51 protein-coding genes (2 of these 51 running past the window's edge) are annotated in these 56,101 nt (G+C 65.6%); 28 read left to right on the top strand and 23 right to left on the bottom strand.

All coding sequences use genetic code 11. From position 1 onward, the window contains the following. The 7 genes from ychF to HOP59_RS05370 form a co-directional block, all read right to left on the bottom strand. A protein-coding gene (gene ychF / locus HOP59_RS05340) for a redox-regulated ATPase YchF (protein ID WP_234253096.1) crosses the window boundary here: on the bottom strand, positions 1 to 258 show its start. Its footprint begins 834 nt before the window's first position; the window shows 258 of its 1,092 coding nt (coding positions 1-258); its start codon is at positions 256 to 258; its stop codon lies off the left edge, out of view. Positions 259 to 330: 72 nt separating this feature from the next. Continuing rightward, positions 331 to 912: an aminoacyl-tRNA hydrolase gene (pth, locus tag HOP59_RS05345; RefSeq protein WP_234253097.1), complete on the bottom strand. Its 582-nt coding sequence runs from the start codon at positions 910 to 912 to the stop codon at positions 331 to 333. A gap of 84 nt (positions 913 to 996) precedes the next feature. Beyond that, entirely contained in the window at positions 997 to 1,635 is a 639-nt protein-coding gene (locus HOP59_RS05350; RefSeq protein WP_234253098.1) for a 50S ribosomal protein L25/general stress protein Ctc, read from the bottom strand. 121 nt (positions 1,636 to 1,756) lie between these two features. After that, entirely contained in the window at positions 1,757 to 2,698 is a 942-nt protein-coding gene (locus HOP59_RS05355; RefSeq protein WP_234253099.1) for a ribose-phosphate pyrophosphokinase, read from the bottom strand. 87 nt (positions 2,699 to 2,785) lie between these two features. Then, complete coding sequence (gene ispE / locus HOP59_RS05360; protein ID WP_234253100.1) at positions 2,786 to 3,652, bottom strand: 4-(cytidine 5'-diphospho)-2-C-methyl-D-erythritol kinase; 867 nt, start codon at positions 3,650 to 3,652, stop codon at positions 2,786 to 2,788. Between the two features lie 28 nt (positions 3,653 to 3,680). Then, positions 3,681 to 4,283 (bottom strand): lipoprotein insertase outer membrane protein LolB, encoded by a 603-nt coding sequence (gene lolB / locus HOP59_RS05365; protein WP_234253101.1) that lies wholly within the window; start codon positions 4,281 to 4,283, stop codon positions 3,681 to 3,683. A 41-nt stretch (positions 4,284 to 4,324) separates the two neighbouring features. After that, positions 4,325 to 6,079: a tetratricopeptide repeat protein gene (locus HOP59_RS05370; protein WP_234253102.1), complete on the bottom strand. Its 1,755-nt coding sequence runs from the start codon at positions 6,077 to 6,079 to the stop codon at positions 4,325 to 4,327. A 234-nt stretch (positions 6,080 to 6,313) separates the two neighbouring features. Between HOP59_RS05370 and hemA the strand changes: the two genes are divergently transcribed. From hemA to HOP59_RS05435, 13 genes are all read left to right on the top strand, one after another. Then, entirely contained in the window at positions 6,314 to 7,579 is a 1,266-nt protein-coding gene (gene hemA / locus HOP59_RS05375; protein ID WP_010629225.1) for a glutamyl-tRNA reductase, read from the top strand. Positions 7,580 to 7,590: 11 nt separating this feature from the next. Next, the gene (gene prfA / locus HOP59_RS05380) at positions 7,591 to 8,679 is read left to right on the top strand and encodes a peptide chain release factor 1 (protein WP_234253103.1); all 1,089 of its coding nucleotides are present in this window, start codon (positions 7,591 to 7,593) and stop codon (positions 8,677 to 8,679) included. A gap of 41 nt (positions 8,680 to 8,720) precedes the next feature. Further along, on the top strand, positions 8,721 to 9,560 hold the full coding sequence (gene prmC / locus HOP59_RS05385; RefSeq protein WP_338073322.1) for a peptide chain release factor N(5)-glutamine methyltransferase: 840 nt from the start codon (positions 8,721 to 8,723) through the stop codon (positions 9,558 to 9,560). A 186-nt stretch (positions 9,561 to 9,746) separates the two neighbouring features. Further along, positions 9,747 to 10,247 (top strand): winged helix-turn-helix transcriptional regulator, encoded by a 501-nt coding sequence (locus HOP59_RS05390; RefSeq protein WP_010629222.1) that lies wholly within the window; start codon positions 9,747 to 9,749, stop codon positions 10,245 to 10,247. A 5-nt stretch (positions 10,248 to 10,252) separates the two neighbouring features. Continuing rightward, the gene (locus tag HOP59_RS05395; protein WP_234253105.1) at positions 10,253 to 11,005 is read left to right on the top strand and encodes a HesA/MoeB/ThiF family protein; all 753 of its coding nucleotides are present in this window, start codon (positions 10,253 to 10,255) and stop codon (positions 11,003 to 11,005) included. Positions 11,006 to 11,235: 230 nt separating this feature from the next. Further along, positions 11,236 to 12,531, top strand: coding sequence for an NAD(P)/FAD-dependent oxidoreductase (locus HOP59_RS05400; RefSeq protein ID WP_234253106.1), 1,296 nt, complete (start codon positions 11,236 to 11,238; stop codon positions 12,529 to 12,531). 37 nt (positions 12,532 to 12,568) lie between these two features. Continuing rightward, a complete protein-coding gene (locus HOP59_RS05405; protein ID WP_234253107.1) occupies positions 12,569 to 13,915 on the top strand; it encodes a glutamine synthetase family protein in 1,347 nt (448 codons plus the stop codon). Between the two features lie 82 nt (positions 13,916 to 13,997). Continuing rightward, on the top strand, positions 13,998 to 15,101 hold the full coding sequence (locus HOP59_RS05410; RefSeq protein WP_010629218.1) for a polyamine ABC transporter substrate-binding protein: 1,104 nt from the start codon (positions 13,998 to 14,000) through the stop codon (positions 15,099 to 15,101). Positions 15,102 to 15,271: 170 nt separating this feature from the next. Then, a complete protein-coding gene (gene potA / locus HOP59_RS05415; RefSeq protein WP_141638656.1) occupies positions 15,272 to 16,348 on the top strand; it encodes a polyamine ABC transporter ATP-binding protein in 1,077 nt (358 codons plus the stop codon). 27 nt (positions 16,349 to 16,375) lie between these two features. Beyond that, on the top strand, positions 16,376 to 17,284 hold the full coding sequence (locus tag HOP59_RS05420) for an ABC transporter permease subunit (RefSeq protein WP_010629216.1): 909 nt from the start codon (positions 16,376 to 16,378) through the stop codon (positions 17,282 to 17,284). Further along, positions 17,284 to 18,126, top strand: a complete 843-nt coding sequence (locus HOP59_RS05425; RefSeq protein WP_234253108.1) for an ABC transporter permease subunit — start codon at positions 17,284 to 17,286, stop codon at positions 18,124 to 18,126. The genes HOP59_RS05420 and HOP59_RS05425 overlap by 1 nt, the downstream gene beginning before the upstream one ends. Positions 18,127 to 18,151: 25 nt before the next feature. Beyond that, entirely contained in the window at positions 18,152 to 19,444 is a 1,293-nt protein-coding gene (locus tag HOP59_RS05430; protein WP_234253109.1) for an NAD(P)/FAD-dependent oxidoreductase, read from the top strand. A gap of 192 nt (positions 19,445 to 19,636) precedes the next feature. Continuing rightward, positions 19,637 to 20,218, top strand: coding sequence for a glycine zipper 2TM domain-containing protein (locus HOP59_RS05435; RefSeq protein ID WP_010629213.1), 582 nt, complete (start codon positions 19,637 to 19,639; stop codon positions 20,216 to 20,218). A gap of 88 nt (positions 20,219 to 20,306) precedes the next feature. On the opposite strand, the gene HOP59_RS05440 is transcribed toward HOP59_RS05435, so the two are convergent. Beyond that, positions 20,307 to 21,683 (bottom strand): glutamine synthetase family protein, encoded by a 1,377-nt coding sequence (locus HOP59_RS05440; protein WP_234253110.1) that lies wholly within the window; start codon positions 21,681 to 21,683, stop codon positions 20,307 to 20,309. 237 nt (positions 21,684 to 21,920) lie between these two features. Between HOP59_RS05440 and HOP59_RS05445 the strand changes: the two genes are divergently transcribed. Genes HOP59_RS05445 through HOP59_RS05455 form a run of 3 tightly spaced genes read left to right on the top strand, consistent with a single transcriptional unit; the run spans position 21,921 to position 25,605 of the window. Then, positions 21,921 to 22,682, top strand: coding sequence for a gamma-glutamyl-gamma-aminobutyrate hydrolase family protein (locus tag HOP59_RS05445; protein WP_234253111.1), 762 nt, complete (start codon positions 21,921 to 21,923; stop codon positions 22,680 to 22,682). Positions 22,683 to 22,693: 11 nt separating this feature from the next. Next, a complete protein-coding gene (locus HOP59_RS05450) occupies positions 22,694 to 24,106 on the top strand; it encodes an aspartate aminotransferase family protein (protein ID WP_234253112.1) in 1,413 nt (470 codons plus the stop codon). Beyond that, positions 24,103 to 25,605 (top strand): aldehyde dehydrogenase, encoded by a 1,503-nt coding sequence (locus HOP59_RS05455; protein WP_422675988.1) that lies wholly within the window; start codon positions 24,103 to 24,105, stop codon positions 25,603 to 25,605. Before HOP59_RS05450 ends, HOP59_RS05455 begins: the two co-directional genes overlap by 4 nt. Before the next feature lie 85 nt (positions 25,606 to 25,690). Here the strand turns inward: HOP59_RS05455 and HOP59_RS05460 are convergent, their stop codons facing one another. Both HOP59_RS05460 and HOP59_RS05465 read right to left on the bottom strand, forming a co-directional pair. Beyond that, the gene (locus HOP59_RS05460; RefSeq protein WP_010629208.1) at positions 25,691 to 27,148 is read right to left on the bottom strand and encodes a Na+/H+ antiporter NhaC family protein; all 1,458 of its coding nucleotides are present in this window, start codon (positions 27,146 to 27,148) and stop codon (positions 25,691 to 25,693) included. Positions 27,149 to 27,209: 61 nt separating this feature from the next. After that, positions 27,210 to 28,619, bottom strand: coding sequence for an aminotransferase (locus tag HOP59_RS05465; protein ID WP_234253113.1), 1,410 nt, complete (start codon positions 28,617 to 28,619; stop codon positions 27,210 to 27,212). Between the two features lie 217 nt (positions 28,620 to 28,836). Between HOP59_RS05465 and HOP59_RS05470 the strand changes: the two genes are divergently transcribed. Further along, entirely contained in the window at positions 28,837 to 30,090 is a 1,254-nt protein-coding gene (locus HOP59_RS05470; protein WP_010629206.1) for a M20 family metallo-hydrolase, read from the top strand. Then, positions 30,080 to 31,585, top strand: a complete 1,506-nt coding sequence (locus tag HOP59_RS05475) for an aldehyde dehydrogenase (RefSeq protein ID WP_234253114.1) — start codon at positions 30,080 to 30,082, stop codon at positions 31,583 to 31,585. The genes HOP59_RS05470 and HOP59_RS05475 overlap by 11 nt, the downstream gene beginning before the upstream one ends. A 107-nt stretch (positions 31,586 to 31,692) precedes the next feature. Here HOP59_RS05475 and HOP59_RS05480 read toward each other — a convergent pair whose 3' ends face one another. Next, positions 31,693 to 32,511: a helix-turn-helix transcriptional regulator gene (locus HOP59_RS05480; RefSeq protein ID WP_234253115.1), complete on the bottom strand. Its 819-nt coding sequence runs from the start codon at positions 32,509 to 32,511 to the stop codon at positions 31,693 to 31,695. Between the two features lie 167 nt (positions 32,512 to 32,678). Between HOP59_RS05480 and rmuC the strand changes: the two genes are divergently transcribed. Then, the gene (rmuC, locus tag HOP59_RS05485; RefSeq protein ID WP_234253116.1) at positions 32,679 to 34,055 is read left to right on the top strand and encodes a DNA recombination protein RmuC; all 1,377 of its coding nucleotides are present in this window, start codon (positions 32,679 to 32,681) and stop codon (positions 34,053 to 34,055) included. A gap of 22 nt (positions 34,056 to 34,077) precedes the next feature. Here rmuC and HOP59_RS05490 read toward each other — a convergent pair whose 3' ends face one another. Then, positions 34,078 to 35,772: a methyl-accepting chemotaxis protein gene (locus HOP59_RS05490; RefSeq protein ID WP_234253117.1), complete on the bottom strand. Its 1,695-nt coding sequence runs from the start codon at positions 35,770 to 35,772 to the stop codon at positions 34,078 to 34,080. A 241-nt stretch (positions 35,773 to 36,013) separates the two neighbouring features. On the opposite strand from HOP59_RS05490, the gene HOP59_RS05495 reads away from it, so the two are divergent. Then, positions 36,014 to 36,184 (top strand): DUF6435 family protein, encoded by a 171-nt coding sequence (locus HOP59_RS05495; protein WP_010629200.1) that lies wholly within the window; start codon positions 36,014 to 36,016, stop codon positions 36,182 to 36,184. 1 nt (position 36,185) lies between these two features. Here the strand turns inward: HOP59_RS05495 and HOP59_RS05500 are convergent, their stop codons facing one another. From HOP59_RS05500 to gatC, 4 genes are all read right to left on the bottom strand, one after another. Continuing rightward, complete coding sequence (locus tag HOP59_RS05500; protein WP_010629199.1) at positions 36,186 to 36,737, bottom strand: cupin domain-containing protein; 552 nt, start codon at positions 36,735 to 36,737, stop codon at positions 36,186 to 36,188. 49 nt (positions 36,738 to 36,786) lie between these two features. After that, positions 36,787 to 38,241 (bottom strand): Asp-tRNA(Asn)/Glu-tRNA(Gln) amidotransferase subunit GatB, encoded by a 1,455-nt coding sequence (gene gatB / locus HOP59_RS05505; protein WP_234253118.1) that lies wholly within the window; start codon positions 38,239 to 38,241, stop codon positions 36,787 to 36,789. Beyond that, entirely contained in the window at positions 38,241 to 39,701 is a 1,461-nt protein-coding gene (gene gatA, locus HOP59_RS05510; protein ID WP_234253119.1) for an Asp-tRNA(Asn)/Glu-tRNA(Gln) amidotransferase subunit GatA, read from the bottom strand. The genes gatB and gatA overlap by 1 nt, the downstream gene beginning before the upstream one ends. Positions 39,702 to 39,782: 81 nt before the next feature. After that, positions 39,783 to 40,070 carry an Asp-tRNA(Asn)/Glu-tRNA(Gln) amidotransferase subunit GatC gene (gene gatC, locus HOP59_RS05515; protein ID WP_010629196.1) on the bottom strand — a complete coding sequence of 96 codons (288 nt, stop codon included), beginning with the start codon at positions 40,068 to 40,070 and terminating at the stop codon, positions 39,783 to 39,785. Positions 40,071 to 40,247: 177 nt separating this feature from the next. Here gatC and HOP59_RS05520 point away from each other — a divergent pair, with 177 nt between their 5' ends. From HOP59_RS05520 to tldD, 7 genes are all read left to right on the top strand, one after another. Further along, on the top strand, positions 40,248 to 41,285 hold the full coding sequence (locus tag HOP59_RS05520; RefSeq protein ID WP_010629195.1) for a rod shape-determining protein: 1,038 nt from the start codon (positions 40,248 to 40,250) through the stop codon (positions 41,283 to 41,285). A gap of 110 nt (positions 41,286 to 41,395) precedes the next feature. Further along, the gene (mreC, locus tag HOP59_RS05525; protein WP_035591499.1) at positions 41,396 to 42,274 is read left to right on the top strand and encodes a rod shape-determining protein MreC; all 879 of its coding nucleotides are present in this window, start codon (positions 41,396 to 41,398) and stop codon (positions 42,272 to 42,274) included. After that, positions 42,274 to 42,765, top strand: a complete 492-nt coding sequence (gene mreD / locus HOP59_RS05530; protein ID WP_010629193.1) for a rod shape-determining protein MreD — start codon at positions 42,274 to 42,276, stop codon at positions 42,763 to 42,765. Before mreC ends, mreD begins: the two co-directional genes overlap by 1 nt. Then, the gene (locus HOP59_RS05535; protein WP_051004665.1) at positions 42,758 to 43,369 is read left to right on the top strand and encodes a Maf family protein; all 612 of its coding nucleotides are present in this window, start codon (positions 42,758 to 42,760) and stop codon (positions 43,367 to 43,369) included. Before mreD ends, HOP59_RS05535 begins: the two co-directional genes overlap by 8 nt. Positions 43,370 to 43,419: 50 nt before the next feature. Continuing rightward, entirely contained in the window at positions 43,420 to 44,883 is a 1,464-nt protein-coding gene (gene rng / locus HOP59_RS05540; RefSeq protein WP_010629191.1) for a ribonuclease G, read from the top strand. 7 nt (positions 44,884 to 44,890) lie between these two features. After that, entirely contained in the window at positions 44,891 to 48,721 is a 3,831-nt protein-coding gene (locus tag HOP59_RS05545; protein ID WP_234253120.1) for a YhdP family phospholipid transporter, read from the top strand. After that, positions 48,718 to 50,172 (top strand): metalloprotease TldD, encoded by a 1,455-nt coding sequence (gene tldD / locus HOP59_RS05550; protein ID WP_234253121.1) that lies wholly within the window; start codon positions 48,718 to 48,720, stop codon positions 50,170 to 50,172. Before HOP59_RS05545 ends, tldD begins: the two co-directional genes overlap by 4 nt. Positions 50,173 to 50,215: 43 nt before the next feature. Here the strand turns inward: tldD and yjgA are convergent, their stop codons facing one another. Continuing rightward, entirely contained in the window at positions 50,216 to 50,734 is a 519-nt protein-coding gene (gene yjgA, locus HOP59_RS05555) for a ribosome biogenesis factor YjgA (protein ID WP_234253122.1), read from the bottom strand. Positions 50,735 to 50,882: 148 nt separating this feature from the next. Here yjgA and pmbA point away from each other — a divergent pair, with 148 nt between their 5' ends. Further along, on the top strand, positions 50,883 to 52,223 hold the full coding sequence (gene pmbA / locus HOP59_RS05560) for a metalloprotease PmbA (RefSeq protein WP_234253123.1): 1,341 nt from the start codon (positions 50,883 to 50,885) through the stop codon (positions 52,221 to 52,223). A gap of 18 nt (positions 52,224 to 52,241) precedes the next feature. On the opposite strand, the gene HOP59_RS05565 is transcribed toward pmbA, so the two are convergent. The 6 genes from HOP59_RS05565 to lptB form a co-directional block, all read right to left on the bottom strand. Beyond that, positions 52,242 to 52,511 (bottom strand): HPr family phosphocarrier protein, encoded by a 270-nt coding sequence (locus HOP59_RS05565; RefSeq protein ID WP_010629186.1) that lies wholly within the window; start codon positions 52,509 to 52,511, stop codon positions 52,242 to 52,244. Positions 52,512 to 52,513: 2 nt separating this feature from the next. Continuing rightward, positions 52,514 to 53,434, bottom strand: coding sequence for an RNase adapter RapZ (gene rapZ, locus HOP59_RS05570; RefSeq protein WP_234253124.1), 921 nt, complete (start codon positions 53,432 to 53,434; stop codon positions 52,514 to 52,516). Between the two features lie 46 nt (positions 53,435 to 53,480). Continuing rightward, positions 53,481 to 53,951, bottom strand: a complete 471-nt coding sequence (ptsN, locus tag HOP59_RS05575; RefSeq protein WP_010629184.1) for a PTS IIA-like nitrogen regulatory protein PtsN — start codon at positions 53,949 to 53,951, stop codon at positions 53,481 to 53,483. Between the two features lie 6 nt (positions 53,952 to 53,957). Further along, entirely contained in the window at positions 53,958 to 54,266 is a 309-nt protein-coding gene (gene hpf, locus HOP59_RS05580; protein WP_010629183.1) for a ribosome hibernation-promoting factor, HPF/YfiA family, read from the bottom strand. A gap of 108 nt (positions 54,267 to 54,374) precedes the next feature. Beyond that, positions 54,375 to 55,796 (bottom strand): RNA polymerase factor sigma-54, encoded by a 1,422-nt coding sequence (locus HOP59_RS05585; RefSeq protein ID WP_234253125.1) that lies wholly within the window; start codon positions 55,794 to 55,796, stop codon positions 54,375 to 54,377. Positions 55,797 to 55,972: 176 nt separating this feature from the next. Further along, on the bottom strand, positions 55,973 to 56,101 hold the end of the coding sequence (gene lptB, locus HOP59_RS05590) for an LPS export ABC transporter ATP-binding protein (RefSeq protein ID WP_010629181.1). The gene runs 597 nt beyond the window's last position; 129 of the gene's 726 nt are visible here — the last part of the coding sequence; its start codon lies off the right edge, out of view — the gene reads right to left on this strand; it ends in the stop codon at positions 55,973 to 55,975.

Raw genomic sequence — 56,101 nt, forward strand, 5'->3', positions numbered from 1 at the left:
AAGCCCCTCGCCCTTGGAGGCGCCCGCCACCAGGCCGGCGATGTCGACGAACTCCATGGTGGTGGGGATCACCTTCTGCGGACCCACGATCTCGGCCAGCTTGTCGAGGCGCGGATCGGGCATCGGCACGATGCCGACGTTGGGCTCGATGGTGCAGAAGGGGAAGTTCTCGGCATCGATGCCGGACTTGGTCAGGGCGTTGAAGAGGGTCGACTTGCCCACGTTGGGCAGACCGACGATACCGCAGTTGAAACCCATGATGATGTCCTGAGTAAGATGGCGAGTGGTGCTCGCGAACGGGCGCTATTCTAGCGCAGCCTTGGCGCCGGTTCAGCCCGAGAAGCTGTGCAGCCGGCTCATGGCGCGGGCCCAGTCGCCCGACACGGCCAGTGGCAACGTGGCCAGGCACTCGTTGAGGGCACCGCCGATGGCTTCGAGCTCCGCCTTGCCGGGGCGCCCGAGTACGTAGTTGGTGACCTGGCGCGAATCGCCGGGGTGGCCGATGCCGATGCGCAGACGGTTGAAGCCTTTCTCGCCCAGCGCGCTGATGATGTCGCGCAGGCCGTTGTGCCCGCCGTGGCCGCCGCCCTGCTTGTAACGGGCCGCGCCGGGGGGGATGTCCAGCTCGTCGTGGGCCACCAGCAGCTCGTCGGGGGCGATCTTGTAAAACTGGCACAGGGCCGCGACGGCGCCGCCGCTGCGGTTCATGAAGGTGGTGGGCTCGAGCAGATGCAGCTCCTGGCCATTCAGCAGCACCTTGGCATAGAGGCCGAGGAACTTCTTCTCCTGACGCAGCTCGGTGCCGGCCTGGCGTGCCAGGATTTCCACCAGCCAGGCGCCGGCGTTGTGGCGTGTGGCGGCGTAGTTGTCACCGGGATTGCCCAGTCCGATGATCGCCTTGATCTGCGGCATGCGGGGTCTCCAAACAAAAACAAGCGCCGCAGCGCTTGGTCGAGACGGAAAGGGGCCGCCCAAGGCGGCCCCCGACGGCATGGCTTATTCGGCGCTGCCTTCGCCTTCTTCGCCTTCCTCACCCTCGGCCGCTTCACCGCGGGTCTTGGGCTTGGTGATGCTCAGCACGGCGTTGTCATGGTCGGCACCGTGGGTCAGTTCGACCAGGGTCACGCCAGCCGGCAGCTTGAGGTCGGAGAGGTGCAGGGTGGTGCCCAGCTCGACGTTGGTGATGTCGACTTCCAGGAAGTCCGGCAGGTCCTTGGGCAGACAGCTGATCTGGATCTCGTTGGAGAGAATGTGCAGCTCGCCGCCCTGGTCCTTGATGCCCTTGGACTTCTCTTCGCCCACCACGTGCAGCGGCACGTTGATGGTGATGGCGTGAGTGGCGTCCACGCGCATGAAGTCGGCGTGGGTGACCAGCGGCTTGTACGGGTGGCGCTGCAGATCGCGCACGACCACCTGCTCCTTCTTGCCGTCGATGACGAGGTTGAGCACGGAGGAGAAGAAGGACTCGTCCTCGATGGCCTTGTAGAACGGGGCCTTCTCGAGGGAGATCGGCTGCGGCGCCTTGTCACCGCCGTAGACGATGGCGGGCACTTCGAGGTTCGCACGACGCAGGCGGCGGCTCGCACCTTTCCCCAGGTCGTTACGAACGCTGGCATTGAGTGTGAAATCGGACATGTTGTTGCCTCTTGCTGAATGTAAGGGAGACGTGCGACCCGCGACCTGATCGCGACGTTCCCGAAAGCCCCCGTGGGGCGCTACTCCGCTGCCTTGTTCTTGCCGAGAGTCGTCGAGAATCTCAGTGGAACATGGCGCTGACGGATTCTTCGTTGCTGACGCGGCGGATCGCCTCGGCGATCAGGCCGGCCACGCTGAGCTGACGAATCTTGCCGCTGCGAAGGGCGACGTCGGACAGCGGGATGGTGTTGGTCACCACCACTTCGTCGAGTACCGAACCGGTGATGTTCTCCACCGCCGGCCCGGAGAGAATCGGGTGGGTGGCGTAGGCCACCACGCGGCGCGCGCCGTGATCCTTCAGCGCGTCGCCGGCCTTGCACAGGGTGCCGGCGGTATCGATCATGTCGTCCACCACCACGCAGGTGCGGTTCTCGATCTCGCCGATGATGTGCATCACCTGGGCCTGGTTGGCCTGGGGGCGACGCTTGTCGATGATGGCGAGGTCGGCATTGAGCTGCTTGGCGATGGCGCGGGCGCGGACCACGCCGCCCACGTCGGGCGAGACTACCACCAGGTCATCGTAGTTCTGACGTTCGATGTCGTCGAGCAGGATCGGCGAACCGTAGACGTTGTCCACCGGGACGTCGAAGAAGCCCTGAATCTGGTCGGCATGCAGGTCCATGGTCATGACCCGATCGACGCCGGCCTTGACCATCATGTCGGCCACCACCTTGGCCGAGATCGGCACTCGGGCGGAGCGTACCCGGCGATCCTGACGCGCGTAGCCGAAGTAGGGCACCACGGCGGTGATACGGGTGGCCGAGGCACGGCGCAGAGCGTCAACCATCAGGATCAGTTCCATCAGGTTGTCATTGGTCGGTGCGCAGGTGGACTGCAGAATGAAGACGTCCTTGCCGCGAACGTTCTCGTTGATCTCGACCGCGATCTCGCCATCGCTGAACTGCCCGACCGTGGCGTTCCCCATACGAGTATCGAGACTCTCGGCGATTTTCTGGGCGAGTTCGGGGTTGGCATTCCCGGCAAAAACCATCAATTTTGACACGCGCATCCACCTATGCAGTGTTGGGGAGCTCAGTTGGCGATACAGGATACCGCAAGCACGGCGATTCGGCGCTTGCTGACAGCACGTTCATCGGCCAAGAGCAGCATGTAGCGGGGAGAGGTTCAGGCCGCGAGCCATGAAAGCAGTATAGTGGCTCGGTAGCTCGGCCATGATGTGCCGCGCTTCGGTCTGCGAGTCGAGCCGGGCGAAGATGCAGGCACCGGTTCCCGTCAGCATGGCGGGTGCCCGGAAGCCTAGCCAGTCGAGTGCCTCGGCGACCTGCGGATAGAGTGACCGGACCGTCGGTTCGCAGTCGTTGCTCCAGCTGGGCGCTCCCCCCTGCAGTGCGCGCGCCATGGTAATCGTGGCAGTGTCACGTGTCAATTGCGCTGCCCCGAACACCGCGGCTGTGGCGACTTCGATGCCGGGGTGAACGACCACGAACCAAGGGGTGTCCAGCGCTACCGGAGTGAGCCTTTCGCCCACTCCTTCGGCCCAGGCGGCTTGGCCGCGGACGAACACCGGCACGTCGGCGCCGAGGCGCAGGCCGAGTTCGGCCAGCCGGTCGAGCGGGAGGTCGAGACGCCACAGGCGGTCGAGGCCGAGCAGCGCGGTGGCGGCATCGCTGCTGCCGCCACCCAGGCCGCCACCCAGCGGCAGGCGCTTGGTCAGGTGGATGTCGGCGCCCAGACGACAGCCGCTCTCGGCTTGCAGCAGCCGGGCCGCCCGCACGATCAGGTTGTCGCTGTCGGGCACACCCGGCAGGGCTGGTATCAGGCGGATCTGCTCATCGTCGCGCCGGCGCAGGTGCAGCGTGTCGCCGTGATCGAGGAACTGAAACAGCGTCTGCAGCTCGTGATAGCCATCGGCACGGCGGCCGACGATGTGCAGCATGCGGTTGAGCTTGGCCGGCGCCGGCAGGGTGAGCTCGGTTGCGGTCGCGCCGTCGCTCATCGGATCGATCGTCGACCCAGGCAGCGACTCAGTCATCGAGGACGGGGCGCCACTCGGTGACCACCAGGGTCACGCGCAGGTCGTCGTACTCCATGATCAGGCGACGCGGCAGCCACAGCGACTCCACCTCGACCCAGTCGCGATAGTCGATCTGCCAGCCGTCCTGCTCCAGACGCTGAGGAAAGCCCGTGTCGTCGTGTTCGAGCCGGTACTGGCTGTGGTCGGCGGGCAGGCCGCGGATCCAGTCGGCCAGCGAGCTGACCGGCAGCGACCAGCCGAGCTGCTGCTGCATCAGCGCTTCCGGGGTCTCGGCGACGAAGCGGCCATCGGCGTTGGTCAGCGAGAAGCGCCCCTCACGGCCTTCGAGCAGGTTGCGGCCGCTGCCGAAGGGGCCACTGATCAGCATGCGGTAGTAGTGCGGATGCTGACTCCAGTCGAGATTGGCGCTGGTCGACTCCTGGGGCGTGCGCAGGCCGGCCTTGCCGACCAGGATCCAGGTGTCCAGCTCGGCGAGGCGTTCCTGCTGCGCTTCCCAGCGGTCGGCGCGCATGTCGGGCGCGGTCGTCGGGGCGGCGCAGCCGGCCAGCAGGGCAAGTGTCAGGCCCGCCGCCAGGCATCGTATCGTGGTCATCCGGTGGTTCATGACGTCGTCTCGTGGGGCAGTGGGTTGGGTCAGGGGGCCAGCTCGGGAATGCGTTCGAGCAGCTCGTCGATGAGCGGGCGTTCATCGAAGCGTTGCAACGCCTGTTCGACCACCTTGCGAGCATCGTCGTGCCTTTCCAGTGCCCATAGTACCTCGGCCAGGTGGGCGGCAATCTCCTGGTCGGGCATGCCGGCATAGGCGCGCTCCAGCCATGGCAGGGCGCGCTCGGGGTCGCCCAGACGGTAATACACCCAGCCCAGGCTATCCATGATGGCAGGGTTGCCGGGTTCGAGTTCATGGGCTCGCTCGATCAGCTCGCGGGCTTCTTCCAGGCGATCCTCGACATTGAGGTCCGCCAGGGTGTAGCCCAGGGCGTTCAGGGCGGTGGCGTTGTACGGGTTGGCTTCGATGATGCGCCCGAGATCGCGCTCCATGGCTTCGATGTCGCCACGCTCCCAGGAGCGCATGCCGCGAAGATAGAGCAGGGTCTCATCGTTGGGGGTGCGCGAGAGTTCGCGGTTCAGCAGCGCGTCGGCTTCCGCTTCCAGACCGGCTTCGCCGAGCAGTTCCACTTCCAGCGCTACCAGCTCGCTGAAGCGGGCCTCGTGGCGCAGGCGCTCGATACGGAGAAAGGCGCGGGCGTCGAGCAGCCGATCGTCCTCTATCAGCATGCGTGCCGCGCGCAGCCGAGCGCGCAGGAAGTCGCTGCCGGGCGCCACCTGACGGTAGTAGAGCAGGGCGTTGTCCACCTCGTCCTCTTCCTCGGCGATGATGCCCATCAGGTAAAAGGCGGCGGGTGGGGGCTCGTCGCTGCTCACCAGGGGCAGCAGCAGGCGCCGTGCGGCATCCAGGTAACCGTCTTCCAGGTAGAGGCCGGCGAGAGAGATGCGCAGCTCCTGGTTGCCGATGTGCTCGTCGAGCAGGGTCGAGGTGTGGCGCTCGGCGGCGTCGACATTGCCTAGCATCAGCTCGGCTTGTGCCAGCAGCAGCAGAAAGCGCGGGTCGCCGGGAGACACCGCGAGGCCGCGGCTTGCGGCCTCGCGGGCCTGGCGCGGGTTGTCCGCCTCCAGGGCCAGCTGCGCCCGGGTCAGCCACAGGGCGGGCAGTTCGGCGTGGTCGCGGGCGAGCTGGTCCAGCCGCCGCTCGGCCTGCAACGACTGCCCGGTGGCTGCCTCCAGGATGGCCGTGGCCAGCACGGCATCGTGATGGTGCGGGTGCGCGGCGGCTCCGGGACGTTCGAGATACGCACGCAGGCGCTCACGCAGAGGCAGTGGGTCGGTGCCGGCCTCCAGGGCCAGCTCGGCGAGAAGTGCCAATTCGGCATGCTGGCCCTGTTGTGCCAGTGCCAGGCGCCACTCCAGGGCCGTCGTCCAGTCGCCGCGCTGCAGTGCCAGCCCGGAGAGCAGGCGCAATGGCGCTTCGGCATCCGGAGCGAGTGCATGCCAGGTACTCACCGCCTGGTCGAGCAGCAGAATGTCATTGCTGAAACGCGCCGCCAGCGTGCCGCGCTCCGCCAGCGGTGCGGCCTGGTAGCGCTCGGCCATGGCCAGGTAACCCAGGGTGGCGCGGCGGTAGTCGCCGCGCTGTCCGGCAAACTCCGCTGTCAGCAGCGTGGCCAGTCCTTCGGCGTCCAGGCCGCGCTCGATGGGCGGGGCCGTGGCCAGGGGGTCGTCTGTAGCGGTGGCGAATGGCGAGGTGGCCAGGCCTTGGCAGCCGCTCAGCAGTGCAGCCAGGCCAAGCACTGCCAATCCTTGGCGCGAAGAGCGCTTCAACGTCGAGGGCATGCGTGTCTCATCCGGTGTCCCGAGGTGTCAGCATAACGGCTAGCCGCGCAGTGGCAAAGGGATCGCTGCGATCGGGGCGGCCAAGCCATGAAAGCGGCTTGCCTTGTCGTGTGTCAATTGCGCGCTTGGTGTGGCTGGCGCCGAGCGCGCAAGGCTGTGATAGAATGCAGCGCCGCAGATACGTTTTTTTCACTTACGCTGCCGCCGGCCGACATCACCGAAGACGCTTAACGCATGACGCTTCTTGCCCTTGGAATCAACCACAGGACGGCCACGGTCGCGGTGCGCGAGCGGGTCGCCTTCACTCCCGCGCAACTGGAGTCGGCGCTGACCCAACTGCGCCATATGCCCCAGGTGCACGAGGCGGCGGTGCTGTCGACCTGTAATCGCACGGAGCTTTATTGCGTCACCGAGCCGAGCGGCGAGCGAGCCATTCTCGACTGGCTGAGTCACTTCCATGGGTTGCAGCTCGATGAGCTGACTCCCTGCGCCTATCACTATCTGGACAACGATGCCGCGCGTCATCTCATGCGCGTTGCCGTCGGGCTCGATTCGATGGTGCTGGGCGAGCCACAGATTCTCGGCCAGCTCAAGGAGGCGTATCAGTCTGCGCGTCAGGCGAGCGGCCTCGGCGGTGAGCTCGAGCTACTGTTTCAGCACACCTTTGCGGTGGCCAAGCAGGTGCGTACGCGCACCGGTATAGGCCAGAACCCGGTGTCGGTGGCCTATGCGGCAGTGAGCCTGGCCAGCCGCATCTTCGAGGACTTCGGTCGCGCCCGGGCGCTGTTGATCGGTGCCGGGGAGACCATCGAGCTGGTAGCCCGGCATCTGCGCGAGGCCGGCGTGCGCGACATGATCGTGGCCAACCGTACGCGGGAGCGTGCCGAGCTGCTGGCCGGCGAGTTCAATGCCGAAGCGATTTCGCTAAACGAGATACCTGACGCCCTGGCACGCTCCGACATCGTCATCTCTTCCACTGCCGCACCGCTGCCGATCCTGGGCAAGGGCATGGCCGAGCGGGCGCTGAAGAAGCGTCGCCATCGACCGATCTTCATGGTCGACATCGCCGTTCCGCGTGACATCGAGCCCGAGGTGGGCGACCTGGACGACATCTTCCTGTATACGGTCGATGACCTCAACGAGGTGATCCAGGAGAACCGACGTCACCGTCAGGCAGCTGCCGACCAGGCGGAGTCGCTGATCGAGCATGGCGTGCACGTCTGGCTGCATGAGCGGCGCATTCGTGGCGGCGGCGAACTGATTCGCCGCTACCGTGACCGGGCGGCCGAGCTGCGGGAACTCTCGGAGCGTCAGGCACTGGCCCGACTGGCCCGCGGCGAGGATCCCGAAGAGGTGATTCGCCTGCTCGCTCATCAGCTCACCAACCGGCTGCTACACCAGCCCACGGTAGCGTTGCGCGAGGCGTCCGGGAGCGAGCGGCGCGATCTGCTCAGCGCTGCCGAGGCGCTACTGCTGAACTCCCCAACCACGAAAATCTGACAGGACACGTCATGAAAGCGACCCTGCGCCAGCGTCTCGATGGCTTCGTCGAGCGCTTCGAGGAGCTCGCCGCCCTGCTGGCGGAGCCCGAGGTGATCGGCGATCAGCCCCGGTTCCGCGACTATTCCCGCGAGTATGCCGAGCTCGAGCCCCTGGTCGAGGCCTGGCGCGACTACCGTGCCACCGAGGGCGACCTCGACGATGCTGCGCAACTGGCCGAGGACAGCGATGCCGAGATGCGCGAGCTGGCCCAACTGGAACTGGAAGAGGGTCGGGAGCGGCTAGAAGGGCTGGAGGTGCGGCTCAAGCAGCTGCTGGTGCCGCGCGATCCCGACGATGGCCGCAACGTCTTTCTCGAGGTTCGCGCCGGTACCGGCGGCGACGAGGCGGCGCTGTTCGCCGGCGATCTGTTCCGCATGTACTCCCGCTACGCCGAGAAACAGGGCTGGAAGGTCGAGGTGATCAGCGCCAGTCACGGCGAGCAGGGTGGCTACAAGGAGATCATCTCCCGCGTGAAGGGAGAGGGTGTCTATGCCCGGCTCAAGTTCGAATCGGGTGCGCACCGCGTGCAGCGCGTGCCGGCCACTGAGTCCCAGGGTCGCATCCACACCTCCGCCTGTACCGTGGCGGTGATGCCGGAAGCCGACGAGGTCGGTGACGTCGACATCAATCCCGCCGATCTGAGGGTGGACACCTTCCGCTCCAGCGGCGCCGGCGGTCAGCACGTCAACACCACCGATTCGGCCATTCGCATCACCCACCTGCCTACCGGCGTGGTGGTGGAGTGCCAGGAGGAGCGCAGCCAGCACAAGAACCGGGCCAAGGCGATGTCGCTGCTGGCCGCCCGCCTCAAGCAGAGCGCCGTGGAGAGCCGGCAGCGCGAGCAGGCCGATACCCGTCGCAGCCTGGTGGGCTCCGGGGATCGCAGCGAGCGAATCCGCACCTACAACTTTCCCCAGGGGCGGCTCACCGACCATCGCATCAACCTCACCCTCTACAAGCTGGGCGAAGTCATGGCCGGCGAGCTCGATGAAGTGCTCGACCCCCTGGTGCACGAGCACCAGGCCGAGCAGCTTGCGGCCTTGCAGCAGGAGGTCTGATGGCCACGGCGGAGGGGGGCGGGGCGGTACGGGGAGGCACCATCCGCCTCGATGTGCTGCTGGCCCGGGCGAGCGAGCGTCTGGCGCGTTCGGGTTCGCTCAGCCCCAGGCTCGATGCCGAAGTGCTGCTGTGCCATGTACTCGAGGTCGATCGCACCTGGCTCTACACCTGGGGTGACAGGCCGGCATCCACCTTTCAGCGTGCGCGCTACGAGGCGCTCGTCGCCGCCCGGGCGGCGGGGCGCCCGGTGGCCTACCTCACCGGTATGCGTGAGTTCTGGGGGCTGCCGCTGGGTACCTCACCGCACACCCTGATTCCGCGTCCCGATACCGAAACCCTGGTGGAGATGCTGCTCGAACTGGCGGCGCAACCATCGGGGCGGCTGCTCGATCTTGGCACCGGCACCGGTGCCATTGCGCTGGCCTTCGCCAGCGAACGCCCCGACTGGCAGGCCCTCGGCGTCGATCGTGTGCCCGAGGCCGTGGCGCTGGCCGAGTCCAATGCCCTACGGCTGGGCATCGCCAATGCGAGCTTTCTGCCGAGCGACTGGTTTGCGGCCGTGTCGGGGCAGCGCTTCATGCTGATCGCGGCCAACCCACCTTATATCGATGCCGAAGACCCGCACCTGGGTCAGGGCGATGTGCGCTTCGAGCCCATGAGCGCGCTGGTGGCGGCCGACTCGGGGCTGGCGGATCTGCGTCATATCGTTGAGCAGGCCGTCGATCATCTCGAGCCCACTGGCTGGATCGTCCTCGAGCATGGCCACGAGCAGGCGGCGGCCGTACGGGGCCTGCTGCAAGGCCGCGGCTATGTGGCGGTGGACAGCCGGCGGGACCTGGGGGGGCGGGAGCGCGTCACCTTCGGTCGTTTGTCGCCATAGCGTTGAGGGAGCGGTACTGGAGAGGGAGCGGGGGCTGTGGTACACCTATTCAGGAAATAATTCCAAATGTCGTCATGTTTGTGACACTGAACACCAGCGCTGCGCCTGATTACCGCGCTTTTTCAGGTTGATTTGCTGTCATGGCGACGCTTCACTCACTCTGAATCGGCACCCCTCGACACGACAATGAAAACCAAGACCCGCTCACTGGACCGTATCGACCTCAAGATCCTGCGCTGTCTGCAGGAGAACGCCCGCATCTCCTATGTCGACCTGGCTGCCCAGGTAGGCCTTTCCACCACGCCTTGCCTGGAGCGCGTCAAGCGTCTCGAAAAATCAGGAGTCATCCGCGGCTACAAGGCCGTGCTCGATCCGCGCTCGCTCAAAGCTAACCTGCTGGTGTTCGTCGAGATCAGCCTGGAGACCCAGTCGCCGGCGGTGTTCGACGAGTTTCGCCGCGCGGTTTCGCGTCTGCCGCAGATCCAGGAGTGTCACCTGGTCTCGGGGCAGTTCGACTACATTCTCAAGTGCCGAATTCCCGAAATGGCCGCCTACCGTCAGCTTCTCGGCGATGTGGTGTTGACCCTTCCCGGGGTCAAGGAGTCGAAGAGCTACGTGGTGATGGAGGAGGTCAAGGAGGAGTTCTCGCTCTACGTCCCCGACATCGAGGAGCTCGAAGACAAGTAATGGTCATGAACGACGAGGCGCTGCTGCGCTACAGCCGGCAGATCATGCTGGAGGCGATCGACATCGAGGGGCAGGAGCGCCTGCTGGCCTCGCGGGTATTGGTGGTAGGCGCCGGCGGGTTGGGCTCGCCGGTAGCCCTCTACCTGGCCGCCGCCGGCGTTGGTCGCCTGACCCTGGCCGATGCCGACGCAGTGGAGCTTTCCAATCTGCAGCGTCAGATCGCTCACGGCATGGCCGACCTGCAGCGTAACAAGGCGTGCTCCGCACGCGACTCGGCGCTGGCGCTCAACCCGGGATGCGACATTCGCGCGATCGAGTCGCATCTCGACGAGGCCGCGCTCGACGAGGTGATAGCCGATGTCGACCTGGTCCTCGACTGCACCGACCGTTTCTCCAGCCGCTATGCCATCAATGCCGCCTGCCGCCGAGCCGGCGTGCCGCTGGTGTCAGGGGCGGCCATCCGTTTCTCGGGGCAGCTCGCCGTGTTCGATCCGCGCGATCCGGCTGCCCCCTGCTACGCCTGCCTCTATCCGCCGGGAGAGGGGGGCGACGAGGAGCTGCGTTGTGCCGAGAATGGCGTCGTGGCACCGCTGGTGGGGCTGATCGGCTGCTTTCAAGCGCTGGAGGCGGTCAAGCTGCTCAGCGGTGCCGGCACCCCGCACCGTGGGCTCTCCACCTTCGATGGCATGACGGGGCAGTGGCGCCACTTCCAGGTTCCACGAGATCCTGCCTGCCCTGTCTGTGCCGGCACCGGGTAGGCAAGATGATGGTTATTATTTGACAGGTTTTGCGTGGCGAGTAACCGTTATATTACGTTTTTTCACGATTTTATTTTATTAATCCATTGATTTAATGGTAATTTTCTTGGATTTGCGGGTTCGTTCAAAGCGCTCGCTCGGAAAATATCGTTGTTGGATACTTGACACTCCCCGTTGGTATGATGCCAGACTAAAGCAACCACAAGCTGGATCATTCCAGGAATCGTTGCATGGCCGATGCCGCACACTTTGCAAACCCCGCCTCCTACTACCGGGACTCGGTGGCGGTACGTCTCGAGCAGGCGTGCCCGCCGCAGCGCGGGCACCAGCGCGTCGACGTCTGCGTGATCGGTGGCGGCATCACCGGCTGCTCCGCGGCACTGCATCTGGCCGAGCGCGGCTACTCGGTGGCCTTGCTCGAGGCCCATGAGATCGGCTTCGGGGCTTCCGGGCGCAGCGGCGGCCAGATTCTGCCCGGCCTGGGCACCGATATTGCCACCGTGGAGCAGGCGCTGGGTCGTGAACAGGCTCGCCAGGTGTGGGAGATGAGCCGCGAGGCCGTACGCTTGACGGCAGAATTGATCGAACGTCACGCGATTCCCTGCGATCTCGCCTGGGGCTATCTGCATGCCGCGGTGAAGCCGCGTCACGTACGCGAACTGCGGCAGTTTCAGGAGCGCATGGCACGCGACTACGGCTACGAGGCGCTCGCCTGGCTCGAAGGCGGGGTGCTGCGCGAGCGTGTGGCCACCGATGCCTACCCCGGGGCGCTGTTCGAAAGCGAAGGCGGCCACCTGCATCCGCTCAATTACACCCTGGGCTTGGCGCGTGCCGCCCAGCAGGCGGGAGTGGCGATTCACGAGCATAGCCCGGCCCTGGACGTTCGCCGCGGTCAGCCGGCCAACGTGGTGACCGAGCACGGCGAGGTCAGCGCCGATTTCGTGGTGGTGGGGGCCAACGCCTACCTGGGCCAGCTACTGCCGGAGCTGGATGGGCGCGTCATGCGTGCGGCCAACTACATCGTCGCCACCGAGCCTTTGGGTGAGGCGCGGGCCAGCCAAGTGCTGCCGCGCAACGATGCCCTGTCCGATGCCAACTTCGTGCTCGACTACTATCGCCTGTCGGCCGATAAGCGACTGATCTATGGTGGAGAGGTCAGCTACGATGGACGCGAGCCGCGCGGCCTGCAGCGGCGCATGGATGCCAAGATCGCGCGCCTCTTCCCGGTGCTCGAGGGCGTTCGCATCGACTACCGCTGGGGAGGGGACGTGGCCATCACGCTCAATCGAGCGCCGGACTTCGGCCGGCTCGGCGCCAACGTCTACTATGCCCAGGGCTACTCGGGGCACGGCATGGCGCTGGCTGGGCTGGCCGGAAAGCTCCTGGCCGAAGTCATCTCCGGTCAGAGCGAACGCTTCGATCTCTTTGCCGCCATGCCACACCGCCGCTTCCCGGGCGGCGAGCGCCTGCGCACGCCGCTGCTGGTCCTGGCGACCACGTTCTACAAACTGCGTGACCGACTATAACGACGAAAGGTTCGGCTAGAGCCGCAACGAGGTTCCCATGAAAGACCTGGAAAGCTGGCTGAAGGAACGACGCATCACCGAGGTGGAGTGTCTGGTCAGCGACATCACTGGCATCGCCCGCGGCAAGATCACTCCCGTATCGAAGTTCATGGCCGAGAAGGGCATGCGCCTGCCCGAAAGCGTGCTTCTGCAGACCGTCACCGGCGATTACGTCGAGGACGAGCTCTACTACTCATTGCTCGACCCGGCCGATATCGACATGCTGTGCCGGCCCGACAGCTCGGCGGTCTACCCGGTGCCCTGGGCACTCGAGCCTACCGCCCAGGTGATTCACGACTGCTACGACAAGATGGGCAACCCCATCGAACTCTCCTGTCGCAATCAGCTCAAGAAGGTGTTGGCGCTCTATGCGGAGCAGGGCTGGAAGCCGGTGGTAGCACCGGAAATGGAGTTCTATCTGACCAAGCGCTGCGAGGATCCCGATCTGCCGTTGCTGCCGCCCATCGGACGCAGCGGGCGCCAGGAGACCGGGCGGCAGTCGTTCTCCATCGATGCGGCCAACGAGTTCGATCCATTGTTCGAGGACATGTACGACTGGTGCGAGGTCCAGGGGCTCGATATCGACACTCTGATCCATGAAGAGGGCACCGCCCAGATGGAGATCAACTTCCGTCACGGCGACCCCTTGATGCTGGCCGACCAGGTGTTCGTGTTCAAGCGCACCCTGCGCGAGGCCGCGCTAAAGCACGACGTGGTAGCCACCTTCATGGCCAAGCCGATCACCAACGAGCCCGGCAGTGCCATGCACATTCATCAGAGCGTGCTGGATGCGGCTACCGGCAAGAGCGTGTTCGCCAACGAGGATGGCTCCATGAGCCAGCTGTTCCTGCACCATATCGGCGGCATGCAGCGTTTCATCCCCGAGGCGCTGCCGCTGATGGCGCCCAACGTCAACTCCTTCCGTCGCTTCCTGCCCGACACGTCGGCGCCGGTCAACGTTGAGTGGGGCGTAGAGAATCGCACCTGCGGTCTGCGCGTTCCCGATTCGTCGCCGCAGAACCGACGCATCGAGAACCGGCTGCCGGGGGCCGACGCCAACGCTTATCTGGCCATCGCGGCCAGCCTGCTGTGCGGCTACCTGGGCATGGTACAGCAGCTCAACCCTTCCGCGCCGGTGCAGGGGCGGGCGTTCGAGCGACGCAACTTGCGGCTGCCGTTCACCTTGGAGCAGGCACTTGAGCGCATGGAGAATTGCAGCGAGCTGGAGCAGTACATGGGCCATCGCTTCGTGACCGGTTACGTGGCGGTCAAACGGGTGGAGAACGAGAATTTCAAGAAGGTGATCAGCTCGTGGGAGAGGGAGTTTCTGCTGCTGAGCGTCTAGTGGAGAGAAATGCCCGGCGGATGACATGGTCGGGCTCACGAAAAGCAGTGCAGATAAAACAACGCAAACAAGAGGTGCCATCATGTCCTGTCAACGCAAGCTGTCCCTGGCCGTCGCGCTGGGTTCTCTGGCCATGGCCGCTGCTGCCGTCCAGGCCAACGAGGTGCGGGTCTACAACTGGTCGGATTACATCGCCCCGGACACCCTGGAGAAGTTCACCGAAGCCACTGGCATCCGGGTGATCTATGACGTCTACGACAGCAACGAGGTCCTCGACGCGGCGATGCTCGCGGGCCGTTCCGGCTATGACGTGGTGGTACCCTCCAACCACTACCTGACCCGCCAGATCAGCGCCGGCGTGTACCAGGAACTCGACCACGACAAGCTGCCCAACATGGCCAACCTCAACCCGGAGCTGTTGGACGATCTGGAGTTCATCGATTCCGGCAGCCGTTACTCCATTCCTTACATGTGGGGCACCAACGGCATCGGCTACAACGTCGAGCGGGTCACCGAGATTCTCGGCGACGACGCGCCGCTCGACTCCTGGGCACTGCTCTTCGACCCCGAGATCACCACGGCGCTGCGCCAGGGCGGCTGCGGTATCTCGATGCTCGACTCAGGCGACGAGATGCTCTCGCCGGCCATGGCCTATCTCGGCCTCTCTCCGCTCTCCGAAGAGACGGCCGATCTCGAGGCGGCCGGCGACCTGATTGCGGCCGTGCGCGACAACATCACCTACTTCCACTCCTCGCGTTACATCTCGGACCTGGCCAACGGCGACATCTGCGTGGCGGCCGGCTACTCCGGCGACATCTTCCAGGCCGCCGACCGCGCCGAGGAGGCCGGCCGCGACTTCACCATCGACTACATCATTCCCAAGGAAGGCGCGGCGCTGTGGTTCGACATGATGGCGATTCCCGCCGATGCACCGAACCCCGACAACGCCCATGCCTTCATCAACTTCATCCTCGAGCCCGAGGTCGCGGCTGCGATCACCGAGTATGTGGTCTACGCCAACCCCAACATCGCTGCTAACGAGTATCTCGACCCCGACATCCTCAACGATCCGGCCATCTACCCGGACCAGGAGGTGATGGACAACCTCTACGTGGCCGAGGAGAAGCCGCTGGCCGTGCAGCGGGTGCGTACCCGTGTATGGAACCGGGTCAAATCCGGCATGTGAGGCTTCATGCCGGCCCTTCGGGGCCGGCGGGTTCTTGTCTGGCTAGAGGAGACGCTGCGATGCCGCAGACCCAGACACACACATCGGAGCCCGTGCAGCGAGCCACCGAGAGAGCGGCCGAAAGCGCTGCCGTGCCGGGCAAGCCGCGACCGATAAGGGAAGAGGGGCTGATGGAGATCCGTCGTGTCAGCAAGCGCTTCGACGGCGTGCTGGCGGTGGACGACGTCAGCCTGTCGATCCGCCGCGGCGAGATCTTCGCGCTGCTGGGCGGTTCGGGCTCGGGCAAGTCGACGCTGCTGCGCATGCTGGCCGGCTTCGAGAAGCCCAGCGAAGGGCAGGTCGTGCTCGACGGCGAGGACATCACCGCCATGCCGCCCTATGAGCGGCCGATCAACATGATGTTCCAGTCCTATGCGCTGTTCCCGCACATGACGGTGGCGCAGAACATTGCCTTCGGTCTCAAGCAGGACAAGCTGCCGCGGCGTGAGATCGAGGAGCGTGTGGCCGAGATGCTCAAGCTGGTGCACATGGAGGCCTACGCCCGGCGCAAGCCGCACCAGCTTTCCGGCGGCCAGCGTCAGCGCGTGGCGCTGGCACGCTCGCTGGCCAAGCGGCCCAAGCTGCTGCTGCTCGACGAGCCCATGGGGGCGCTGGACAAGAAGCTGCGTACCGAGATGCAGCTCGAGGTGGTGCAGATCCTGGAGCGGGTCGGCGTGACCTGCATCATGGTCACCCATGATCAGGAGGAGGCCATGACCATGGCCGACCGGGTAGCGATCATGTCGGATGGCTGGATCGCCCAGGTGGGCACGCCAGTGGACGTCTACGAGAGCCCGGCCAACCGCATGGTGGCGGAGTTCGTCGGTTCGGTGAACCTGTTCGAGGGTGACATCGTGGTCGACGAGGTCGATCACTGCGTGATCGAAAGCCCGGCCCTGGGCCGCCCGATCCGTATCGGCCATGGGGTCAGTACCCAGGCCGACGAGCGTCGGGTATGGGTCGCGCTGCGTCCGGAGAAGACAGGTCTCACCCGCGAGCGACCGCCGGGCGAGTGCAACTGGGAGGCCGGGGTGGTCGAGGACATTGCCTACCTGGGCGGCCTGTCGGTCTACTTCGTGCGGCTCGAGAGCGGTCAGCTGATCAAGGCCAGCATGGCCAATACCGAGCGCCGCGGCGACAGGCCGCGCTGGGACGAGCCGGTCTTCGTGTACTGGGACGAGCATAGCGCCGTCATCCTGCACGACTGAGCCATTGCCGGAGCCAGGGGAAAACTCATGACCAACCGTATCGTTCGACTGCGACGGTGGCTCAAGCCCGGTCGCGGCTGGGTCATCGCCGTGCCGCTGCTGTGGCTCACGCTGTTCTTTCTGCTGCCGTTTGGCATCGTGCTCAAGATTAGCCTCTCCGAGGCCGCCATTGCGGTACCGCCCTTCAGCCCCATCTTCGACTATGCCCACGAAACGCTGAACGTGGTCGTCACCTTCAGCAACTATCTCTTCCTGGCCACAGACTCGCTGTACGTCGCGGCCTACTGGGGCTCGGTCAAGATCGCGCTGCTGGCCACCGTACTCTGTCTGCTGCTCGGCTATCCCATGGCCTATGCCATGGCCCGGGCGCCGATCCATTGGCAGCTGGTGCTGCTGCTGCTGGTGATGCTGCCCTCCTGGACCTCGTTTCTGATTCGCGTCTACGCCTGGATGGGCATCCTCAGCAACAACGGCCTGATCAACAACCTGCTGATCTGGGTGGGGTTGATCGACTCGCCGATTCGCATGCTCAACACCAACTTTGCGGTGATATTGGGCATCGTCTATGCCTACCTGCCCTTCATGGTGCTGCCGCTTTACGCCAATCTGACGCGTCTGGATGGCTCGCTGCTGGAAGCGGCATCGGACCTCGGTTCGCGTAAGTTCAACACCTTCCTGAAGGTGACCCTGCCACTATCGAAGGGCGGCATCATCGCCGGCTCGATGCTGGTATTCATCCCGGCGGTGGGGGAGTACGTGATACCGGAGCTGCTGGGCGGCCCCAACACGGTGATGATCGGCAAGGTGCTGTGGGAGGAGTTCTTCCACAACCGCGACTGGCCGGTGGCCTCGGCGCTGGCGATGGTGATGCTGGCGATCCTGATCGTGCCCATCGCCCTGTTCCATCGCTATCAGTCCCGTGAGCTTCAGGAGTGATGACCATGCGCAAGCCATCCTTCACTACCGTGATGCTGATCGTCGGCCTGCTGTTTCTCTATCTACCGATGGTCGTGCTGGTCATCTACTCGTTCAACTCGTCACGCCTGGTGACGGTGTGGGCAGGGTTCTCGACCCGCTGGTACCTGGAGCTGTTTCGCGACCAGCAGATCCTCTCGGCGGTATGGACCAGCCTGCGCATCGCCTTCTTCTCGGCTTCCATGGCGGTGTGCCTGGGCACCCTGGCCGCCTTCGTGATGGTGCGCTTCACCCGCTTTCGCGGCAAGACGGCGCTTTCCAGCATGGTCACCGCACCGCTGGTGATGCCCGAGGTGATCACCGGCCTGTCTCTGCTGCTGCTGTTCGTGCACATGGCGCAGACCATCGGCTGGCCGGCGGATCGCGGCATGGTCACCATTTGGATCGCCCACACCACCTTCTGCAGTGCCTACGTGGCGGTAGTGGTGGCGTCGCGCCTGCGTGAGCTGGACCTCTCCATCGAGGAGGCCGCCATGGACCTCGGCTCGCGGCCGGTGCGTACCTTCTTTCAGATCACGCTGCCGATGATCGCGCCGGCCGTGGCGGCGGGCTGGCTGCTGGCCTTCACCCTGTCGCTGGACGATCTGGTGATCGCCAGTTTCGTTTCCGGCCCCGGTGCCACCACGCTGCCAATGGTGGTGTTCTCCTCGGTGCGCCTCGGCGTCTCGCCGAAGATCAACGCCCTGGCCACGCTGATCATCCTGGCGGTATCGCTGGCCACCTTCATCACCTGGTACCTGATGCGGCGCAGCGAGGCCAAGCGGAGGCAGGCGATGTTGCAGGATATGACAGCAGGCCGATAACCTTTTCGTTGAGTGTGAGGTAGTTATGTCGAGCAGTGCCAACGCCGAGCATGTGGCGTCCTACTATGCCGCCACGGCCAACCCTGCGCCCGAGCGCCCTGCACTCGAAGGCGACATCGAGTGCGACGTGTGCGTGGTGGGGGCGGGCTTCACCGGGATCTCCTCGGCGCTGCATCTTGCCGAGCAGAGGCACGCAGTGGTGGTGCTCGAAGCCGCCCGGGTCGGCTTCGGCGCCTCGGGGCGTAACGGCGGCCAGATCGTCAACAGCTACAGCCGCGACATGGACGTGATCGAGGCCAAGTACGGCACCGAGACCGCACGCGCCCTGGGCGACATGGCCTTCGAGGGCAATTGCATCATTCGCGAGCGTATCCGTCAGTACGCCATCGCCTGCGATCTCAAGAACGGCAATCTGTTCGCCGCCTGCAACAGCAAGCAACTCGAGGGGCTGCGCGAGCACAAGGCGCTGTGGGAGCGGTTCGGCAACCACGAGCTCGAGTTGCTGGAAGGCGAGGCCTACAAGCGTGAGGTCGGCAGCGAGCGCTACACCGGTGCCCTGGTGGACCACTCCGGCGGCCACCTGCACCCGCTCAACCTGGTGCTGGGCCAGGCAGCCGCCTTCGAGTCGCTGGGCGGCGTCATTCACGAACGTACCCCGGTAACCGGGGTGCGTCACGGCGAGATGGTGACGCTGACCACCCCGCGCGGCAGCGTACGCGCCCGGCGTGTAGTGATGGCCGGTAACGCCTACCTGCAAGGGGTGCTGCCGGAACTGGAGAGCAAGTCGATGCCCTGCGGCACCCAGATCGTCACCACCGAGCCGTTGCCGGAAGCGCTGCGCCGCGAGCTGATTCCCAACGACATGGCGGTGGAGGACTGCAACTACCTGCTCGACTACTATCGCTTCACCGCCGACGGCCGCCTGCTCTACGGCGGCGGGGTCAACTACGGTGGGCAGGACCCGGCGGACATCGCCGCGGTGATCCGACCCAAGATGCTCAAAACCTTTCCTCAGCTTGCCGATGTGCGCATCGACTTCGCCTGGAGCGGCAACTTTTTGATGACGTTGAATCGCCTGCCTCAGTTCGGTCGGCTCAACGACAATGTCTACTACGCTCAGGGCTACTCGGGCCATGGGGTAACCTGCTCGCACCTGGCGGGCCGACTGATCGCCGAGGTGATGCGCGGCGACAGCGGGCGCTTCGATGCCTTCGCCGGCCTGCCTCACTTGCCGTTCCCCGGCGGGCGGCTGCTGCGGGTGCCGCTCTCGGCGCTGGGGGCCTGGTACTACGCGACGCGGGACCGGCTCGGCTGGTGAGTGTCGCCAAGGGCTGACACTGGGACAAAAAAAGTGAAAGCCGCTGCGCTACGCTTATCGACTTTTCTCGACGCCGTATACTGAAGTTATCCCACGGGCGGCATGGAATCGCCGCCCTGCGTCTCTCCTCCACATCGTATCTAGCCGAGCCTTGTCAGCCCGGGGCGCATCGCGTCCCGCAGGAGGAGTGTCATGAATAAATCGATCGTGATCGGAACCACGCTGAGCGTGCTCGGCCTGGGTGGTTTGGCCCTGGGTGCGTGGCAGGTGCAGCAGGAACAGGAGCCGCAGGAGCGCGGCCCCCAGTTCGCCGAGGTCGTGGCGATACAGCCGGTGACGCGCAGCGTCGAGACCCCCCGTGAGGTATGCGAGGACGTGGTGGTACACCAGCAGGCACAGGCGCCCAGCCGCGATCCGCATCGTATCGCCGGCACCGCGGCGGGGGCCGTGGTGGGTGGCCTGCTCGGCAATCAGGTCGGCGGTGGCAGTGGCAAGACCCTGGCCACCGTGGCGGGTGCGGTCGGTGGCGGCTACGCCGGGCGCGAGATTCAGGGGCGTATCGAGGCCAACCAGACCCAGACCTACACCACTACGCAGCGACAGTGCCATACCGTCATGGACAGCTCCGAGGAGACCGTCGGTTACGACGTGACCTGGCGCCACGGTGAGTTGACCGAGGTGTCGCGGCTGGATCACCGGCCCCAGGGTAACCGCGTGCTGCTCGACGAGGGCCAGCCGCGCTGGGACCTGCCGCTGGCCAGCGCGGACGGTTGATTCTTTTCGTTATCTTTCCTGCATTGCCCCGGCTCGGGCCGGGGCGCCGTTTGGCGGCTTGCCGTCTCTCCCGGTCAGGCCTGCTGCGTCAAACGTGACGCAGGTACCAGGCGTATTCCAGCTGGCTCACCTCCTGCATGGCCTGTTCGCGCTCGGCCCGACGGTTGGCCAGGAAGACGTGGACGAAGTTGGCGCCCAAGGCGGCCTTGAGTGGTTCGCTCGCCTCGAGCAGGTCGAGCGCCTGCTGCCAGCTGTTGGTCAGCGTGGGCTCGAACTGTTCGTAGGCGTTGCCTTCCACCGGGGCGGGCGGCGTCAGCTGACGGTCGATGCCGTAGTCGATGCCGGCTAGCAGTACCGCCATCAGCAGGTAGGGGTTGACGTCGGCGCCGGCGACGCGATGCTCGATGCGTCTGGCGTCGTTGCAGCCGGAGGGAATGCGCAGGGCCACCGAGCGGTTGTCGAAGCCCCAGGTCGGGGTCATGGGCACGTAGAGCCCTGGCTGGAAACGCCGGAACGAGTTGAGGTTGGGGGCGCAGATCGCCATGCTGGCCGGCATCAGTTCGAGTAGCCCGGCGATGGCCCGGTGCAGCGTTTCGCTGCCCAGTGGGTCGCCATTTTCGGCGGCGAAGACGTTGCGCCCATGGGCATCCAGCAGGCTGAGATGCACGTGGGTGCCGTTGCCGGCCTCGAGGCCGTAGGGCTTGGCCATGAAGGTGGCCTCGAAGCCGTGATTGAGTGCCACCCCCTTGATCAGCCGCTTGAGCAGCACGGCGCTGTCGCAGGCTTTGAGCGCATCGTCGCAGTGGCCGAGGGTGATCTCGAACTGACCCGGCGCACACTCCTTGAGCGTGGTGTCCAGCGGCAGGCCCTGGCATTCGGCGGCCTGGCGCACGTCGTCGAGAAAGTCGGCGTACTCGTCGAGTTCCCCGATGGAGTAGAGCTGGCTCTGGGTGGCGCGTTCGCCGCTGCGGGGCGAGCGTGGCGGCTGGATCCGCCCTTCGGCGGTGCGCTCTCTGTCCAGCAGGTAGAACTCCATTTCCACCGCGGCTACCGGTGCCAGGCCACGCTCTCTCAGCCGCTCCAACTGACGTGACAGCACCTGGCGCGGGTCGGCGAAGAAGGGGCTCTCATCGCGCTCGATCATGGTCATCAGCAGCTGCGCCTGGCGCCCGCCGCGCAGCCACGGGGTCGGCATCAGCGTTCCCGCCACCGGCTGGCAGACTCGGTCGCTGTCGCCGATGGCGAGGCCCAGGCCGGTGGCCTCGATGGTATGGCCGTTGATGTCCAGCGCGAAGACCGAGGCCGGCAGGTTGATACCCTGATGGAACACCTTGTCGAGATTCTCTCGGGGGATACGCTTGCCGCGCATCACGCCGTTGAGGTCGCTGATCAGCAGATCGATGCTGTCGATGTCGGTGTGGCGGGCTAGGAACTCGCGGGCCTGATCTGCACTTGGCGACGGCATGGCAGCACCTGTTGTGTGTTGAGTTGTCCGGTTTTGCTCTATCTTTCGATGCTGTGTCGTTGTTGTCAAATCCTTTACGCTTGTGTTCGGCTGGAGATAACGGTTATTAGCTTTTCCACTAGGGTTTGCTTGGGTTTCTTCCGAAGATTTTGCTGGCGGGGTGGATTTTTACTCCAGCTTGGTGGAAAGTTTAATCAACACTCTTGGTTTTTCATCGTCTGATTCGAGGAGGCTGTCATGCCGAGCCGTCCCTTGGTGGGGGTCATCGCCTGTCGTCGCGATGTCGAAGGGCATCCCGCCCATGTGGTGACCGACAAGTACCTGAGCGCTCTGCGCGCATACGGCATGGCGCCGGTGGTACTGCCGGTGTGGCAGGACGCCGTTGACGGTGATCTGCTCGACCACCTGGATGGCCTGCTGCTCACCGGCAGCTACTCCAACGTGGAGCCTGCGCGCTATGGCGCCGAGCGGGCACCGGAGAACACCCACGACGACCTGCACCGCGATGCCGCCGCACTGGCCTGGATACCCGCCGCCGTGGCGCGGGGCCTGCCGCTGCTGGGCATCTGTCGCGGTTTTCAGGAGATCAACGTGGCCTATGGCGGCACCCTGCACCAGGCGGTGCAGAGCGTGCCCGGCCTTGCCGATCACCGCGAGCCGGAAGCCGACTACGCCACTCGCTACGCGCCGGCCCACGACATCGAGATCGTGCCTGGCGGTCGCCTGGCAGCGCTGCATCCCGAGCCCCAGGCACGGGTAAATTCGCTGCATCAGCAGGGCATCGACCGGCTGGGCAGCGGGCTTGCCGTGGAGGCCCGTGCACCGGACGGCCTGATCGAAGCGGTGTCGGTGGCCGCGGCACCGGGGTTTGCCCTGGCCGTGCAGTGGCATCCCGAATGGCAGCCGCGGGAGCATCCGCTGTACGACGCCCTGTTCAAGGGCTTCGCCGCCGCCTGTCGCGAGCACTGCGGCGAGCGCTCACTGGCACTGACGAGCTGATCGGGGGCGCCATGCATACCGAGACCTACCGCCAGTTGGATCGGGACCACCACCTGCACCCCTTCACCGACTTCAAGGCGCTGGGCGAGGAGGGCAGCCGTATCGTCACCCACGCCGAGGGTGTTTATATCCATGACAGCGAGGGCAACCGCATCCTCGACGCCATGGCCGGGCTGTGGTGTGTCAATCTGGGCTACGGCCGCGAGGAGCTGGTCGCGGCGGCCACCGCGCAGCTGCGTGAGCTGCCTTACTACAACAACTTCTTCAAGAGCACTCATCCGCCGGCGGTGAAGCTGGCCGAGATGCTGTGCCGGTTGGCGCCGGCGCACATGAACCGGGTGTTCTTCACCGGCTCGGGCTCCGAGGCCAACGACACGGTATTGCGCATGGTACGCCGCTACTGGGCGCTGGAAGGCAAGCCCGACAAGCAATGGGTCATCGCCCGCGAGAACGCCTACCACGGCTCCACCGTAGCCGGCCTGAGCCTCGGCGGCATGGCGCCGATGCATGCCCAGGGCGGCCCCCTGGTACCCAAGATCGCCCATGTGCGGCAGCCCTATTGGTTTGGTGAGGGGCGCGATACCAGCCCGGAAGCGTTCGGCCGCGAGTGCGCCGCGGCCCTGGAGGCGAAGATTCTGGAGCTCGGCGAGGAGAACGTCGCCGCCTTCATCGCCGAGCCGGTGCAGGGCGCGGGTGGCGCCATCATCCCGCCGCAAAGCTACTGGCCGGCCGTCAAGGAGGTGCTGGCCAGGTACGACATCCTGCTGGTAGTGGACGAGGTGATCTGCGGCTTCGGCCGGCTGGGGGAGTGGTTCGCCAGCATCCACTACGATTTGAAACCCGATCTGATGCCCATCGCCAAGGGGCTCTCGTCCGGCTACCTGCCGATCGGCGGCGTGCTGGTGGGCGACCGCGTCGCCGAGACCCTGATCGAGCGCGGCGGCGAGTTCTTCCACGGTTTCACCTACTCGGGGCATCCGGTGTGCGCTGCCGTGGCGCTGAAGAATCTCGAGCTGATGCAGGCCGAGGGCATCGTCGAGCGGGTGCGTGACGACGTGGGCCCCTATCTCGCCGAGCGCTGGGCCACCCTGGCCGATCACCCCCTGGTGGGCGAGGTGCGTTCGCTGGGGTTGATCGGTGCGCTGGAGCTGATCGACCCGGCCACCGGCGAGCGTTTTCCCAAGTCGCTCGCTGCCGGCACCCTGTGTCGTGACATCTGCTTCGACCTTGGCCTGGTGATGCGCTCGGTGGGTGATACGATGATCATTTCACCGCCGCTGGTCATTACCCGCGCCGAGATCGATGAGCTGGTGGGCCTGGCCAGGGAAGCGCTGGATGAGACCGCGCGGCGGCTGGCCGCACGCGAACAGGCGGATCATCCAGCCATCATGATCCAGCCATCAATAGAGGAGTCCCGATCGTGAGCCGTACGCCAACCCCCCGCACCCTGGCCGACTGGCAGGCCCGGGCTGCCGAGCTTTCTTTCGAGGCCCGCGCCTTTATCGACGACAGCTTCGTCGCTGCCGAGAGTGGCGCCACCTTCGAGTCGCGCAATCCGGCCACCGGCGAGCTCCTCGCCCAGGTGGCCAGCTGCGACGAGCCCGATGCCGAACGTGCCGCGGCGGTGGCGCGTCGGGCCTTCGCCGACGGCGCCTGGTCGCGCCTGGCACCGGGCAAGCGCAAGAAGACCCTGCTACGCCTGGCCGATCTGATGGAAGCCCACAAGCACGAGCTGGCGCTGATCGACACCCTCGACATGGGCAAGCCCATCGCGAGCTCGCTGGGCGACGTGAATGGTGCCATCGCCTGCATTCGCTACCAGGCCGAATGCATCGACAAGCTCTACGGCGAGGTGGCGCCCACCGGCGAGGAGACCCTGGCCCTGGTGCTGCGCGAGCCCATCGGCGTGGTGGCGGCCATCGTGCCGTGGAACTTCCCGCTGATGATGACCGCCTGGAAGATCGCCCCGGCGCTGGCCGCCGGCAACAGCGTGATCCTCAAGCCCTCGGAGAAGTCGCCGCTGTCGGCGCTGCGCCTGGCGCAGTTGGCCAAGGAGGCGGGCATCCCGCGCGGGGTGTTCCAGGTGCTGCCGGGCTTCGGCCACACCGTGGGCAAGGCGCTGGCGCTCTCCATGGAGGTCGACTGCCTGGCCTTCACCGGCTCCACCGCGGTGGGCAAGCAGCTGATGCAGTACGCCGGGCAGTCCAACCTCAAGCGGGTTTATCTCGAGTGCGGCGGCAAGTCGCCCAACATCGTCTTCGCCGACTGCAAGGACCTCGACCAGGTGGCCAGCCACGCCGCCGCGGCGATCTTCCACAACCAGGGCGAAGTGTGCATCGCAGGCTCCAGGCTGCTGGTGGAGAACACGATTCGCGAGCAGTTCGTCGAGAAGGTACTTGCCGCAGCGGAGAGCATGCAGCCCGGCGATCCCCTCGATCCGAACAGCTTCATGGGCGCCATCGTCGACGACACCCAGCACCGGCGCATCCTCGACTACATCCGCCAGGGCGTGGAAGAGGGCGCGCGACTGCGCACGGGCGGCAAGGCCATCGACGGCCCGGGGCTGTTCATCCCGCCCACGGTGTTCGACGGCGTTACCCCGCAGATGACCATCGGCCGCGAAGAGATCTTCGGCCCGGTGCTGGCGGTGTTCGGCTTCGACACGGAAGAGGAAGCGGTGGCCATGGCCAACGACACGCCCTACGGCCTGGCGGCCGGGCTGTGGAGTCAGGACATCGACCGCATCATGCGCGTGACGCGGCGGCTGCAGTCGGGTCAGGTGTTCGTCAACAACTGGGCGGGTGGCGACCAGACCATGCCCTTCGGCGGGGTCAAGCAGTCGGGTAATGGGCGTGACAAGTCGCTGCACAGCTTGGTGGAGTATTCCGAGTTGAAGAGCGTGTGGATGTCGCTTTCGCTATAGCCGTACGACGGGCCGACCGCGCTGTGCGGTCGGCCCGCGTCGTTTCCGTGCCTTGCCTGTCGCTCAAGGCCGTCGGGATTTGGCCTCAAGCCAGAATGATGAACAGCAGCACGCTCAGCACCGCGGCGATCATGACATAAGGGAGCTGGGTCAAGGCGTGCTGCAGAGGCGTCACGCTGCAGCCGCGGGCGCTGAGTACCGTGGAGTCGCCGAAGAAGCAGGCGTGGGAGCCGAAGGCGCCTGCCGAGATCATGGCGCCCAGCGTCAGGGGCAGCGAGGCGTCGGTGGCCAGCGCCAGCGGCACCACGATCGGGAAGGCGATGGCGTAGATGCCCCAGAACGAACCGGTGGCGAAGGCGATGCCCGCCAGTATCAGGAAGGTGATCGCCGGCAGCCACTGACCGGCCATTACCGGCATGACCCACTCGATCAGCGTCTCGGTCAAGCCCAGTCGTTCGTTGACGTCCTGCAGGATGAAGGCGGCGAAGACGATGCCCAGCGGCACCAGCATGACCTGTAAGCCCTTGATGATCTCGTCGAACAGGCGACTCAGGGGAGCCATGTCCTGGGCCACGTACAGGCCGAGCGTCACCAACAGGGCAAACGCCACGCCGATCATGGCGTCGATCTCGAACCACCAGGTAGCGAAGATCAGCGTAGCCATCGGCAACAGGAAGTTGATCAGGCGAGCCGGTCGGTGGGTGAACTGCTCGGGGTTCTGCTCCTCGTTGCTCTCGGGCACGCGCTCTTCGTCGCCTTGCTCCGCGCGCTTCATCTTGCCCAGCGCCGGAATCACGCCAGCCGCGACCAGCAGCACCACGATCAGTGCCATCCAGGGGTAGAAGAGGTAAGGAATCAGCGTGAGGTAATAGCTGAACCCCCGGCCGGTTTCGGCGACGCCGTGGCTTTCCAGCAGCCCCGAGAGGTAGATCGCCCAGGTCGAGAAGGGAACGATCAGGCAGATGGGAGCAGCGGTGGAATCGACGACATAGGCCAGCATCGAGCGCGATATCTTGAGCTTGTCGGCCAGGCGCTTCATCGCCGCCGAGACGGTCATGGCGTTGAGGTAGTCATCGATGAAGATCAGCACCCCGAGCCCGACGCTGCCCAGCAGCGCGCTGCGGCGCGTGGTGCAGTAGCGTCCGGCGGCGCGACTGAACGCCTCCGTACCGCGGGCGAAGTGCAGCAGGCCGATCAGGCTGCCGAGCAGGCCACAGACCAGGATGATCCAGCCCATGGTGGGATTCTGCATCACCTCCAGGCTGCTGGCGGCCATGTCCTGTACGGCGGTGGTCGGCGACAGCATGATGAAGCCGCTCAGCGCGCCGGCCAGCAGGGCTTCCAGGGTGCGGCGCGTCAGCAGGGCCATGCTGATGACCACGGTGGTGGGCAGCAGACTGTAGAGGCCGTAGTTGTCGCCGTCGATCAGCGCAAAACCGCTGAGGCTGGCAATCAGCACGACACCGAGAAACAGCAGGCCACCCTTGGTGGCACTGCCGAAGCGTTGGGGGTGGGCCGTCGGGCCCGAAGGAGAGTATGCCATGATCGTTAACCTTTATTGTTGTACGTTGCACCTTTGATAGAGCCGCTCTTGCAGAGAAGCGTTACAGATAACCGTCCTTGCGTAGCGATGCCGTGGTGGCGGCGAAGGCCTCGTCGAGGACCGCAATCACCCGGTCCACCACGTCACGATTCCAGATCAGCGGCGGCGAGATGATGTTGAGGTGACCCACCGGTCGGATGATCACGCCGCGCTTCTGGGCCTCGGCGGCGACCCGGTCGCCAACTCGCGCCTCCACCGGCAGCAACTCCTTGGTGGCCTTGTCGGCGACGTTCTCGATGGCCAGCATGAAGTGGCTGCCCCTCACGTCGCCGACGGTTTCGTGGTGGCCAAGGGTCTTGAGCTGCCGCTCCAGGTAGGGCCCTACCTCGCGTACGTTGTCGCAGATGCCCTCGCGCTCGATGATCTCGATGTTCTTGAGCGCTGCCGCACAGCTCACCGGATGGCCGGAGTAGGTGAAGCCGGTACTCAGTACGCCGCCCTTGCGCTGGGGGATGCTCAATACCTCGAAGATCTCGTCGGAAATCAGGGTGGCGCCCAGGGGCGCATAGCCGGAGGAGAGACCCTTGGCGCAGTTGATGATGTCCGGCTGGGTATCGAATACCGCTTCGGAGGCGAAGAAGTGCCCCAGGCGGCCGAAGCCGGTGACCACCTCATCGGCGATATAGAGAATCTCATGGGCGCGGCACACCGCCTGCATACGGGCATGGTAGCCCGCCGGTGCCATCAGCACGCCGCCTGCTCCCATGATCGGCTCGGCGATGAAGGCGGCGATGTTCTCGGCGCCGATGCGCTCGATGGTCTCCTCCAGTTCGGCCACCAGATGGTCACAGTACTCCGCTTCGCTCATTCCCGCCGGACGGCGGTAGAGGTTGGCTTCGCTGAGGTGGGTGACCAGATGTTTCAGGGTGTCGAACCCCCAGTTGTTGCTCTCGATGCCGGTCAGGCTCGCCGCCAGGTAGGTGGTGCCATGGTAGGCGTTGTTGCGCGACAGGATGCGCTTCTTGTTCGGTTTGCCCAGGCGGTTGAAGTAGTAATGCACCAGGCGGATGGTGGCATCGTTGGCCGTCGAGCCGCCGCAGCTGTAGAAGACGTGATTGAGATGGGCTGGGGCCAGCGCGGCCAGCTTGGCGGCCAGCTCCGCCGCCGGAGCGTTGGAGAGGTTGTTGAAGGTGGAGAAGTAGGCCATGCGGGTGGCCTGCTCGGCCATGGCCTGGCCGATCTCGGCGCGGCCGTGGCCGACGTTGACGCACCACAGGCCGGCGATACCGTCGATGAAGCGGTTACCGTGGATGTCCGCCACGTAGATGCCGTTGCTGTCGGTGATCAGGTCGCAGCCCTTTTCATGAAAGAGGCTGTAGTCGGTGAAGGGGTGAATGAAATGATCCCTGTCCTTTTGCCACAGCGACTGGGCATCCAAGGTCCGGGGTGGCGTGCGGGTAGCGGTGGTCATGGTCGGCCTCGCGTGTCCGATGTCGTTGTTGGAATGTGTTCCATTGAGGTCGGGTTCAGACTAGCGAGAGGGCGGAAGCGGGGAATATATCCTGATTGGGGTATATCGGCCTCAGGGCAGGCCGGCCTAGGGTTGGAGTCATGACCCAGACATAACGGTCCAGACATAACGATCCAGACATAACGATCCAGACATAACGACAAGGGAGACAACCTGGATGAGCGTTTCCATCGACGGCCAGCGGCTCTGGTCGAGCCTGATGGCCATGGCCGAGATCGGTCCCACCGCGAACGGCGGCAGCAGCCGCTTGGCATTGACCGAGGAGGATGCCGCCGGTCGGCGCCTGCTGATCGAATGGTGCGAGGCGCTTGGCTGCACGCTGCGGGTCGACCGGGTCGGCAATCTCTTTCTGCGCCGTCCCGGCAAACGTGACGATCTCGATCCGGTGGCCACCGGCAGTCATCTCGACACCCAGCCCAAAGGCGGGCGCTTCGACGGCATCCTCGGGGTACTGGCGGGGCTCGAGGTGTTCCGTACCCTGCACGATCAGGGCATCGTCACCGAGCGCCCGCTGGAGCTGGTGGTGTGGACCAACGAAGAGGGCAGCCGCTTCGCTCCGGCCATGGTGGCCTCCGGCACCTTCGCCGGCGAATTCAGCGAGGCCTATACCCTGTTGCGCCAGGACCGTGACGGCGTGACCTTCGGCGAGGCGCTGGCCGCCTGTGGCTTTGCCGGCGAGCTGCCGGTGGGTGAGCCCCGCTTCGACGCCTTCTTCGAACTGCACATCGAGCAGGGGCCGGTGTTGGAGGAGGAGCAAGAGGCCATCGGCGTGGTCACCGGTGTGCAGGGCATGCGCTGGTTCGACGTCATCCTGCGCGGCCAGTCGGCCCATGCCGGGCCCACGCCGATGCGCTATCGCCACGATGCCCTGGCTGCCGCGGCACGCCTGATCGATCGGCTGCAGGCGCTGGCCATGGCCGATGACAGCGGCGCCACCAAGGTGACCTTCGGCTGCCTGGAGATCGACAGTCCCTCGCGCAACGTGATTCCCGGCGAGGTACGCCTGACCGTGGATCTTCGCCATGTCGACGAGGGCGAGCTGGACGCCCTGGAGGCCCGCTATGATCGGGAGCTGGCAGCCGCGGCCGAGGCCTTCGGCGTGACAGCGGCCAGCGAGCGCATCTGGGTGTCGCCGGTGGTCAACTTCGATGCCGGCTGTATCGATGCCGTCGAGCGCGCTGCTCGCGCCCAGGGGGTGCCGTACCGACGGATGATGAGCGGTGCCGGCCATGATTCGGTTTACGTGTCGCGGGTGGCGCCGACCTCGATGATCTTCATCCCCTGTCGCGACGGTATCAGTCACAACGAGGCCGAGTACGCCACGCCGGAGCACTGTGCCCTGGGCGCCCAGGTGCTCTGCGACGCCCTGCTGGAACGCGCCAACCGTCAAGGAGTGCGCCATGAGCTTTGAGAACCCCACCACCCTGGCCGACTGGCAGACTCTGGCCGACAGCGTGATCCCGGGTCTGGCGTCGCGCGCCTTTATCGACGACACCTTCGTCGCTGCCGAGAGCGGTGACACCTTCGAATCGCGCAACCCGGCCACCGGCGAGCTCCTCGCTCAGGTGGCCAGCTGCGACGAGCCCGATGCCGCGCGTGCCGCGGCGGTGGCGCGCCGGGCCTTTGCCGACGGCGCCTGGTCGCGCCTGGCGCCGGGCAAGCGCAAGAAGACCTTGCTGCGCCTGGCCGATCTGATGGAGGCCAACAAGCACGAACTGGCGCTGATCGACACCCTCGACATGGGCAAGCCCATCTCGAGCTCGTTGGGCGACATGAATGGTGCCATCGCCTGCATCCGCTACCAGGCCGAGTGCATCGACAAGCTCTACGGCGAGGTGGCGCCCACCGGCGATGAGACCCTGGCCCTGGTGCTGCGCGAGCCCATCGGCGTGGTGGCGGCCATCGTGCCGTGGAACTTCCCGCTGATGATGACCGCCTGGAAGATCGCCCCGGCGCTGGCCGCCGGCAACAGCGTGATCCTCAAGCCCTCGGAGAAGTCGCCGCTGTCGGCGCTGCGCCTGGCGCAGTTGGCCAAGGAGGCGGGCATCCCGCGCGGGGTGTTCCAGGTGCTGCCGGGCTTCGGCCACACCGTGGGCAAGGCTCTGGCGCTCTCCATGGAGGTCGACTGCCTGGCCTTCACCGGCTCCACCGCGGTGGGCAAGCAGCTGATGCAGTACGCCGGGCAGTCCAACCTCAAGCGGGTTTATCTCGAGTGCGGCGGCAAGTCGCCCAACATCGTCTTCGCTGACTGCAAGGACCTCGACCAGGTGGCCAGCCACGCCGCCGCGGCGATCTTCCACAACCAGGGCGAAGTGTGCATCGCCGGCTCCCGGCTGCTGGTGGAGAACACGATTCGCGACGACTTCGTCGAGCGCGTATTGAAAGCCGCCGAGAACATGCAGCCCGGCGACCCGCTCGATCCCGAGAGCTTCATGGGCGCCATCGTCGACGAGGCCCAGCATCGCCGCATCCTCGACTACATCCGCCAGGGCGTGGAAGAGGGCGCGCGGCTGCGCACCGGCGGCAAGGCCATCGACGGCCCGGGGCTGTTCATCCCACCCACGGTGTTCGACGGCGTCACCCCGCAGATGACCATCGGCCGCGAAGAGATCTTCGGCCCGGTGCTGGCGGTGTTCGGCTTCGACACGGAAGAGGAGGCGGTGGCCATGGCCAACGACACGCCCTACGGCCTGGCGGCGGGGCTGTGGAGCCAGGACATCGACCGCATCATGCGCGTGACGCGACGGCTGCAGTCGGGTCAGGTGTTCGTCAACAACTGGGCCGGGGGCGACCAGACCATGCCCTTCGGTGGGGTCAAGCAGTCGGGTAACGGCCGTGACAAGTCGCTGCACAGCCTGGAGGAGTATTCGGAACTGAAGAGCGTGTGGATGTCGCTTTCGCTCTGAGGGCCCACTACGAGAGGGCCTCGACACCACCTTTTAGAGAATCCTCGACTTGCCGGCTCCCCATGCCTGGGGCGCCGGCTTTTTTTCGCGTCTCGTATTTACGCGTCTCATACCGCCTGCTGGCGGGACACCAGGGCCACGTGATCGAGAAACAGGCGGAACAGCTGCGACTGGCTGGATACCTCCAGGCGCTGGTAGATGTGCTTGCGGTGTACCTTGACCGTGCCGTCGCTGATATCGAGCTCCCGGGCGGCCGATTTCGTCGAATGGCCGGCCAGCAGCAGGCGCACGATCTCCTGTTCTCTTGCCGTCAACACCGCAGCGCCGAAGCTGGCGAGTGCGGCTTCCACCGGCTCCTGCTCCGCCAGGCGCTGCTGGAATTTGCCTCCCTGCCATTTCCAGTACTCGTTCAGCAGCGCTTCCAGCATGGGAGAGAGGTGGCGCAAGGCCTGCAGGGCGCGGCGGGTCAACGGCGGCGACTTCGTGCCGAAGCCCAGCGACACGGCGATCACCACCTCCGCGTCGACTCGGCAGAAGATGCCGACTTCATCCGCCAGGCCGAGAGCGCGGTAGTAGTGGTCATAGTACTCGCTGGCTTCGAAGCGATCCGGGGCGAGTTCGCGCAGGCGATGGGCGCCATGATCCAGGCCATCGCTCACCGCCGTGAAGAAGGGGTCGAGCAGATAGGCCTTGCTCAGGTAGCGCTCGATGCCCTGCTCATGGCGATGCGGTGGGTAGTTGTCATGGATCAGCAGCGGTCGTCGACGGCCGCGATAGGCATTGATAAGCACCGTATCGTGACCCACCTGCTCGCGCAGCGCTTGGTCGAGCCTGGCAGGGAAATCGGGGGCCGCTGCCGTACGCAGCAGGCGAGCCAGCTGTTGATGCCAGGCATGGCTTTCGGGGCGGGCAAGGAAGTCGAGCATGGGTAGGTGCGTCAGTAGTGCCGAGCTTTCACGATAGCATGACCCTGCGTTGATACCTGCATGTCGGCAGTTGCAAGAAACCGATATGAGCGCAAGCCGTGACAAGGCGCACGGTTTTGGGGAGACTTCGGGTCTATCCCCTTGATGCTGCAGCAGGAGAATACCCTTTGACCGACCTCGTCACGCTGCTGGCCTCGCTGCCCCTTGGCTACGCCATGGCGCTCACGGCGCTGGTGACGTTCCTGCTCGCCTTCGGTCTGGCCGGCTGGCTCGCCGCCCGGCGCCAGCGTGTCGAGGCAGTGCGGCACGAAACCGCTTTGACCGACTTTCGCGAGCGACTGGCCGAGCGTGAGAAGCAGCTCGATGACGCAAAACACAGGCTCGGCGAGGTGCAGGTGAGCGAAGCACGGCTGGCCACTACCCTGGAGCAGAAACAGCAGCACTTCGAAGCCCAGCTGGCTTTGTTGCGCGACAGTCGCGAGCAGCTGCGCCAGGAGTTCGAGAACCTGGCCAACGAGATTCTCGAGCGCAAGGGGCGTGCTTTCTCCGAGCTTTCCCAGCAGCGCATCAGCGGTCTGCTACAGCCGATCCAGGCCGAGATGAAGGGCTTTCGCGAGAAGGTCGAGACAATTCACCGCCACGACACCGAGCAGCGTGCCGGGCTGCGTACCGAGCTGCGCCACCTGCAGACGCTCAACCGCGAGATCACCGATCAGGCCGAGCGCCTGACACAGGCGTTGCAGGGGCAGAAGAAGGTGCAGGGCAACTGGGGCGAGCTGATGCTGGAGAACGTGCTGGAGGGTTCCGGGCTGCGTCCCGGCAAGGATTACCAGCGCGAGGTGAGCTTCGCCACGAGCGAAGGCCGGCGGCGGCCCGATGCGGTGGTCTACCTGCCTCAGGGTCGCCACCTGGTGATCGATGCCAAGACCTCGCTTGCCGCCTATGTGCGCTACGTAAACGCCGAGGACGAGGTGGAGAGAGGGCAGGCCCTGGCGGCTCATGCCAAGGCAGTGGGTGAGCGCATCGCCGAGTTGGCCGACAAGCAGTACTACGACCTGCCGGGCATCAACTCGCCGGATGTGGTGATCATGTTCATCCCGGTGGAGTCGGCTTACGTAGAAGCGCTCAAGCACGACGAGACCCTTTACCAGCGGGCCATCGAGCACAATGTGCTGGTGGCCACTCCCACCACGCTGCTGACCAGCCTCAACGTGGTGCGTCAATTGTGGCGCTTCGAGGACCAGAGCCGTCACAGCGCCGAGCTGGCCAATCGCGCCGAGCGGTTTTATAACAAGCTGCGGCTGTTTCTCGAAAGCATGCAGGAGGTGCAGGCGAAGCTCGACGGCGCTCGCGACAGTTACGATCGCGCCATGGGGCAACTGGTCAACGGACGGGGCAACTTGATCAAGCAGGCTGCCGAATTCCAGGAGCTGGGAGTGGCGGTGAAGAAGGAGCTGCCCGCCGAGCTGGTCGAGCGGGCCGGCCTCGAGCTCGAGACTGCGCGCCCCCGCCAGGCGCTGCCGGACGGGGGCGGACGAGGCTAGGGGTTCCCAGCCAAGTGGGGGCCTAGAAGTTGGCCCACTCCGGCTGGCGCTCCGCGGTGGCAAGCTGCAGCTGGCGCATGATGGGCCGGGGCGCCGTAAGCATCTCGCCGTGCGGCACACTTTGGCCATCGGCGCGAGCAGTGCTCGGCAGTTGGAAGGCGGCCATGGCGTTCATCAGCTGACGGGCATGCTGGCGCAGATTGTCGGCTGCCGTGGCGCTCTCTCCCACCAGCGTGGCGTTCTGCTGGGTGACCCTGTCCATCTCGGCCACGGCCGTGCCGGCTTCCTGCACGCCGGCACTCTGCTCGACGCTGGCTTGACTGATTTCCCGCATCAACTGGCTGACTCTCGCGATGGCTTCGACGATCTCTTCGGTGGCCTGACGCGCCTCCGCGGCTCGAGCGTTACCGCTCTTCACGCGTTCCACGTTACTGGTGATGAGTTCGTTGATCTCGCTGGCGGCGTCGGCGCTCTTCTGAGCCAGCTTGCGGACCTCGGCGGCGACCACGGCGAAGCCGCGGCCATGCTCGCCGGCGCGTGCCGCCTCCACCGAGGCATTGAGCGCCAGGATGTTGGTTTGAAACGCGATGTCGTCGATGGTCGAGATGATGCTGGCGATCTCTCCGGCGCTCTTGTCGAGCTCGTTCATGGTAGCCGTCATCTGCTCTACCGCCACGCCACCCTGGCGTGCCGTGTGCGAGGCATTCTCGGCCTCACGGCTGGCCTGACCTGCATTCTCGCTGTTCTGCACCACGGTGCCGTTCAACTCTTCCATCGCCGAGGCGGTCTGGGTCAGGGCGCTGGCCTGCTGCTGGGTGCGCGAGGCGAGGTCGGTGTTGCCCTCGGCGATCTGCTCGCTGTTGCTGGCCACGGCTTCGGCAGCGCCGCGAACCTGGGTCACGATGGCCTGCAGCTGACGCGCCATTTCCACCTGCGATGCCATGATGCTGCTGCGGTCACCGCTGCGCAGTCGGCCGCTGGTGGCCAGTTCGCCGCGGCCGATCGCCTCGGCGAAGGCTTTCACCTCGTGGGGCTCGGCGCCGAGCTCGCGCAGTAGCTGGCGAGCCAGCAGGTAGGCGATGGTGCCCCCTGCCGCCAAGGCCGCCAGGCACAGGGCCAGCATCAGCATCTGGAAGCCGGAGGCGGTGTCGCGGGCCAGTGCAGTATCGGCTGCACTCTCGGCTTCCTGGTGGTCGATGAAGTCGTTGATGCGGTCGAGCCAGGAAAAGAAGGCCGGGCCGGCCTCGCTCAGCAGGATTTCCCGTGCGCCGACGATGTCACTCTGTGCGCGACGCTCCATTACCTGGGCCGCCAGTCGTTGCGTCGTATCGGCCTGGCGCTCGATGGCCGCCAGCAGCTCGCGTTCGCGGGAGGAGGCGCTGAGCTGAATGGCGGTCGTCATGCCGCTGGCGGCGCGCTGGTAGTCGTCGGCCAGCGTACGGTAGTCGCGCTCGAGGGTTGCCAGTGCGGCGGGTGATTCGACCAGGGTCATGTCGCGCAGCAGGATCGCGCGGTCATGCACGCTGCCGCGCCAGTCGATGGCGTGGCGCTGCTTGGTGCCATTGACGTCGTTGATGGTGGTGAGGCTGTGATCGATACGGTTCACCTGCACGATACCGATGGCGGTGAGCAGTACGATCAAGGCGAGCACGGCGGAGAATCCAACGAACAGGCGACTACGTATCCCCAGGCGGGCGAGGCTGGCCGAGAGTCCCATGGCATGCATTCCTTATTCTGGTTTTGAGCCACTCCCGGTGGAAGCGAGAGTGGAAGACACGCGAATCTTAAAACTTGTACAATGACTGTACAAATGAATTTAATTTTAGCCTGCCGTCGAAAAAAGCACTGCTTGGGCTACCGATCTGCTAGCTGTGGCGTGTAGAAAGCAGGATTTGGGCGCGTGAGGTCGCGTTTCGGCCGCGAAAAGTTGTACAAAACCCTGAGGAAGGAGAAACCCTATGTTCGATATCTTTCGGCGAGATCCCACCAAACGACTGCAAAAGGCCTATGAGCGCAAGCTCGAGGAGGCGATGCTGGCGTCCCGCAACGGTGACATGCGCGCCAACGCGGCGCTGACGGAGCAGGCCGAGGCCCTGCGCTTGGAGATCGAGCGTTTGAAGCGCGGTTGATTCAGAAGGTCCGGGCCGGGGTGCAGCAGCTCACCAGACGACAGGGCTCGCTGCCGGGATTGCGGAAGCGGTGGGGCACGTTGGTGTCGAAGTAATAGGCTTCGCCCGGGCCGAGCAGGCGGGTTTCGGGGCCGATGGTGATCTCTATCGTGCCCTCCAGCACCACGCCGGCTTCCTCGCCCTGGTGGGCGATCATCTCGCGCCCGGTATCGGCGCCGGGCGGGTAGGTCTCGATCATGAACGCTAGCGCCCGACTGGCGCGGTTGGCGCCGACCAGCTTGTAGACGACCTCGCCGCTGCCCACGTCGGCCAGCTCGTCGGCGCCGTAGAAGACCTGGTCGCGGCTCTCCATGTCCATGGTGAAGAAGTCGCCCACGCTGATGGGGATGGCATCGAGGATCTTCTTCAGCGAGCTGACCGAAGGGCTCACCTTGCCCTGTTCGATCAGCGACAGGCTGGAATGGGTGACTCCGCAGCGCTTGGCCAGCTCGCGCTGGGAAATACCGCGCAGGGTGCGCAGGGCGCGCAGGCGTGCGCCGACGTCGTCCGACATGCCGATCTCCTAATCCCGCGGGCGGCGCCGAGGCGCCGCCCGCCATGCCTCAGCAGAGGGCGTCGAGCTTCTGCCTGAGCAGCTCGTTGACCTGTTGCGGATTGGCGGTCCCGCGCGAGGCCTTCATCACCTGGCCGACGAAGTAACCGATCATCTTGCCGCGCTTGTCCGGCTCGGCGTCGCGATACTGGGCCACCTGGGCCGGGCTGTCGGCGATCACCTGATCGATCATCGCCTCGATGGCGCCGGTGTCGGTGACCTGCTTGAGCCCCTGGGCCTCGATGATGTCGTCGGCACTGGCGCCCTGGCCGTTCCACAGTGCCTGGAATACCTGCTTGGCGGCCTTGCCGTTGATGGTGTCGTCGATCACGCGAGCTACCAGTTCACCTAGCTGACGAGCCGATACGGGGCTATTGGCGATCGAGAGATTCTCACGATTCAAGGCACCTGCAAGCTCACCCTGCACCCAGTTGGCGGCCTGCTTGGCATCCCGGCAGACGTCTTTCACTTCTTCGAAATAGTCCGCCATCTCGCGGGTGGCGGAAAGCACGCTGGCATCGTAGGCCGAGAGGCCCAGCTCGTTCTCGAAGCGGGCGCGCTTCTCGGCCGGCAGCTCCGGCAGGTTGTCGCGCAAATGGTCGATATAGGCCTTGTCGAGCACTACCGGCAGCAGGTCGGGGCAGGGGAAGTAGCGATAGTCGTTGGCTTCCTCCTTGGTGCGCATGCTGCGGGTCTCGTCGCGCTCGGGGTCGAACAGGCGCGTCTCCTGCACCACCTTGCCGCCATCCTCGAGCAGCTCGATCTGCCGTTCCACCTCGAAGGCGATGGCGCGCTCGACGAAGCGGAACGAGTTGACGTTCTTGATCTCGGCCCGGGTGCCGAAGGCTTCCTGGCCCTTGGGCCGAACCGAGACGTTGACGTCGCAGCGCATCGAGCCCTCGGCCATGTTGCCGTCGGAGATGCCGAGGTAGGTGACGATGGAGTGGATCGCCTTGAGATAGGCGGCGGCCTCTTTCGCCGAACGCATGTCAGGCTCGGAGACGATTTCCAGCAGCGGCGTGCCGGCGCGGTTGAGGTCAACGCCGGTCATGCCGTGGAAGTCCTCGTGCAGCGACTTGCCGGCATCCTCCTCCAGGTGTGCGTGGTGCACGCGAATCGGCTTGGTGGTGCCGTCCTCGAGGGTGATCTCGACCTCTCCGGCGCCGACGATGGGCTGGTACATCTGGCTGGTCTGGTAGCCCTTGGGCAGGTCGGGGTAGAAGTAGTTCTTGCGGTCGAACACCGACACTTCGGGGATCTCGGCGTGAATCGCCAGGCCGAACTTGACCGCCATGGCCACGGCTGCCTCGTTGAGCACCGGCAGCACGCCCGGCAGTCCCAGGTCGACGGCGCAGGCCTGAGTGTTGGGCTCGGCGCCGAAGGCAGTGGAGGCGCCGGAAAAAATCTTCGAGCGAGTGGCGAGCTGGACGTGAACCTCCAGCCCGATCACGGTTTCCCATTGCATCAGGTGTTCTCCTCGGCGAGCGCGGGGCGTTGACGGTGCCAGTCGGTGGCCAGCTGAAACTGGTGGGCGACGTTGAGCAGCCGCGACTCGGTGAAATGGCTGCCGAGGATCTGCAGCCCCACCGGGCGCTTGCCGGCGAAGCCGGCCGGCACGCTCATGCCGGGGATCCCTGCGAGGTTGATGGCGATGGTGTAGATGTCCTGCAGGTACATCGACACCGGGTCCTTGTTGGCGCCGAGATCGAAGGCCGGGGTGGGCGAGGCGGGGCCCATCAGGACGTCGACCTCCTCGAAGGCGTCGAGGAAGTCCTGACGGATAAGCCGGCGCACTTGCTGGGCCTTCTTGTAGTAGGCGTCGAAGAAACCCTCGGAGAGGGTGTGGGTGCCGATCAGGATGCGGCGCTTGACCTCGTCGCCGAAGCCCTCGGCGCGGCTGCGCTTGTACAGATCGATCAGATCCACTGGGTTGGCGCAGCGGTGGCCGAAGCGTACGCCGTCGTAGCGTGACAGGTTCGACGAGGCTTCCGCCGGGGCGATGACGTAGTAGGCCGGAATCGCGTAGTGGGTGTGCGGCAGGCTCACCTCGCGCACGCTGGCGCCGAGCGACTCGAAGACCTTGATCGCCTCGCGCACGGCAGCTTCCACCTGCGGATCGAGGCCGTCGCCGAAGTACTCGCTGGGCAGGCCGATCTTGAGGCCGGAAAGCGCAGTGCCGAGCTCTTCGGTGTAGTCGGGCACGCCGCGCTGCACGCAGGTGGAGTCGCGCAGGTCGTGGCCGGCCATGGCGTTGAGCAGCAGGGCGCAGTCCTCGGCGCTACGGGCCATGGGGCCGGCCTGGTCGAGGCTCGAGGCGTAGGCGATCATGCCGTAGCGCGACACCCGGCCGTAGGTGGGCTTGAGCCCGGTGATGCCACAGAAGGCCGCGGGCTGACGAATCGAGCCGCCGGTATCGGTGCCGATCGCCGCCGGCACCAAGCCCGCCGCCACAGCAGCGGCGCTGCCGCCGGACGATCCGCCCGGCACGGCGGTGAAGTCCCAGGGGTTCTTCACCGGGCCGTAGTGGCTGTTCTCGTTGGAGGAGCCCATGGCGAACTCATCCATGTTGGTCTTGCCCAGGCTGACGGCGCCGGCGGCTTTGAGCTTCTCGACCACGGTGGCGTCGTAGGGGGCGATGAAGCTGTCGAGCATCCGCGAGCCGGCGGTGGTCTTCACGTCCTGGGTGCAGAAGATGTCCTTCAGCGCCAGCGGCAGGCCGGTGAGCGTACCGGCCTTGCCCGCGGCACGGGCGGCGTCGGCGGCATCGGCGGCGGCCAGGGCCTGCTCGTGGGTGACGGTGATGAAGCTGTTCAGCTCGCCGTCGAGACGGTCGATACGGCCGAGCAGGTGCTGAGTCAGTTCGCGGCTGGAAAAGTCGCCGGCGTCGAGCGAACGGGTCAGTTCGGCAAGGGTCTTGTCATGCATGCGGCATGGCTCCATGAAAGCGTGCCGTTGAAAGAGAGGCGAATGCTGCGCCGATGGGCGCTGCCTGAATGGCGACCGGGATCACTCGACGACGCGAGGAACCAGGTAGAGCCCGTTTTCCACGGCCGGAGCGCACTGCTGGAAGCGGCTGCGCTGGTCGCGCTCGGTGACTTCGTCGGCGCGCAGGCGCTGAGTGACGTCGAGGGGATGGGCCAGCGGGGCGACCCCTTCGGTGTCGAGTGCCTGGAGCATGTCGACCATCTCGAGAATACGGCCTAGGTCGTCCACGTAGCGGGCGGCCTCGTCGTCGGTCAGGCCGAGCCGGGCCAGATGAGCGGCCCGCTGCACGTCTGCGTGTTCAAGCGCCATGAGCTGAGTGTCCTCGCACGGATGGAGTGTTATGAACAGCGGGAAAAGGTACCATATTCGAGCCATGGCGGGCACTCTTCTCGCATCTGGAGCGGCCTATGTCGCTTGCTGCACTGAGGCGGCGATGATACCGTTTGCATCCGCACTGGTCCCGGTCTGCACTAGGTAACGACGTCCATGTTCAAACGCTTGAGGGGGCTGTTCTCCAGCGATCTTTCCATCGATCTGGGTACGGCCAATACACTGATTTACGTTCGCGGTCGCGGCATCGTGCTCGATGAGCCGTCCGTAGTGGCCATTCGCCAATCCGGTAACATGCGCAGCGTGGCCGCGGTTGGCGCCGATGCCAAGCGCATGCTGGGCCGCACGCCGGGCAACATCACTGCGATTCGCCCGATGAAGGACGGCGTGATTGCCGACTTCACCGTTACCGAGCAGATGCTCCAGCACTTCATTCGCAAGGTGCACCAGAGCACTTTCCTGACGCCGAGCCCGAGGGTGCTGGTCTGCGTACCCTGCATGTCGACCCAGGTCGAGCGCCGGGCGATCAAGGAGTCTGCGGAAGGGGCCGGTGCCCGTGAAGTGTTCCTGATCGAGGAGCCCATGGCCGCTGCCATCGGCGCCGGCCTGCCGGTGGACGATGCCCAGGGCTCGATGGTGGTGGACATCGGTGGCGGTACCACCGAGATCGCCATCATTTCGCTGAACGGTGTGGTCTACTCCGAGTCGATCCGAGTCGGTGGCGACCGCTTCGACGAGGCGATTTCCGCCTACGTGCGCCGCCACTACGGCAGCCTGATCGGCGAGGCGACCGCCGAGCGCATCAAGGAAGAGATCGGCTGTGCCTACCCCGGCGGCGAGCTGCGCGAAATCGACGTGCGCGGCCGCAACCTGGCCGAGGGCATCCCGCGCAGCTTCACGCTGAACTCCCACGAGATCCTCGATGCTCTGCAGGAGACGCTCTCCTCGATCGTTGCTGCGGTCAAGAGCGCGCTGGAGCAGTCGCCGCCCGAGCTCGCCTCCGACATCGCCGAGCGCGGTCTGGTGCTGACCGGGGGTGGTGCCCTGCTGCGCGATCTGGACAAGCTGATCTCCGAGGAGACCGGGCTGCCGGTCATCGTCGCCGAGGATCCGCTGACCTGCGTGGCACGCGGGGGCGGCAAGGCGCTCGAGATGATCGACCGACACACCTTCGAGCTGCTCTCGAGCGACTGACGCCGCAAGGCCGTTTTCCAGTGCGAATCGACGTATGAACAGGTGCGGCCGGACGTGCCGCGCCCGGTGCGGGGGGAACGTCTATTAAACCGCTGTTCTCGCACGGTCATGTGCCTGGCTACCGCATGCTGCTGTGTGTGGTAGCCGCGTCTGCCTTGATGTTCGTCGATCATCGTTTCACCCGCATGGAAGAGGTGCGCGCTCAGCTCACCACCGTCGTGGCGCCAATTCATTGGCTCGTCGCGCTGCCCAGCGACGTGCTCACCTGGGGCTCGCTGGCGCTCTCCGAGCAGCGCGCGCTGGTGGAGGAGAACCGCCGCCTGCGTGAGCAGATCCTGCATCTGTCCCATCGGGTCCAGCACATGTCGAGCCTGACGGCCGAGAACGTGCGCCTGCGCGAGCTGCTGGGGGCCGCCGCTCGCCTGGAGGCTCCCTATATCACCGCCGAACTGCTCTCTCTCGACTCCGACCCGTTCACGCATCAGATGGTGATCGACCGCGGGCGTCGCAACGGGGTCTACGTGGGGCAGCCGGTATTGGATGCCTCGGGGCTGGTGGGGCAGGTGACGGCGGTGTCGGCCTATTCCAGCCGGGTGCTGATGGTGGCCGATGCCAGCCATGCGCTGCCGATCCAGATCAACCGTAACGGCCTGCGCTTCGTGCTGCAGGGCAGCGGCCAGTACGATGCCCTGAGAGTGATACACGTGCCGGATACGGCCGACATCCGCGAGGGCGACCTGTTGGTGACCTCCGGGCTGGCGGACCGCTTCCCGCCGGGCTATCCCGTGGCCAGGGTCACCGAGGTGGTCCACGACCCGGGGCAGCCCTTTGCCCGGGTGACGGCCGAGCCGGTCGCGCGTCTGCAGCGCTCCCGCCACTTCCTGCTTGTGTTCCCACCCGATCCGGCGCCGGTGCCTGACGACGAAATGTGGGATCTCGAACTGCCCGATGAGCTGGATGACGAAGCCATGCCGGAGGAGTCGAACTGATGGCGAGTGGATCGACCACGGCGCTGCCCTGGATTTGGCTCACCCTGCTGCTGGCGCTGTGCCTTCAGGTGATGCCGCTGGCCGAGGGCTGGCAGATCTGGCGACCGGACTGGCTGGGGCTGATGCTGATCTATTGGTGCATGGCCGCCCCCGCCCGAGTCGGGGTCTTTCACGGCTTCGTGCTCGGCATTCTGCTCGATCTCATCGAAGGCGCCCCGCTGGGCCAGAACGCCCTGACCCTGTCGCTGCTGGCCTTCCTCGCTGCACTGGTCTATCCACGGTTCCGCACCTACTCCCTGGTCCAGCAGGCGCTGCTGATCCTGGTGCTGCTGGGGCTCGTGCAACTGGTCGAGCAGTGGTTGCGTACCTTGTTCGGTCCCTTCTCGATGCACTTGGCCTTCCTGCTTCCGTCGCTCATCGGGGCGGCATTGTGGCCATGGCTGGCCACCATGTTCCAGGCCTTCGAGCGCCGGTTGGCCAGGCATGACTGAGGACCGGACCGGAGGGCACGAGGCAGCAGCCGTGCTGTGCCTGGCATCGGCCTCGCCGCGCCGCCGCGAACTGCTGGCCAGCATCGGCGTCGGCGTCGAGGTGCGGCCGGTGGATATCGATGAGACGCCGCTGCCTGGCGAGCTCGCCGAAGCCTATGTGGCACGCCTGGCCCGAGAGAAGGCATTGGCGGGCGGGCGCCAGTCGCGACTGCCGACGCTGGGTTCGGATACCGCCGTGGTCTGCGACGGGCGAATACTCGGCAAGCCAGCCGACAGGGCCGAGGCAGCGGCCATGCTGCGTCTGCTATCGGGGCGCGCCCACGAGGTGCTCACCGCCGTGGCCGTGACGGGGCCGGCCGGATTGCTCGAGATCTGCGTGGCGACGCGGGTTTTCATGCGCGAGATTGGCGACAGCGAGATGGCGGCCTACTGGGCGACCGGTGAACCTGCCGACAAGGCGGGCGGCTATGCCATTCAGGGCTTGGCGTCGATCTTCGTCGAGCGCATCGAAGGCAGCCACTCCGCGGTGGTGGGGCTGCCCCTTTATGAAACGGCACAGTTGCTGGTACGACAGGACGTGCCGCTTTGGTGTGGTGCTGTCTAGCCGTATCACTATGTCATAATGCGGCTATTGAACTGGACAAGGATTTCCGCATGAGCGGCGAAGTACTGATCAACCTGACGCCGATGGAAACCCGCGTGGCGGTGGTGGAAAACGGCGTGCTGCAGGAGGCGCTGATCGAGCGTACGCGCCGACGTGGCATCGTCGGCAACATCTACAAGGGACGCGTGGTGCGGGTGCTCCCCGGCATGCAGGCGGCCTTCGTCGACATCGGCCTCGACCGTGCGGCCTTCATCCATGCCCATGAAGTGATGCCGCCCGGCACCCCACCGGAGGAGCAGGCCACCATCGGCCAGTTGCTCCACGAGGGGCAGGCGCTGGTCGTTCAGGTCACCAAGGACCCCATCGGCTCCAAGGGTGCACGCCTTACCACCCATCTGTCGGTTCCTTCGCGCTACCTGGTCTATATGCCCGACTCCCCGCACCACGGCGTGTCGCAGCGCATCGAGGACGAGCGTGAACGGGAGCGCCTGCGCGAGCTGCTCGAACTCTGCCAGCAGGAGCAGGAGATCGAGATCACCGGCGGCTTCATCGTGCGAACGGCGGCGGAGAACGTGGGCAAGGAGGAGCTCTTCTCCGACATGCACTTCCTGCTGCGGCTGTGGCGCAAGGTCAGCGAACGCAAGGTGACCGCACCGGCACCCAGCGTGATCTACGACGATCTGCCACTGTTTATCCGCACTCTGCGCGACCTGATGCGCGACGAGATCGAGAAGGTGCGCATCGATTCGCGGGAGAATTACCTCAAGCTGCTGGAGTTTGCCGAGGAGTTCATGCCCGACTCCACGGCACGCATCGAGTACTACCCCGGGGAGCGGCCCATCTTCGACCTCTACAGCGTCGAGGACGAGATCCAGAAGGCGCTGGGCCGCAAGGTACAGCTGAAATCGGGCGGCTACCTGGTGATCGACCCGACCGAGGCGATGACCACCATCGACGTCAATACCGGCGGCTACGTGGGGCATCGCAACCTCGAAGAGACCATCTTCAAGACCAATCTCGAGGCGGCCAACGCCATCGCCCGTCAGCTGCGGCTGCGCAACCTGGGCGGCATCATCATCATCGACTTCATCGACATGGAGGACCCAGAGCATCAGCGCCAGGTGCTGCGGGTACTCGAGAAGGCGCTGGAGCGCGATCACGCCAAGACCAAGTGCACCGGGGTCACCGAACTGGGGCTGGTGCAGTTGACCCGCAAGCGCACCCGGGAGAGCCTCGAGCAGACCCTGTGCGAGTCGTGTCCCACCTGCGGTGGGCGGGGCACCCTGAAGACAGCCGAGACGGTGTGCTACGAAATCTTTCGCGAGATCCTGCGCGAGGAGCGTGCCTACAACGCCGAAACCTACATGGTGCTGGCATCTCAGCCGGTGGTGGATCGGCTGCTCGACGAGGAGTCGGCGGCGGTTGCCGACCTGGAGGCCTTCATAGGCAAGACGATTCGTTTCCAGGTCGAGGCGCACTATTCCCAGGAGCAGTACGACATCGTGCTGATGTGAGCGGCGGATGCATCCCTTACGTCAGGTAGCCCGCTGGAGTCTCACTCTGCTGGCCGTGCTGCTGGCCCTGGTCGCGGTGCTGCTGGTAGTGCTGCGGCTGGCGCTTTCCCAGGTCGACCAACTGGCGCCACGCGTCGAGCGGCTGCTCGAGGCGCGCACGGGAGCGACGGTACAGCTGCGCGAGTTCGACGCTGCCCTGGCCCGACTCGATCCCATGGTGACGGGCGGCGGTCTCACCATGAGCACACAGCCGGGGGAGGCCGGCCTGCCGCTGCTTGAGGTCGATCAGGCGCAGCTACGTCTGAACACGGCCGCCAGCCTGCGTACCGGCGTACCCGTGGTAGAGGATGCACGCCTCAGCGGACTTACCCTTCATCTCTATCAGGACGAGCAGGGCGGCTGGCACTGGCCGGATCCGGCCAGGATCCCTCCTGAGCTCCTCGAAGGCGAGTTCGACCTCGAGCGGCTCGATTTCTGGGTCGGGCTGTTGCTGCGCCAGCGCGCCTGGGTGGAAGACGTGCGGCTGGTGTTGCACGGTCGCGAGCGACGGGTCGACATGTTCGCGCCGCGCTTGCTGCTCACCGGCGACGAGCGACGTGCCCATCTCGAGGGCGAAGTGCATCTCGAGGGGCAGGAGGAGGCCACCCTGCAGGCCGTGCTCGAAGTATTTCCCGGACCCACCGGGTTCCGTGATTTCAGTGCCGCCCTCCAGGCCGACATGAAGCTCGACACGTTGATCGATCTGGTCGAGGTGTTCACCCTCGACGATCCCCTGCGCCTGGAGGACGCCAGCGGCGACGTCACCCTCTGGGGGCGTTGGCATCGTGGCGCGCTGGCCGATGCGAGGCTGGATATCGATGTGCCGCGTTTGGTGCTGCGGCGTGACGACGAACCGATCGTGCTGGAACCGCTCAAGGCCCGCGGCCAGTGGCTGCGCAACGACGAGGGCTGGGAGGCGTGGCTGCAGGGTGACGCTTCAGCCGCCGACTGGGCGGAGCCGCGTGAGCTCGAAGACGAGCAACAGCCGGCGCTGCCGCACTTCTGGCACATACGCCACGATGGTGACGGCTGGTGGCTGACCACCAGTCAGTTCGAGCTGGCGTCGCTTGCCGCCTGGCAGGAGCGCGTGCTGTTGCCCGAGGGGCTGGTGCGCACCATCGACGCCCTGGAGCCTCGCGGGCTGATCTCAGGACTGGGCGTGGGCCGGCGTAACGGGCAGTGGCTGGCGCAGGCAGCGCTGCATCAGGTTGAGGTGGAGCCCTGGGACGATGTGCCGGGCGGTGGGCCTCTCGACGCCTGGGTGGAAGCGCGGGACCTCTCGGGGCGAATCGAGTTCGTCGGTGTCGGCGACCCCACGTTCAAGGTGCCAGAGCTCTATCCGGCGCCGATGGAACTCTCCCATGCCAGTGGCGAGGTGCGCTGGACCTACGAAGGACCACGCACTTTTGTCAGCGGTCGCGATCTCAAGGCCGGCTGGCAGGGAGCCGAAGTGGAGGGCGGCTTCGGCCTGGCAATCGGCGGTGGCGTGCATGGTGGCCTTGGGCTCGACCTGCGCTTCCGCAATGCGGATGCCCTGGAGCGTCCGCTGATGGACTGGCTGCCCGCCGATGTGCTAGGCGAAGAACTCGATGCCTGGCTCGCTGCCGGGGTGGCCGGCCGTGTACCGTCCGGTGAGCTCAAGCTGCATCTGCCGCTCCGGCGTGGCGGCAGCGGTGTCGAACCGCGCTTGCGGCTGGATCTCGAGATAGAGGAGGGCCGGCTGCCCTTCGACCCTCGCTGGCCTGTTATCGAGGGCCTCGAAGGACGGCTCACCGCGGGTATCGGCACTCTCGATGCCGAGGTCTATCACGCTGAGAGCCTGGGAGTCCTGGGCCACAATGGGCGGGTCACCATAGAGGACGACGTGCTGCATGTGATCGGCGACCTCACCTCCGATGCCGACGGCGTGCGCCGCTACCTGCGCGCCATTCCCGTTGATGGCATCGAGCAGGTCGACGATTGGCGCGGGGAGGGGAGCGCCAGCGGCAGGATCGAGCTCAGCACCAGGCTGGGCGAAGAGGAGGGCTTTCAACTCGATCTCGAAACCGACGTCGACATGCAGCGGCTGGTCTACCTGCCGCTGGAAGTGCCCCTCAGCGATGTGAAGGGGCCGCTTGCCTGGCGTCAGCGCGACGACGAGGGTGGGCTCGAGGGTCGCCTGGAAGGGCGCCTGTTCGGCGGGCCGATCAATGCCGATATCGATACGCTGGCAGGCTACGTCGCACTAGACGGTGGCGTCGAAGTGGACCGGGTACTGCAGCGTTTCGATGTCACTGCCCTGGCTGATGGGGTGTCGGGGCGCCTGCCTTGGCGGGCAAGGTTTACGCTTGGCGAAACGCGCAATACCTTCCGCTTCGACAGCAACCTGCAGGGTGTCGCCATCGACCTGCCGGCGCCGCTGGGCAAGCCGGCCGGCGAGAGTCGTACGCTGTGGATCGAAGCCGATCTCGATCAACAGCGGGTTGAGGCCGAAATGGGTGGCGATGCCCGTCTGCGCTGGCGCGGCCTGCCGTGGTCGGATCTGGGCCAGGGGCAGTTCTGGCTTGGGCGACTGCCCGACGCACCCAGTTGGCCCGATCAGGAGGGCTGGTCGGGCACGATATACCAATCCCGTCTCGACCTGGTGGAGTGGGGTACGGCGCTGGCACCGCTGCTCGATGGGGGGGCGCCAGGGGGCGGTGAAGGCCCCGGGCCGCTGCGTCGCCTGCGGGTGGAGACCGCCTGTCTTGTCGGTCCGGAGGATTGCCTGGGCGTGATGACGGCCGATGCACGTCCGCATACCGGCGGCGGTTGGCATGTCGCCCTGCGGGGGGATCTGCTCGAGGGCTCTCTCGATTATCGCCCCGCTCTTGCCGAACCGCTGGATATCGCGCTCGACCGCTTGACGCTGGACGGCCTGCTGCCCGCCGAGACGCAAGAGGCCGGCAATCTTCTCGCGGAGCTGGACGTGCCGCCGGATCCGACGCCTTTGCCTGGCTGGGTCGGCGAGGTGCCCAACGGCCGCCTGCGACTGGCGGAGATTCTCTATCAGGGACGGGTGATCGGCCCGCTCACGGCTCATTGGGAGGGCTCGCCGCAGCGGCTCAGAGTGGCGCCACTGGGGCTCACCTTGGGGCAGATCACGGCGCGGGGAGAAGTGGTCTGGGAGTCCGCCGGTCCGGGCGACAGCCTGACCCGCTCACGACTCGATCTCGATGGGCGCGACCTGGGTACGGCGCTGGAGCGGCTCGGTCAGCCGGTTTCGATTCGCAGCAACGAGACACGCGTACGCAGTCAACTGGCCTGGCCGGGGCCGCCTTGGCAGTTCGCCCTGGCTCGCTCGCGTGGCAGCGTCGAGGCGGAGCTGCGTAATGGACGCTTCGTCAACCTGGAGTCTCCCACGGCGCGAGTGGTGGGCCTACTCAACGTCGACAACCTGGTACGACGGCTGCGCATGGACTTTTCCGACGTGACTGGCCAGGGCACGGCCTTCGATCACGTCATCGGGGCTGCTACCCTGTATGGAGGCGTACTGGAGACGACCGGCCCCATCAGGATCGACGGCCCGGCCACTTCCTTCACGCTGGAGGGTACCGTCGACCTCTCGCGTCGGGAACTGGACCAGCGTCTGGGCGTCACAGTACCCGTCAGCAGCAGTTTGCCGCTTGCGGCGGTGATCGCCGGCGCGCCGGTGGTGGGTGGTGCGCTCTTCATCGCCGACCGACTCTTCGGCAGCGCCATCGACCGAGTCACCCGAATTCACTATCGCGTGCGTGGTCCCTGGACCTCGCCCGACATCACCTTGGAAACCGCAGAATGACGACATCCTCATCCGCTCTGCTCGATACCGCCGCGGAGATCCTGTTGCACCCCGGCGGACTGGACGTCGAGGCGCTCGACGCAGGCCTTGGCCATGTGCTGACGCCGGGCGTCGACTATGCCGACCTCTACTTTCAGCGCAGCTGGCACGAAAGCTGGGTGCTCGAGGATGGTGAAGTCAAGGAAGCGAGCTACAACATCGACGGCGGCGTGGGTGTGCGCGCCATGGCCGGCGAGAAGACCGGCTTCGCCTATTCCAACCAGATTACCGCCGATGCCCTGGCGGAAACTGGCCGCACGGCGTCCGGCATCGTGCGCAGCGGTGCCAGCCTGTCGCTCGCGCCGCGCATCGCGACCGGCGCAGAGCTGCGCTATGCCACGGTCGATCCGCTGTCGGGCCTCTCCGCCGAGGACAAGATCGCGCTGCTCAAGCAGGCCGACCGTGTGGCGCGCGCCGCCGACCCCGCCATTACCCAGGTCAGCGCCTCCCTGACCGGCGTTCACGAAGTCGTGCTGGTACGTGCCAGCGACGGCACCCTGGCGGCGGACGTGCGCCCGCTGGTGCGCTTCAACGTCAGCGTCATCGCCGTCAAGAACGGCCGACGCGAGCGCGGCAGCGCCGGTGGCGGTGGGCGCTACGCCATGTCCCGTCTGCGTGACGATAGCGCCGCCGAACGCTTTGCCAAGGAGGCGGTACGCCAGGCCTTGGTGAATCTGGAGGCGGTGGACGCCCCCGCCGGACAGATGCCGGTGGTGCTCGCACCCGGCTGGCCCGGCATCCTGCTGCACGAAGCGGTAGGCCATGGCCTCGAGGGCGACTTCAACCGCAAGGGCAGCTCGGCATTTGCCGGGCGTTTGGGTCAGCGTGTGGCAGCCCCCGGGGTCACGGTGGTGGACGATGCCACCCTGGCCGACCGCCGCGGTTCCATGAGCGTGGACGACGAAGGCACGCCGGGTCAGTACACCCCGCTGATCGAAGACGGCATCCTCACCGGCTACATGCAGGACAAGCTCAACGCCCGACTGATGGGCATGCAGCCCACCGGAAACGCCCGTCGCGAGTCGTTCGCGCACATGCCGATGCCGCGTATGACCAACACCTACATGCTGGCCGGTCAGGACGACCCGGCGGAGATCATTGCCAGCGTCCGCCGCGGTATCTACGCGGTCAGCTTCGGCGGTGGCCAGGTGGACATCACGTCGGGCAAGTTCGTGTTCTCGGCGAGCGAGGCCTACCTGATCGAGGACGGCAAAATCACCGCGCCGGTCAAGGGGGCGACCCTGATCGGCAACGGGCCGGAGGCGATGGGGCGGGTATCGATGATCGGCCACGATCTGGAACTCGACACCGGCATCGGGGTATGCGGCAAGGAGGGGCAGGGCGTGCCGGTGGGCGTGGGTCAGCCCACCTTGAAGCTTGATGAGCTCACCGTCGGCGGCACCGCTTCATGAAAGAACGTGCCTGCCGCCTGACCAGTCCCGAGCGGCGAGTGGTTTAAAGCCCCGCTGTCTCGCGGATGAGTCGGAACAGCTTGCGCGCATTGGCCGGGGGTTTGCCCCGCTCACGCTCGCTCTTGGCGTTGCGGATCAGCTGGCGCAGGGCCTGACGGTCGACCTCGGGATGCTCCTCGATGAAGGCCTCGACGGCATCGTCGCCGTCCTCGATGAGGCGGTCGCGCCACTTCTCGAGGCGATGGAAGGCCAGGTCGCGATGACGTTGCTCCTGTTCGATCTGGTCGAACACCGCCTGGATCGCCTCGAGGTCTTCGCGCCGCATCAGCTTGCCGACGTACTGCATGTGGCGCCGGCGTCCTTCGTGAGAGCGGATGCGGGAGGTTTCCTCGACGGCGGCAAGCATGTCCTCGGACAGCGGGAAGCGGGCGCGCTCGGTCGGCGTCATGGCGATGATCTGTTCGCCCAAGGCCTGTAGCGCATGCATTTCGCGCTTGAGCTGAGACTTGCTGGGCCGTTCGTCGGAGCTTTCGCCGGAGAGAGTGGGAATGTCCTGGGTCATGCCGCATCCAAGTGATGAGAGGGCCGGCCTCGGGCTGGCCATCGGGTGATGAATAGGGTCGAATGACCGCAGTATATCAGCCCGTCGCGCCGCGGCGGGAACAGACACGAACGGATACCGGCGCTGCCGGTGGATGAGGGAGATGAAAATGAGCAAGGCTTTCGATGCCGCCGCCCAGCAGGCGCTGCTGGAGTCGCGTGCCGAGCAGGCGCTGGCGCTGGCGCGACACCTGGGAGCCGATGCCTGCGAGGTGGGGGCCAGCGTCGACCAGGGTATCGGCATCAGCGTGCGCGAAGGCGAGGTGGAATCCGTCGAACTTTCCCGCGACCAGGGTATCGCCGTTACCGTCTACCTGCGTGGCCACAAGGGCAGCGCTTCCTCCACCGATGCCGGCGAGGCGTCGATCCGCGAGGTCGTGGAGAAGGCCATGGCCATTGCCCTCTACACCGGTGAGGACCCCGCGGCAGGGCTGGCCGACGCCGAGCTGATGGCTACCGAGCTGCCCGATCTGGATGTGCACCACCCCTGGCCGCTCACCACCGAACAGGCCATCGAGCTGGCGCTGGCCTGCGAAGCAGCGGGTCGCGCCGAGGCGGGCATACGCCAATCGGAGGGCGCCTCGCTCTCCAGTGGCGAAGGAGTAAGGGTCTACGCCAACAGTCATGGTTTTCTCGGCAGCCAGCGCGGTAGCCGTCACTCGCTCTCCTGCATGTTGATCGCCGAGGACGCGAACGGCATGCAGCGCGACTACGACTACACCAGTGCGCGCAATCCGCATGAGTTGCGGGACGCCGGGGCCGTGGGCAGGAAGGCGGCAGAGCGCACCCTGCAGCGGCTGGGCGCGCGTCGGCCCGCCACCGGGCGCCTGCCGGTGATGTTCGATGCCACCGTCGCCAGCGGTCTCGTCGGTCATCTGATGAGTGCCATCGCCGGCGGTTCGCTTTATCGTCAGGCGTCGTTCCTGTGCGATCGGTTGGGAGACAGGCTGTTTCCCGACTGGTTCACGCTGGGCGAGCGGCCCATGGAGCGCGGTGCCATGGCCAGCTCCCCGTTCGACAACGACGGCGTGCAGACCCGCGACAACGTTTTCATCGAAGAGGGGCGTCTGGCCAGCTACATGCTGTCGGCCTACAGCGCACGGCGCCTGGGCCTGCAGACCACGGGCAACGCCGGCGGCGCCCGCAATCTGCGGATCGCGGCACCGTTGGCGTCGCGTGAGGAGCTGCTCGCCCGCATGGGACGTGGGGTGCTGGTGACCGAGCTGATGGGGCAGGGGGTCAACGGCGTGACCGGTGATTACTCCCGCGGCGCGGCCGGCTTCTGGGTCGAGAACGGCGAGATCCAGTACCCGGTCGAGGAGTTCACCATCGCCGGCAATCTCGAGGCGATGTTCAAGGGCTTGCAGGCCGTGGGCAGCGACATCGACACCCGCGGCAGCATTCACACCGGTAGCTGGCTGATCGACGAGATGACCGTTGCCGGAGGCTGAGCCGCCTATAGGCCATTCCTAAAGATCCTCATCGAAGCGGGCCTCGAATAGAGCCTCGATGGCTTCGAGTACCGCTTCCGCATCCGTTCCCTCGGCGCTGATATCGAGTTCAGTGCCGCAGGGAGCGCCAAGCATCAGCAGGGCCATGATGTTGGTGGCGTCGGCCTGCTGGGCTCCCCGGCAGACGAACACGCGTGCATCGAAGGGCTGGCAGCACTGAACCAGCTTGGTGGCAGCACGTGCATGGAGGCCGCGTTTGTTGGTCAGGGTCAGCTTGCGGCTGGGCACGCTCAGGTTTCCTTGCGTTCGGATGGCGCTGCGGTCGTCTCCTGCGTGGCAGTGACCGGTATATGAATGCCGAGTTCGCGGTGGCGCAGACGCACGTCGGGCTGCTGCTGGGCGAGGTGTCGGGCGAGACGTTCGGCCAGATACACCGAGCGATGCTGGCCGCCGGTGCAGCCGATGGCCACCGTGAGGTAGCTACGATGGCTGTCGCGATAGGCCGGCAGCCAGCGTTCTACCCAGGCGACGATGTCCTCGTGCATCTGGTGAACCAGCGGATACTGTTCGAGGAACTCCACGATACTCGCTTCGCGACCGGTCGCCGCACGCAAGCGCGGGTCCCAGTACGGATTGGGCAGACAGCGGGCGTCGAACACGATGTCAGCGTCGAGCGGTACGCCACCCTTGAAACCGAACGACTCCACCGTGAGGGTCAGCTGGTCGGCACGATGGCTGGCCACCTGCTCGGTGATGCGCCCACGCAGATCGTTCACCGAAAGCCGCGACGTATCGATGATCAGGTCGGCGAGGTTGCGAATCTCGCTCAGTGTCGTGTCTTCCGTTTCGATGGCTTCGCTCAGGGTCATGTCCCTGTCGCGGGTCAGCGGGTGCCGGCGCCGGGTGGCGGAGTAGCGCTCGATCAGGATTCGCGCATCGGTGGTGAGGTAGACGATCTGACAGTCGACCTGCTTGGCGCGCAGCTCCTCCAGCAGCCTGGGGAACCGTTCCAGCGCGTGAGGAAGATTGCGCGCATCGATGCTTACGGCGATGCACTGCTGTGCCGTGGGTGAGCCGCGCAGCTCGTCGACCAGCGAGCCGAGCAGCATCGCCGGAAGGTTGTCGATGGCGTAGTAGCCGATGTCTTCGAGCGCCTGCAGTGCGATCGACTTGCCGGAGCCTGAACGGCCGCTGATGATCACAAGCTGCATTACGTTTCTCCTGATCAGGGGCTGGCCGAGCGGCAAGGGGGAGCGGTCAGGCCGAAGACTGTCGTCGGATGGCGTCGATCAGACGCTCGTGAAGTTCGCGCTGGCTTTCGCACTTGCGCAGCCGTGAACGGGTCTCGGCATCGTTCATCACGCCGGCTACCTGGCTCAGCAGCGACAGATGCGTATCGTCGGCCTCCTCGGGTACCAGCAGCACGAAGACCAAGTCGACCGGTTCGCCGTCGATGGCGTCGAAATCGATGGGCTCGGCCAGCTTGAGGAAGGCGGCGACTGGGCTGTGGCAGTGCGGGCTTCGCGCATGCGGAATGGCGACGCCGTTGCCGATGCCGGTGCTGCCCAGTCGCTCACGGCCGATCAATCGGCCGAAGACCTCCTGGCTGTCGAGGCTCGGGGTGTTCTGCGCAATGAAGGTGCTGAAAAACTCCAGCACCCTCTTCTTGCTGCCCCCGGGAACGTCGAACAGCGCGCGTTCAGGGGGCAGTATGGTTTCCAGTGTCATGGCAACTCAGCGAATGCCGGCGCCCTGGGCGCGGGCCTGGGCCTTTTCCTTGTGCTTGACCAATTGGCGGTCGAGCTTGTCGGTCAGCGCATCGATGGCGGCGTACATGTCCGGGTCGGAGGCTTCGGCATGCAGGTCGGCACCGGCGGCATGCAGCGTGCAGGCGGCCTGTTGGCGCTCCTTCTCGATGGACAGGGTGACCTGGACGTTGGTGATGTTGTCGTAGTGCCGTTGGACGCGGCTAAGCTTCTCGCTCACGTAGTCACGCAGGGAATTGGTCAGTTCAACATGATGGCCGGTGATGTTGACTTGCATGACAAGCTCCTTCGTCCTTCGAGTGGTGGTTTGATTGTAACCCTTTTTGCCTCCTTGCAAACCCCTCCGAACGACGCTCTTGTCCGCTGTCAACGCTGCGTTTCGACTTCAACGAAAGCGCTTGCGTTCGCTCGAGGAGGGTATCCCCAGCGCTTCACGATACTTGGCCACGGTGCGGCGCGCCACCTGAATGCCGTCGTCGGCCAGCAGCTCCACCAGGCGGCTGTCCGAGAGCGGCTTGCGCGGTGGCTCGTCGGCGATCAGCTTGCGAATGCGGGCGCGAATCGCGGTGCTGGAGTGAGCGTCTCCCTCGCCGTTGCCGCCGACATGGCTGGAGAAGAAATACTTCAGTTCGAATACGCCGCGCGGCGTGTGGATGAACTTCTGCGTCGTCACCCGCGATATGGTCGACTCGTGCATCTCCACGGTCTGGGCGATGTCGGCCAGCACCAGGGGCTTCATCGCCTCCTCGCCCTGCTCCAGGAAGTCGATCTGGCGGGCCATGATCTCGCGCCCCACCCGCAGCAGGGTGTCGTTACGGCTGGCCAGGCTCTTCATCAGCCAGCGAGCTTCCTGAAGGTGGTCCTTGAGAAACTGGTTGTCCTGGCTCTTGTCGGCGCGCCGCACCAGGGCGACGTAGTCGGGCTGGATGCGCAGCCGTGGAAGCGCTTCGGCATTGAGCTCCACGCGCCAGCCGGACTCGTCGTGATAGGCGACCAGGTCGGGGGTGATGTAGTTGCTGCCGACCTCGGCATAGTCGCTGCCGGGGCGGGGGTTCAGGGAGCGTACCAGGGCAATGGCGTCGTCGAGGGCCTCGTCGTCCAGGCTCAGGCGGCGCTTGAGCAGGCGGCGGTCGTCGGCGGCCAAGGCCTCGAGAAACTGGCGCACCAGGCGGCGTGCCTGGGGCAGCAGGGGAGTGTCGTCAGGCAGGGTGGCGAGCTGCAGCATCAGGCACTCGCGTAGATCCCGGGCGAAGACGCCGGTGGGTTCGAACTGCTGCAGGCGCAGCAGCACCTGCTCGACCTCGCGGGTGGGCAACCCCTCGAGGCCCTGGCGCCGCAGGCCGTCGCGGATCTCTTCCAGCGGCTGGGTCAGGTAGCCGGTGCCGTCCACGGCATCGATCAGGCTCTCGGCAATCTGGCGCTGACGCTCGTTCACATCGATCATCGCCAACTGCCACATCAGGTGGCCGGCCAGCGTCTGCCCAGAGGCCTGGCGTTCGAAGTCGGGGCCTTCACCGGTGGCGCCGGCGGTGCCGCTGCCATGATCGGGATAGGTATCCGTCCAGTCGCTGTCGGTGGAGAGCTCACCGGGAATTTCGCTGGCCCAGTCGTCGCTCTGGGGTTCGCTGACGGCCTGTTCGCCGAAGCCGTCGTCGAGCTCCAGCATGGGATTGGACTCGAGAGCTTGCTGGATCTCCTGGCGCAAGTCCAGGGTGGAGAGCTGCAGCAGCGCGATGGCCTGCTGTAGCTGTGGTGTCATGGTCAGCTGAGTGCCGACTCGCAGTTGCAATGATGCTTTCATGGCCATGAGAATAATGGGCTCATTTGCCGGAAAGACTCTACCCTAGACTGGCCGACGATCACTTGCAAGAGCTCGAGGCTGCAATAAGCATGCCATCGGCAATATTCATGCCTGTTAGAAGCTTTTAATTTAAGATCAGATTCTTGCTTGTCGGCGAAGAATGCGTTATGGGCGCGAGAGCGCTATAGCCGGAAGTCCTCGCCGAGATAGACTTCGCGCACGCGCCGGTTGGCCAGGATGGCTTCGGCGTCGCCTTCCGCGATGATCTGGCCGTCGCCGACGATGTAGGCCGAATCGCAGATGTCCAGCGT

This window comes from Billgrantia aerodenitrificans, from assembly GCF_021404405.1.
Taxonomy (GTDB): domain Bacteria; phylum Pseudomonadota; class Gammaproteobacteria; order Pseudomonadales; family Halomonadaceae; genus Halomonas; species Halomonas aerodenitrificans.

What these genes read in the sequence shown, in the direction of transcription:
- HOP59_RS05405 (WP_234253107.1), top strand. Translation starts at nt 12,569, where the DNA reads ATGAAAGACCTGGAAAGCTGGCTGAAGGAACGACGCATCACCGAGGTG.
- rapZ (WP_234253124.1), bottom strand. Translation starts at nt 53,434, where the DNA reads ATGCAGCTTGTGATCATCAGCGGCCGTTCAGGCTCCGGCAAGTCGATC.
- HOP59_RS05420 (WP_010629216.1), top strand. Translation starts at nt 16,376, where the DNA reads ATGACCAACCGTATCGTTCGACTGCGACGGTGGCTCAAGCCCGGTCGC.
- HOP59_RS05500 (WP_010629199.1), bottom strand. Translation starts at nt 36,737, where the DNA reads ATGTCGGACGACGTCGGCGCACGCCTGCGCGCCCTGCGCACCCTGCGC.
- lolB (WP_234253101.1), bottom strand. Translation starts at nt 4,283, where the DNA reads ATGACCACGATACGATGCCTGGCGGCGGGCCTGACACTTGCCCTGCTG.
- HOP59_RS05490 (WP_234253117.1), bottom strand. Translation starts at nt 35,772, where the DNA reads ATGGGACTCTCGGCCAGCCTCGCCCGCCTGGGGATACGTAGTCGCCTG.
- HOP59_RS05370 (WP_234253102.1), bottom strand. Translation starts at nt 6,079, where the DNA reads ATGCCCTCGACGTTGAAGCGCTCTTCGCGCCAAGGATTGGCAGTGCTT.
- tldD (WP_234253121.1), top strand. Translation starts at nt 48,718, where the DNA reads ATGACGACATCCTCATCCGCTCTGCTCGATACCGCCGCGGAGATCCTG.
- HOP59_RS05475 (WP_234253114.1), top strand. Translation starts at nt 30,080, where the DNA reads ATGAGCTTTGAGAACCCCACCACCCTGGCCGACTGGCAGACTCTGGCC.
- HOP59_RS05535 (WP_051004665.1), top strand. Translation starts at nt 42,758, where the DNA reads ATGACTGAGGACCGGACCGGAGGGCACGAGGCAGCAGCCGTGCTGTGC.
- yjgA (WP_234253122.1), bottom strand. Translation starts at nt 50,734, where the DNA reads ATGACCCAGGACATTCCCACTCTCTCCGGCGAAAGCTCCGACGAACGG.
- HOP59_RS05425 (WP_234253108.1), top strand. Translation starts at nt 17,284, where the DNA reads ATGACCATGCGCAAGCCATCCTTCACTACCGTGATGCTGATCGTCGGC.
- HOP59_RS05545 (WP_234253120.1), top strand. Translation starts at nt 44,891, where the DNA reads ATGCATCCCTTACGTCAGGTAGCCCGCTGGAGTCTCACTCTGCTGGCC.
- ispE (WP_234253100.1), bottom strand. Translation starts at nt 3,652, where the DNA reads ATGAGCGACGGCGCGACCGCAACCGAGCTCACCCTGCCGGCGCCGGCC.
- pmbA (WP_234253123.1), top strand. Translation starts at nt 50,883, where the DNA reads ATGAGCAAGGCTTTCGATGCCGCCGCCCAGCAGGCGCTGCTGGAGTCG.
- potA (WP_141638656.1), top strand. Translation starts at nt 15,272, where the DNA reads ATGGAGATCCGTCGTGTCAGCAAGCGCTTCGACGGCGTGCTGGCGGTG.
- rng (WP_010629191.1), top strand. Translation starts at nt 43,420, where the DNA reads ATGAGCGGCGAAGTACTGATCAACCTGACGCCGATGGAAACCCGCGTG.
- pth (WP_234253097.1), bottom strand. Translation starts at nt 912, where the DNA reads ATGCCGCAGATCAAGGCGATCATCGGACTGGGCAATCCCGGTGACAAC.
- HOP59_RS05450 (WP_234253112.1), top strand. Translation starts at nt 22,694, where the DNA reads ATGCATACCGAGACCTACCGCCAGTTGGATCGGGACCACCACCTGCAC.
- HOP59_RS05390 (WP_010629222.1), top strand. Translation starts at nt 9,747, where the DNA reads ATGAAAACCAAGACCCGCTCACTGGACCGTATCGACCTCAAGATCCTG.
- HOP59_RS05400 (WP_234253106.1), top strand. Translation starts at nt 11,236, where the DNA reads ATGGCCGATGCCGCACACTTTGCAAACCCCGCCTCCTACTACCGGGAC.
- HOP59_RS05460 (WP_010629208.1), bottom strand. Translation starts at nt 27,148, where the DNA reads ATGGCATACTCTCCTTCGGGCCCGACGGCCCACCCCCAACGCTTCGGC.
- hpf (WP_010629183.1), bottom strand. Translation starts at nt 54,266, where the DNA reads ATGCAAGTCAACATCACCGGCCATCATGTTGAACTGACCAATTCCCTG.
- HOP59_RS05495 (WP_010629200.1), top strand. Translation starts at nt 36,014, where the DNA reads ATGTTCGATATCTTTCGGCGAGATCCCACCAAACGACTGCAAAAGGCC.
- gatC (WP_010629196.1), bottom strand. Translation starts at nt 40,070, where the DNA reads ATGGCGCTTGAACACGCAGACGTGCAGCGGGCCGCTCATCTGGCCCGG.
- HOP59_RS05470 (WP_010629206.1), top strand. Translation starts at nt 28,837, where the DNA reads ATGAGCGTTTCCATCGACGGCCAGCGGCTCTGGTCGAGCCTGATGGCC.
- prfA (WP_234253103.1), top strand. Translation starts at nt 7,591, where the DNA reads ATGAAAGCGACCCTGCGCCAGCGTCTCGATGGCTTCGTCGAGCGCTTC.
- gatB (WP_234253118.1), bottom strand. Translation starts at nt 38,241, where the DNA reads ATGCAATGGGAAACCGTGATCGGGCTGGAGGTTCACGTCCAGCTCGCC.
- HOP59_RS05480 (WP_234253115.1), bottom strand. Translation starts at nt 32,511, where the DNA reads ATGCTCGACTTCCTTGCCCGCCCCGAAAGCCATGCCTGGCATCAACAG.
- mreD (WP_010629193.1), top strand. Translation starts at nt 42,274, where the DNA reads ATGGCGAGTGGATCGACCACGGCGCTGCCCTGGATTTGGCTCACCCTG.
- HOP59_RS05395 (WP_234253105.1), top strand. Translation starts at nt 10,253, where the DNA reads ATGAACGACGAGGCGCTGCTGCGCTACAGCCGGCAGATCATGCTGGAG.
- HOP59_RS05410 (WP_010629218.1), top strand. Translation starts at nt 13,998, where the DNA reads ATGTCCTGTCAACGCAAGCTGTCCCTGGCCGTCGCGCTGGGTTCTCTG.
- HOP59_RS05435 (WP_010629213.1), top strand. Translation starts at nt 19,637, where the DNA reads ATGAATAAATCGATCGTGATCGGAACCACGCTGAGCGTGCTCGGCCTG.
- gatA (WP_234253119.1), bottom strand. Translation starts at nt 39,701, where the DNA reads ATGCATGACAAGACCCTTGCCGAACTGACCCGTTCGCTCGACGCCGGC.
- HOP59_RS05440 (WP_234253110.1), bottom strand. Translation starts at nt 21,683, where the DNA reads ATGCCGTCGCCAAGTGCAGATCAGGCCCGCGAGTTCCTAGCCCGCCAC.
- HOP59_RS05520 (WP_010629195.1), top strand. Translation starts at nt 40,248, where the DNA reads ATGTTCAAACGCTTGAGGGGGCTGTTCTCCAGCGATCTTTCCATCGAT.
- ptsN (WP_010629184.1), bottom strand. Translation starts at nt 53,951, where the DNA reads ATGACACTGGAAACCATACTGCCCCCTGAACGCGCGCTGTTCGACGTT.
- hemA (WP_010629225.1), top strand. Translation starts at nt 6,314, where the DNA reads ATGACGCTTCTTGCCCTTGGAATCAACCACAGGACGGCCACGGTCGCG.
- HOP59_RS05445 (WP_234253111.1), top strand. Translation starts at nt 21,921, where the DNA reads ATGCCGAGCCGTCCCTTGGTGGGGGTCATCGCCTGTCGTCGCGATGTC.
- HOP59_RS05430 (WP_234253109.1), top strand. Translation starts at nt 18,152, where the DNA reads ATGTCGAGCAGTGCCAACGCCGAGCATGTGGCGTCCTACTATGCCGCC.
- HOP59_RS05465 (WP_234253113.1), bottom strand. Translation starts at nt 28,619, where the DNA reads ATGACCACCGCTACCCGCACGCCACCCCGGACCTTGGATGCCCAGTCG.
- HOP59_RS05350 (WP_234253098.1), bottom strand. Translation starts at nt 1,635, where the DNA reads ATGTCCGATTTCACACTCAATGCCAGCGTTCGTAACGACCTGGGGAAA.
- HOP59_RS05585 (WP_234253125.1), bottom strand. Translation starts at nt 55,796, where the DNA reads ATGGCCATGAAAGCATCATTGCAACTGCGAGTCGGCACTCAGCTGACC.